Origin of the sequence: Paenibacillus vortex V453 (assembly GCF_000193415.1) — a bacterium.
Taxonomy (GTDB): Bacteria; Bacillota; Bacilli; order Paenibacillales; family Paenibacillaceae; genus Paenibacillus_AQ; species Paenibacillus_AQ glucanolyticus.
Window position 1 is genome coordinate 1 of sequence record NZ_ADHJ01000041.1, and the last position, 57671, is coordinate 57671.

Sequence of the window (57671 nt, forward strand, 5' to 3'; positions counted from 1 at the left end):
TTGAAAAGCTGATAGACAAAAAAATTGATAATACCCAAACGAAAACATTACGTTCTGCTATAAACAACATACAAAAAAATCCTGAAAAGTATCGTCAAGAGATTGACCGTTATGACGAAATGGAAAAAACGTTGAAGCAAGGATTGAATCAAAATAATCAAAATAATTTACAAAAAGGAAAGGATAATGATAAAAGCCAGAAGCAAGAAAAGACAAGAAATGACTTGGAGTTGTCACGATAAAACAAAAAACAATCTTTTCCCTTTAAATAATCCCAAATGTTTTCAAATTGAATGCATTTGGGATTCATTTTGACAACATTCCGTTTTTTTCGTCAAATAAATCTAAAATTTGAATTCAAAATGAATTCATTAAATATTCAAATTGAATTGATATTACATTCAATATCAGTTATAATAGACTTATGAATGGTATTTGAATGCCTTGTGAATTGAATTTGAATGTAAACTTACATTTAAGGAGTGATTTAGTTGAAAGTAAGATCTATAACAGATTTCGGTAACTCAAAAACAAAAATGCGAATCAATGGAGTACGAATTGAACAACCTTCTGTCATCAAAAGGCTTCACAGTCCTGAACCTGCATCAGAAACAGATATCGAAAAAAATGTGGCAAATTTGTTAGATGAACTTAGTGTGAATATAGCAAGTCCTTCATTAAAAAGATCAGGATTTTTCTCAGTCGGACAACATGCGAATCTTGATGCTTTAAAATCCGAAAACATGAATATTAAGCTCGGAAAAAAATCAAAACACGACATTCCAATTATCATGAATTTGTCTCTGACTGCTGCACAAGCAGTAAAAGAATTTTACAAAAAAAATAAAAAGTTACCTAGAAAAATTGATGTACAGGGAACATTAACAGGTGCAATACCTGCTTCTGAATATACTTCAGAGATAGCAAAAGAGTTTGAAGAACGCTTCACCGGAAAAGAAGGATCTCCAATCGTCCATATCGTCATTGTGTATGTTGGATCTCAGTCTGTTACGGTTACAATCAAATATACAAACGCCAAAGTTACACAGGAAGGTATTCCAGCTTTATACGCCTTAATCGAAGCGAAGGATACGATTTTAAGAAAATTCCGTGAATTGTATAAAGACGATCCAAAACGTAATAGCATGACTCAAAGAGATTTTCTTTCTCTAAAAGGATTGGGAATTGATATTGGTTCTGGAACGACTGAGTATATTCATAGCCGCGGTGTAAACCCTGTTTTACAGAACTGTCACGGTGAAAAACGTGGCGTAGGTACATGCAGCTGAAGAAGCAGACAAAATTACTTGAATCAGAGCTTAATGGTCTATTTGAAAATCTAATCGACCAACGCTTTGATGAAATCATGCAAGATAGCCAAAATAATTATCATGACCTGGCTCAAAAATTCATGTCAGAAGCTCAATATGGTGAATCAAACAAGATATTAGAAGATGTGCAAGAACGATACAGCACCATAGGTGGAGATATTGATTTTATGATGGTTTTTGGAGGGGGAAGTATCACTTTCGAGGAAGACCTATACCCAAGCCTGATCGAATTTTCTCAGGATGTAAAATGCATGATTCTCTGGATTCCGGAAGAGTTTGCAATTGATATGAACTTGGATGGTCTTGAAATTTTGCATACCAAAGTGTTTTTTCCAGGAGTTGCATAACGAATGAATGATAAAAATAGAAGAGAACTCGTTTCTTGGCGTATTGGTAAATTGCCCGACACCGAACAATTGAATAGTTGGGTGAATGCTCAATCAAATGTTCAAAACTCAATCACTAGTTTAGTGAGACATATGATTGAACAGTTCGGTTATCGTGATGTTACAGCACACGATATTCAAAAGGCTCTTTTCCAGAAACCAATAGCTGACGAATTGCGTTCAATTTTATCTGGACTGAAAGACGTTCCTCCTATATCAATTCCAACCAGTGAAGCTCCTTCGGCCAAAAATGAACCTGAAGAAGTTGCAGAAAATCCGACAAAAAATGAAATCAATAAACCTGAAGCGCATAAAAATTCCAATGATGATATTTACGGAATGATAGACAAAACAAATCTATAAAAAAAGAGGATGGATTGGGAAACCAAACCATCCTTTTTTTATGTTCGCTTTAGTCGTCTGGATCGGAGAGAGTAGCTGCGTGCCGGTCGCCTGGACTTCAGCTCGTAGGCGCTCCTGGTGTGCCTGGCTGCTCGATACGTCCGGAGACGAACAAAAGGGACGGCCGTGGCCGTCCTGGGTGTGTGAGCTGCGCCGGTGGGCGCTATGGAGCTGCGCGGATCCTCGTCCGGATCGGAGAGAGCGGCCGCGTGCCGGTCGCCTGGACTTCAGCTCGTGGGCGCTCCTGGTACGTGCCTGGTTGCTCGATACGTCCGGAGACAGACAAAAGGACATCCATGGCCGCCTGGACGTGTAAGCTGCACCGGTGGCGCTATGGAGCTGCGCGGATCTCGTTTGGATCGGAGAGAGCAGCCGCGTGCCGGTCACCTGGGCTTCAGCTCGTGGGCGCTCTTGGTACGTGCCTGGTTGCTCGATACGTCCGGAGACAGACAAAAGGACATCCATGGCCGCCTGGACGTGTGAGCTGTACCGGTGGCGCTATGGAGCTGCGCGGATCTCGTTTGGATCGGAGAGAGCAGCCGCGTGCCGGTCACCTGTTGCATCCTCAGAGAGCTTCCACAGGCTTTCAGGAACGTTTTAAATCCTGATTGATAGGTTTGGACTGGTTGGATACATAAAAGGTATCCTGGGCTGTTTCAGGCTGCTATAAAATGCTGTGAAAAAACAATGTTAATTCCATTCGCATTCGAAAGTGATTCATATTTGATTCAAATTGAATGTATTCAGTCATATGCGGATCATAGCAACTCAGAAATAATTCAGATTGCATTCAAATTGAATGCAATCAATTTCTTTAATGCATCTCTGAAGTAGCGGCAGCCAATTGGTGAGTACTATTTTTATAACGCTCTAATCTCCGTTGAAATCTCTCTTCTTCACGTCTAGCTTCATCGGCACGTGCATCATCTTGATCCACTTCAAATTGCTTGTTAACGATGGTTGTCGCAAACCAACGAGGGAACACTTTAATCTTATCGTTAGATTTTGATCTTTTAACAAATTCCGCAAATGTTCGATCAATAGCGTCACAAGTGTAATTATTAATGTCTTGCTTCTGTGTTCGCATATACTCAACGATCTGGATTCCCATTTCATTTTTTATGTTGCATGTTGTTAGGTTTTGCAAGAAAGCTTCATGACGAATAGTAGGAGCTTTTGTTTTGCTCACAAATATCAACATGTGGATAAGCGGATCGCGTCCGGTGTATACCTCTTCTTCTTCAAAGCTTAAAGATTGAAAACCTAAAGATAGATAATTACTGACTTGCTCATTTTGAGCAACCCCTTGCTCATTTTGAGCAACCCCTTGCTCATTTTGAGCAACCCCATACATATGGTATTGCTCATTTTGGGCAATACCATATGTTGTGTTGTTAGGCGTTACTTCATCCTTTTGCTGAGGTTCAGGAAGCGCATAACCTTCAAGTGAGAAACCTATTTTGTTCAGTTCAGTTTGTATGTAAGCCAGATTTACACGGTAATAGTTAGTTACATAACGAGGATCGGGATTAGGGCGTGATTCCATAAATCCTTTATCCACAAGCGCTCTCATTTTTCTATCCACAGTTTGACGCGTGGAGAACATTACTTCTTCGGCCATTTCCTTTGCTGCCTTCCAAAACCATCCGTTTTTCATCTGTTTTTTTAGGTTAGCGATTTTTCGTTTGTCTCCAATTTTTTCATAGGCGTTGATCTCTGTTTGTATTTCTTGATCTGATTTGTTAACAAGCTCCTGCCAGAAAATCATTTGGTTCAAAATTGCTGCTGAAACTGCATCGCCTGTAAGACTTACAAATTCTTCTTTGATTACACAACGTTTAAGTTTTCTCGGCTGTTGTTCTGACATAAATAAAAAACCTCCGTTTTTGCCCAATTACTCCATAAAACAGGGTTAGGCAAAACAGAGGAATTCCTTTACTATAGGGCTATTTTCATGGTATAATACCTATATAATTATAGCCAAATAGAAGAAATCCTCTATCAAGCTTTCGCCTGGGATGTTATAAACGGTCACTTGTTTGGCGACGAGAACCGTTTAAAACGTTGTGTGGAGCAGATAGGGGATTTTTTTTGTTTAAAAATACTTATTGAAATGTTATCTTTAGATAACTAATAAATCTATTTAAACTTAACTAGCATTATAGCAAAAGATGGATACAAAGAAAATGACATTTTCGGATGAACTAAGGTGGGGATATTTTTTGGCTAGTCCCAAACTAAATCTAGCATTGAATAAAAATGCTGAAGAAATCATAGCGTTGGCTGCTAAGAAAATGGGAACCAGTAAGCGCAATGCAATTTCACTAGCGTTGGTAGAGATCCTTAAAAACTCTTATGACAAACGTTTTGTTGATTTGCTTGCTAATGAAATTAAACTATCTATTGCAACAGCATCAACCATTAGTGAGCAAATGCATACGATGCTTGAAGGCATTGAAAGGCACGGATATTCTAGACGTGTATTTTTTGGTTTACTCATATCCGATTATTTCTTACACAACCAGGACAAATTCATTGAGCAAGCCGATCCTAACGATTCCGATATGGGAAAGGGTAGTATTGAGATCACTCTTGACCAAGAAACGAAGGATAAAATCATGGCTTATTGCCAAGCAAATTCCATGACAGTTGGCAGTTTATTTTCCCATTATATTTTACATGAGGATATAAATGTTGACTCTTACGAAATAAGCGAAAAGGCATATTTGAACCTAATATTTAGTAATAGTGTGAAAAAAGTCCTGGAAAACAAGGTTAAAAGTACCAATCGGACATATAGATTCTACTTAAATCTAGTCGCTGAACAAATAATTAGGAATATTTCCACGTAGGGATTGCCTTTAAATAGGGCAATCCCTTCTTTACAAACTCAAATTAATCTGATAAATTCTAATCAGATTCAAATTGGAGGGATTATATGGTAAGTATGGGCTAATGTCAGTTGGGAGTAACGTCCAATACTCGTTCTTTGGGAAGTCTTGTAAAATTCCTATTAGAAGGGAAAATGCTAACACTAAGGGAGGAATACTCAATGTTCGAGTCTTTACAAGGGTTGTTCAATACATTGTTTGGTGATATCACGAAAACCTTCATCACCTTGTTTACAATCGGTATTTTGGTTTGTGGTTTGATGGCTGCATTTGGTGGAGAAGAGAATCAACCTAGATTCAAAAAAGGTTTGATTTCTTGCATTGTCGGATTGATTGTATTTGTTCTCGCAAAACAGATTGTGGACTATTTCCAAAGCAATCTTTAATTTAAGGGGCTGATTATGTGATTTTTGACAATCAGTCAGCAGTAGAGCGTAGAGACCGTTTAAGGGAGGAAGGGAAGATTGAACTTCCTCTCAATGTAGATACGAAAAAATACATCCTCTCCTTAATCAAGTACCGGGATATACTTATCTCTTTGCCATTAATGGCCTATAGGATTTCTGGTGTTGTGGTATCTAGTTCATGCTGGCTACTCATTTAGCGCACAATTGCTTCTAATTTGTTTATCACCTTGGGGTACATTCTTACTCATCCTCACCCTCCATCACCCGGATCGTAAGAACATCAACTTTTTTACACATCGGGTTATATGGAGAATCCAGTTCAATAGACGGCAAAAATTATTTGTCTATACGAAAGGTGATTTCATGAGCAGTAAACAAAAAAAGAATGCATCGAAAGATATACGGGAGCAGCTTGGCATAAAGAATGTGTACTCTGAATGCTATGAAACAACCGATAATCGGTTCGTGAAAGTCATCCGGGTATCCAGTGTTAACTTGTCATTGCTGAATAAGAAAGAGAAAACGAAGATTTTTCAGGCTTATGAAACATTTTTGAATGATTTACCACGATCCATGTTACCTCTTCAGGTGAGCCAGATTGCTCAACCGATAAACCTCACAAATTATGGCCGTTATATTGATGATCAAACAGCCAAAGAGGAATCTTATCCAAAGGCAATTCTTGCTAAGAGCTATTTAAAGTATGTTGACGATATTCAGAAGAGTAAAAACATGGTTTCACGGAATAGGTACGTGATAATGGCACGTTCATTTAATTCTATGAATCGCAAAAAGGTGCTTGATGAACTGGAACGAGACGTTAAGATCGTAAGCACTCAAATAGAAAATATGCTTGGTGGACGCTACGAGCTAGAAAACGAAAGTCTTGGATAATGAAGAACTTTTTCACTTAATGTTTGCTTGCATCGATTATGAAAATGCACAAGTGAATTTCAGCTTTAAAACAGCTCTATTCTCCCCGTTAACCGTGGGTGAACGGACTTACGAAGAAATGAGTGGAAGCTGGCAGCAGATGAAGACAGATCACATCATGTAAGGAAAAGGAGAGCGAACATGGGCATATTCTCCAAAAAGAAAAAAGAGACATTAGAGTCTTCTTATATCGGTTTTAATGAAAACATATTAAATATGTTATCACCGGATTCTATCGAAGAAGAAGAATCATTTGTACGTGCAGGTGCTAACTTTACACGTACTCTAGTTGCTGTCGAATACAGCGCTATATTGAACCAGGAACACATTATGAACCTCAATGACTTGTCTGAAAATATCAGCGTTGTGCAATTTTTGACGGAATATGATTCGGCTGAGGTTCGAAAGCAGTTGTCTGAAAGCATACGTCAGAACCGGCAAAAGGCTGATTCTAAGTATGTAAACGATGCTGGTAAAGCTGAAGCTGAAGCACAGATTGATAGTGCCCGTATGACGCTCAATCAGCTCAGTTACAAAAATGAACGGATGTACATGTTCCAATTGCTCATTCACATTGTTGCAGCGGATAACAAACAACTTGATACACTAACGCAACTGGTTAAATCCGTTGTCGGGCCATTTGCAAAAACTGTAACGCCAATGACCAAGCTCAAAGATGCTTTTGATAGCTTTCTTCCAATTGGTCATAACAAGGTCTATGACTTAACGTATCGGCCAATGAACGCCGAGGCAGTAAGCTTCTTTTTTCCATTTCATGAAAACGAAATTTTTGATCAACATGGGATTATTAAGGGACGCAACATAACAACCGGTAATGTTGTAATCGTAGATGATTCCAAGCTGCACAATAAACATGAGTTTTTGATAGGGATGTCAGGAACCGGTAAATCAAGTACCCTATTCGCGAACATGATGCGTAAATGGATGCTTGGCAACATCATCCGGACAATTGATCCCAACGGGAGGAGTTCGGGGCGATTTACAAAAGTCTTGGCGGTGAGTGGGTTAAATTCTCCTTTAATGGTGGGAGCATAATTAACCCCTTCGACATACCGGCGATCAGCGTCGACGCACAAAAAGAAATGGAAAGACAGGGGATGTCAGAAGGAAATCCATTGCTTGCAAAAATAAGTACCCTGTTAACCATGTTTAAGCTTATGTATCCAGACATGAATGATCTTCAGGAAGATATACTTTCAAAATATCTCATAGAGTTGTACGAGAAATTCAACATCAACGAGCGAACAAACGTAGGGAAACTTAAAAAAACAGACTTTCCGATTATGCGTGATTTGTATGATTTCCTTGCAGAGAAGAAGGAAAAAGGCGAAGAAGAATTCACGAAAATTTCTGATTTCCACACTATCCTATATGCGTATTCCGAAGGACTTTTTGCAAAAATCCTGAACGGTCATACGAACGTGGATATCACGAATCCATTGTGTGACTTTGATATTTTGGAGCTTCAGCACAAACCAAAGTTGCAGCGTGTTGTGTACTTCCTGCTTTTATCTCATATCCAATATGAAGTGGTGAACGGTGATAAATCAGAATCACAACTTTATATTGACGAAGCTCATATCATTGCCGATCCAAAGGTTCCTCTGGCAATGGAATATTTGTACACGGCTATGAAAATGCTGCGATCCTTTAACTGCGGTATTACACCGGCCAGTCAATCTATCAAGGACTTTTTATCGGCTAGAGACGATCAACGAAATTACGGGGAAGCCGTTATTAACCAGGCAACACAGCGGTTTTACCTTCCTATGGCAGATACCGAAGTTGATTTCTTAGAACGTGAAATGAACATGCAATTTTCTGAAGAAGAAAAGACAGCCATAACGGTTGTGGAAGGTCGTAAAGAAGAAGAAGCCGGTAAGGGGCTGTACTTTGTTGGTTCTAAAAAAATTAGGCTGCAAGTCGTACTAACAGACGTAGAGAAACAGCTATGGTTCGACCGGAAGCCTTTTAGTGAAGTGATCATCTAATGAACGATTTTTTAAAACAGGCTTTACTTTACAAAGCAAGGTACTACATTTTGATCATAGCGCTTGTAGCAGGTGTAGTGGCAATCATAGCAGCGATCATGGCCGCTATCGTGGATGATAACAGCGGTGGTTCTGGGCCTGGTGGTTCTGGGCCTTTGCTCTGTACGCCTGGCGAATTAAACATGGCATACATTGACAAAATGTTTACTAATCTAGGGGTTTTTACCGGTAAGCAAGATGTATTCATTGATGCTGCTACAAATAACAACATTGATCCTATTTTGTTGATGTCCATCGCTATGCATGAAACCACATATGGGAAATCACCAGCCGTAAAAAACAAAAATAATCCCGGTGGACTCATGAGACCCGATGGAAGTGGACTTATGACGTTCAGAACCCTGGATGAAGGCATTGAGTTCATGGCCGCCAATTTGTATAGGCTGTATATCTCTCAAGGATTAGTAACGATTGAGCAAGTAGGTAACAAGTACGCTCCAGTCGGTGCGAAAAATGATCCTAATAATCTAAATGCTCACTGGATCCCAACCGTGACACGGATAGTTAATAGCTTTGGCGGCTTATCAGCAAACTGCGAATATGTTGCTTCCGGAGACTATGCATACCCTGTTACCCCTCCTTTAGTGGTTACATCACATTATGGAATGAGGACGCATCCAGTAACGGGTAAACCATCCACAATGCATAAAGGTACTGACTTAGCGTGCAGTATCGGTGATCCAATTTATGCAGTAGATAACGGGACTATAGCGGTTGCTGTGAAATCAGGCGGCGGTAATTACGGCCATCATATTATCATAAATCACGGAAACAGGTTTACCTTATACGGCCATATGACGGTTGTATCGGTTAGTGTTAACCAAAATGTAACCAAAGGCGAACAGATTGGTACATGTGGGAAAACCGGGCGTGTGACGGGGCCACATTTACACTTTGAAATTCAGACAGGTGAGATATACGGTACAAGAGAAGATCCTTGGCCTTTCCTCCAAAGTATCGGGAGGAGCGAGGACGAGTCTTATCCGGACGAAGGAGCTGACGACTCTATGGGTAGAGGGGATGAATAGAAATGAAAAAGGGTTGGATAATGCTCCTTTTAGGTGTTGGTCTTGCATTGTCTCTCGGATGGGGATTTAATCAATACACAGCGCTGCACAAGGCTCGGCAGACCATTGCAGGATACCAGGATGTTGAAGCCCTCAATCAGCGCTCTGAAGACTTTGTACGTGCGTATGCACAGGGGAAGCATCAAGAGTTTTTATCGAAGGCTGCTGCCGATCGTTTTGCTAGAGAAGATAATCGGGAAAAAGATCATGAAGACGTACACATGTCTGAAGACACCGGTCTACAAAAGGTGGACATACAACAGCTGTATACGAAAAAAGTAAAGGACAGAGACGATCAGGCCGAATCTTATGCAACGCTTCGTCTGCAGTATGAATTAGGTGGATCGAACAGTCCAGCTGATGATTATATTCAAACCTTCTCGGTTCATTCGGTTTGGATCCGGGAGAATGAGCAATGGAAGGTGAATGACGTGGACATCATCCTTACCGGTGATACCAGTGACGACGAGTTAAAACGCCAAGCACAAGAGGCTTTAGAAAATGCTACGAGGGCGAGGGACGGGGAATGAGACTATCTCCAAGCCAAAGAGCAAAATTGCTGAAGCTATCACGTAATACGCTGGCTGGCCTAGATAAGCTATTCAAGCTACTATCCAAAATTTATGAGCAGCCAATAGAAAAAGCGAAGCGTGAATTTTATTTAGAGTATAAAACTGAAATGACAGAGGATGAAATCAGAGAGTTAAGGTATCGCATCACATTAAAGTGGAGTGTTGCTGTTTTTGTTGTCCTGTTCCTAATTTTCTTTATAGGGAGGTCAGGAGGACAATGAAAATAGTGAAATGGTTATCGTGTCTCCTTCTGCTCATAACATTAGCAATAACGATTTCCCCAACGGTGAGTTTTGCTGATGAAGGAGACTATTATAATGATCACGAAGCTTTTTTTCAAAATGCTCCGGAAAGCTATGTAGACTTTATCAAAAAATATGACTCTGAACAACGAACTGTAAGTTGTGGTCGATTTGATGTGTCATGCCATGTTTATAAAATAGCTTTGGATTCTGGTGTATCGGCAATGGATTTCATCAAAGATCTGATGAAAAAAACGGTCATATCTCCAACCGATGTTATAGGAAATCCATCATATGAAGCTTATAAAGACGGTATTTTCGCACTATCGAAAATTGTCTTGGCAATATTTATTGCTTTCAATGCTGCTAAAATTGTGAGTTTACGGATGGGTGAAGCAGAGGATAGCGTAACCGTCTGGAATGAAAAAATAGTCTCAATTGTAGTCAGTGCATTTTTCCTCTTCGTCTATGACTCTATCATTGAATGGATTTTGCACGCGCAAGAGCTATTGATGCATGAGATTATCGACACAATTAACAGCGAAAATATGATATTAAACATGATTACCAATATTCTGATGGGGCCAGGATTGTTTTCAATTATCGTCATTTTAATAATCGGTATCCTGCTTATTGTTTTAATGCTACAACTCTTTTATCGCACCGCCTTTGTAGCCATTTTGTATATTGCTGGGCCAATTGCGATAGCAACAAAAATAAATGACACGTACAACTTTTTCGATTTCTGGCTCAAAAACTTCATTATTGCTTTCGTCACGTTAGCATTACAACTTATTGCTATAGCGGTCGGATTAAATCAATTCCTTATACCACCTTCTTACTTTGGGGATACGTATCACCTATTTATGGGTGCAGCATTTTTTATCCTCTCGTTGACTCTTCCAGGCATATTAGGACAATGGGGATTCAGTACTGGATCGGCTAGATCTGTGGCTTCAGGTGCTAAGTCGGCGGTTAAAATGATGGTTATGAAACGTAGATAAAAGGAGTGATTCAGGGTGAAAAAACTTATTTTTTTAGCAGCTGCCTTCATAATCGTTTTGTCGGGGTGCAGCAAGGATGATTCACCAGCACCTGTAAGTAATCCTATAGGTGGTGGAGAACAAGTTCAGGAACCGGTGCAGCAGCAGGAACCGCAAAGGGAAGCTGTCTTTAAGAATGAAGATATTGACCAGGCTAAAAAAATGGCACAGCAATATGTCGCTGTTATTACAGAATTCCATGGACGTAAAGCCTCCACTACAGCAGAAATAGATGGTTTACAAAAAGAAATGTCGGAGAAAATTAAATCCACAATATCTATTCATAAGGATTCACGGATCAATTCGGAAAGTGGGACAAGAAGAAATGAAGAAAATATTTTGGATTTGAGCGCTTCACGTTTCCAACTACTTTTGGAAGAAGCACAGGAAGTTTATTATCCAAATCTCAATGTTAGTCAGCTAATCATACCAATGAACTATGTTATGCCAGGTAAATATGCGAGTAGCGATCCGCACACCTATAAATTGCGCTTCGTGAAAAGTAATGATAATCAGGTGCAGCTTATCTATGATGGTTTTTTGATAGGTGGGCCTAATCTGGAGAAGAAAGATCAAGATGAAGTAGACCCGTATAATCCTGAAAAATTGAAAGAAGATCTTCAAATCCAGTGAAAGGAGTGAATGATAGTATGCAATCTACTGTTAATAAATATGGTGAAATTGAAGTGGTTGGTAATGAAGTTCACTACAGCATACCGCTTTCGTATACCGATTTTGATAGCCTGGATGAATTAGAAACGGTCTATAAGCAAAAGGGAATATCGTTAGCAGCCTTCAAAAATTATTTGTTTGCACATGATATAACACTTGTGACTAACCGCCTGGTGTTCACTTACTTTTTAGAAGACATGAAATCTTTTTTCTACTTGCGACAGTTGTATTTTGAAGACCAAATTTACTATTTCCGATCTTTCATTGAATTAGCTAAAAATAACCCTAATACAGCAATCTTGTGGGATAAAAACAACCTTTTCGTAGACCTGACAGATAGCAAAATTAAGGCTCTAGTCTTTGAATTTGATGGGCATAGGCTTTACAGCACCCCTCCTACGTTGGATGGACTCAAAGAAGTAATTTTGCTATCCTTAACTACACTTTACAGGGTTTTGGGTAAACCCCGTCTAATTGATTTTATAGATCAAAGAGATAAGGTAATTAGATTCGCGGAACAGGTGCTTCGAGCTTCATCAGTCCAAGAAGTTGAAAGGGTTCTGGAAGAAACCATTGTAAATGTGGAACGTCAGGAAGAGATTCACCGGGAGTACGAGGAAAACCTAAAGCAAATGAAATTTTTTGAAAGACGCAAGGAAATTCGTAAGGCCAAGGCTAACGGGAAGTTAACCGCCGCAACTTCATCTGAATTTGTGGAGAAGCCGAACCGCGGCTTGCGATCAAAAAATGATCTGGCTCGACCTGTTAAGAAGAAAGGCGATCAGGAAGAAAAACAAGGCTTCTTCAGTTCCAAGTATTTTTACTTGGGATCAGTAGGTGTAGCGGCCGTAATTCTTTTAGCGAACACACTCACACCGCCTAATCCGGACGCGAATGCAGCATCTTCAGAAAATTCCGAGGTGCAGCAGACAAAAGAAATTCCAACGCTGAACTCAGATCAGGTAGCCGATGTTTACCGCAAAATCATGAACGGCGAAAATGAAGAAGCTTTAAAAATATTGGATACAGTCGGATATGAGAATCTGGCTGAAGCCGAAAAGAAACAAATGGTAATTTTATACGAAAAAGAAGGGCTTTATGAAAAGCTTATGCAGCTTGATCCAAGCCAAGCCGATATAGTGGTAATGAAAATGATCGAGAACAAAGAAACGGCCAAGCTAAAGGAGTTACAGGCACAATACCCTGACGCTGCACCGGTTAATTATGAAGTTGCTTATATGACAGCTAAATATGATACTGTAATCGGTTTAGCAAAGGATATTGATATGACAGATAGTGAGTTGGCCGACAGAAGGAAAAACCAGCTTTTGATTTCTTATCTCTGGTCAGGACTGATTCAAGAAGCTACTCAATTAGCTGGGGATGATCCCGAAATGAAAGAGAAAGTGACTCAGTTCAAGTCCAGTAATCAACGAATCAAGGAACTCACCAATAAAATCAATGTTGCTCAAAACAAAAAAGATGATAAGCAAGTAAAGGAGCTGAAACAGAAGATTGAACAAATTAAAGCTAACGTAAACAGAATCTAACTTGGGCAGGGGGAGGATGGTTTGCAAAAGAAGAAGTATATCCGGAGTCTTGACGAGATAGGGAGATTTGTTCTTCCAAAGCAGCTTCGCAAAGAGTTGCATTTAGGGGAGAAACAGATGCTTGAAGTATTCAGTGATGGTGAGAGGATCATCATTGAAAAATACGACAATCTGGAACCCTGTTTAGTTACAGGAGAATCAACAAAAGCTAATCACACCTTTGCATTTGGTAATGGAACAGTAACGTTAAGCCCTGAAGGGCTTGAAAAGTTGATTGAAGAATTAAGTGAGTATAAAAAATCCCAAAGTGATTAAATAAATGGCAACCCACTAGGAGGGTTGCTTTTTTTCGTATTTTGATAGAGAGTGAACGTTATATTTATCGCTTGTATAACGCATGTCTGGCTTTAGTTTTGAAGTTATGTTCTGGCAGATGTCTTTTGTGGATTACCATTGCTACTACTGACGGTAAGTCTACTGTATAGAAGGGTACGAAGTAAAAAAGAAAAGAGAGCTGTGCTAACGCATAGCTCTCTTTTTCTTAGTTATATGGGTTATATGGGTTGACTACCGAGAAAGTAGATTGTGAAATCTAAAAGTCTCGGCGGTGGTGACAAAATATCACTATCAAAACTTGACGAACGCAAATAATCCTGGTATAATGGTCTTAGAAACAAAACTAACTAAGTACCACTACACAGGAGAGTGAAGTATTTCTATTAGGTGCCAGATGGTTTTCTGATGTTGGTAGCATCAGATTTTACATTCTTCATTCATCACAAAAACTGTTTACAGGCATCAATATATCAAATATCGCAGATGATTGTCAAGTTGTTCAGCTTTATAAACAACATAAGACGTTTAAACTTTGTCTGATATAAAGGTTTTCTGTAAGCCCTATGAGTGAGTTTGACTGTCAAATTACTGTCCCTAACGGACAAAGTGTACATAGATTACTGACCTCTCTGAGTTCAATAACAAGGAGGTCTTCTCTCATGTTGATCTGTAATTTCCCAAAATCAACACGCGTGAGAGAACACGACAGGTGTGCTCATCTGGTAAGCGGTCATTTCCGTAACATGCGTTACGGGCGCGTATGGATTACTGAGCATATTCGTAGCGGTTCTCTTGTGTCGGAGCATTGCCGTGCGTAGTTAGGTATTATTTAGCCCCTGTTTATCAGGGGCTTTCTTTCTTTTTTAGGGGAGGGACAGTTCAAATGGAGTTTTCAGAAGAGTATTTAAAGAAAATCATTGATAAAATGTTTGACTTATATTTGATTCAACATAAGCGTTATTTAATGCAGTTTAAAGGCGGAGAGTATAAACAAAATAGACCCGAAAATCCCTTGAAGCGATATCATCTGCACAAGCACTTGAAAGGGGAGCGCACTATTGGGACATTTGCTAGAACGTATGTCACCAAATTTTTATGTTTCGATGTTGATTTTTCGGACTTAGAGGTAGCCAAATGGGTGACCTACAAAATAGGAAATTCATTGGATCAATTAGGACTACACCATTATTACGTATCCTTCAGTGGAAAAAAGGGGTATCATGTCGAACTCTTTTTAGATAAATTTATACCTACAGAGCGGGCCCATCAGTTCTATCTTTTTATTTTGCGAGCGGCGGGGATTCCTTCTCACTTTTCAGGAAAGGTAGAATACCGGCCATTTGCTACCCAGGGAGTTAAGTTACCTCTTGGTACACATCAAGGTACAGGAAATTTTTGTGGATTTTGTAGTTTGTCAAATGGACTGAGGGTTATGGATCGAAATGAGTCATTTTCATATTTTTTGGAGATTGAAAAAATAGATACTGAACGCATTCTGAGTATTGTAGTAGACGAGGACAGCAGTGAATTAAGAGATATGGAAAATGCCATATCTTCTCACAACTCCTTGATTAATTATGAGCAGAGCGGAAATTATTCGGTTGAGGGCGCACTGGAACTCTATCATAACGGACTAAGCCAATCGAGTCAGCGTCATGCCTCGTTTATGCTTTTGGCGCGCTTGATGAATCATAATCAAGTTTGTAAAGAGAAAGCAATAGAGGTAATTATGGAATGGTTGGATAAACAGGATCAGAGGTTCTACAGATCTAAGCGTGACGTTTGCTTGAAAGACGCAGAAAATGTGGTCGATTTTGTTTATTCTAATAATTTAACGCTTGCGGTGGCAGAGCGTGATTTAACAGTGAGCTTTAGAGAAATTAATGCAATCATGCGTCATTGTCTGGGAGAAAAATCAGAAAAAGCTAATGTATGCGTTATTGATTCATTCTAAACGTTGGGCAGCTGAAGAAAATGGGACGTTTTATATGACGTTTCAGCAAATGGAGGAGTCAGCGGGCATTAATGCTCGAACTGCTATGCGGTTAATTCATGATTTAGAAAAACTAAAGGTTATTGAGGTTGTGAAGCGTGATCAAAGGAAAAAAGGTATGTCCAAGAAGATGCCTAACGTGTATAGAGTAACCCTAATAGAAAATGAAAGAGAAAAAGATGAAAGAAAATTTGAAGTCAAAGGTAGGGCTGATTTCTGTGATTGTCTCAAATTTTTCTATGACGACAAAAAGTTAAGAAGTTTACTTCCTCGAAGACAATATAGTACGTTAATTTCAGCGACGGCATAGCAAAATTTTAGAATTCGTCAGCGTTCGACGGGTCAATTTTGCTGTTCTTCTCTATTTTCTTCTAATTTTCAACCTTTTAAGGCTAAAAAACAATAAAATAAATCTATTATACGACATATCGTACAAGGTTTGACGAGTCTCTTCTACCCTATATTTAGTTTTTAAAGTGTATAGATAATGGAAATCGAGTAGGGTCAGAATTGCAGAAGTAGCTCGTTCTTTCTTCCTCTAGATCGGGAAGATCAGGTGATCAATGCATCTGTTGTTCTCATTCTGGAGGATCGAGCGCGATCCTCGCAAATAGGAGCTAGTGAGTGATCGCGAGCAACTGAAGCGTGGATCGCGCTCTGATTTAGAGGAGCTAGCGCCCACCGTCGCATAGTAGATAGATATTCATGGTTAATATTGCGCTTTTGGTATGTGCCTAACTGCTTCGATACTTCTGAAGACAGATAAAAGGACAACAATGACCGCATTTTCTGGGATATGACAGTGGGTCGCTATGAAGTTAGGCTGCTCTCCCGGATTTGAAGAATTAAGTGACTATAAAAAATCTCATAGCGATTGAATGAAAGCAACCCTAGCGGGCTGCTTTTTTTATTCTATTTATCTTCCGGATCGGAGAGAGCGGACGTTGCCAGTCGTTTAGGCTTCGCTCGTGGGCGCTCCTGGTACGTGCGTAGCCGCTCGATCTTTCCGAAGACGTGCAAAAGGACGGCCACCGCCTTCTTGTGTGTGAGCTGCGCCGGTGGGAGCTAGGGTGCTACTGTTCAGAGAAAGACCGTAATACTTCCCCCCCTGTTCACCTGACTGGATTATAATTTATAGTGAAAAAGAAACCAGAACTTAATTAACGCACAACCGAATAGAAAAATAGCCATCAGGAGGAAAGTTTCTTATGTACAAAGTATGCTTACTGTGTTCTTACATATCTAAAGTTGAAAAGGATCAATCCTTTGAGTGTGAGAAATGTTCAAACAGAGATGATGCGTGTACATCTCCCTTTCCTAAACCAGCCGCCCAAAATTTTTTAAACCATCCATACAGTATGCTTTATGACCTGGAAGATGTTGATAACTGGATTGAGCTCTTTCATTTTAACGGATTTGAAACATCTGGACTTTTTTTATGTTCCGCTTACGAGGTTCTGCTTGAGTCAATGATCAATGATGTATTAAAAGCTATGAATACGAACGAAAAGGTCTCTGAGTTGCTGTTAAACTCGAACCAAGGACAGGAAAGAATGGGAAGGCTTTTGGCTTCACTCCTAGAAGTAGGAAATTCCATGAAAACGGTGTGCAAAAGAATTGAGCAAGAAGAATTCTATGGAAAAATGCAAAAGATCATTAAAGTGAGGAATTCTTATATCCATGGCGATCATAAAGCGTTCAGAGATTCGGAGGTAGAAGCAGAGGATTTAAAGTATGTATGCGATTCAATAATTGACGTCTTCGTTACACTTAATAACCAATATGTCTACAGCGGTACGTAACCTTGCCGACACCGAAGGCCGCTAGGGTTGCTTTTTTATTCTGTTCTCTTCCTGATCGGAGAGAGCGGCCACGCTCCTAACGCTTGAGCTTCAGCTCAAGGGGCGCTCCTGGTGTTCTTGGCTACGTGCTTCTTCCGGAGACGAACAAAAGGACGGCCACGGCCGTCCTGGGTTAAGTTCCAGGAGGAAAAACTATAGAATCAAGAGATCTCGCATCAATTTGAAGACTGCTAATATTCTCCTCAGGTGTGGAGCGAGTGACTGATATTCTATATATATAATTACCAACTGCTGGAGGGATATCAGTCCAAGTAATGTTTTGTACATATGCAGTAAAGGATTGACCAGTTATAGTCTTATTAGATTCAGAAGCAAAAATAGTACAAAGTAAATTATTTCCAGGACCTCTTAAAAGGCGAAAAAGTAAATTGTAAGAGTATTCACCACTACCAACAGTATTGATAATATAATTCACCATTGAATCTATCCTAACTATTTGCCCATTAATGGTTGTAGTTACAGGAAGAGATATAACTTCTGTGTCAATTAAAGGCGGTATACTAAGGGATGGACTATTAATTCGATTAAAGAAGTACATGCTCCCAGCTCCTGTTGCTCCGGTCACACCCGTTGCTCCGGTCACACCCGTTGCTCCGGTTACACCCATTGCTCCAGTTGCTCCCGTTGCTCCGGTCACACCCGTTGCTCCGGTCACACCCGTTGCTCCAGTTGCTCCCGTTGCTCCGGTCACACCGATAGTCTCCGTGCTAGCTCCTAAGAGTTCCGATGAAACAAGCCGATGAGCTGTCACTAATTCACCTGTAGCCGTCTTTCCCCAAACAGAAAGATCGGTCTGAGCTGCAGCAACGCCCTCTGTTGTGAAATCAAATTCAAAGCTATCAAGATTAGCAAAGTAATTTTTTGTTATCCACTTGATTTGGTAAGGCTACCAAAAGTTCAAGTACATATAGCGTTCTTGTACCGTTTAAGGCATAACCTTGAATGAGCACAGTCGCAGAATTAACTAAATCCCTATTTTCAATTATTACTGTTATCTGTTGAGTAGATCTCATGCCATTGATAGCACTGTTTTCTATCGGTCCGCTTGATAAGATGGCCATTTATGTTGTCCCTCCTAGTCATATAGTTGGATAATTAATCTAGTTTGGATAATAAATTCAGTGAAATAATTAATCTCCAATCTTAAAATATGCAATATTTAAGAAGAAGTACTGGACTTAATTAATATCTCTGTTTGTAGAAAGACGTGCCGGGTCGCTCGTGGTCTGCTGTGCGGACGAAACTTAGAGAAAAGAATATCCTTGTTTGTAATGGACATAATTTCCAGTAGGAGGTGTTATGTTATGTTGGGGTTTAGCTTTGGAGTCATGTTCTGGCAGATTGCTTTTGTGGGTGTACCGTTGATATTGATTATAAGTTTCCTTTATAGGGGTCCATCCAACATTTTGACGAAAATATACTCTAAGGATTTTTCTATATAAAAAAGCCAACGTTTCTTATACTTAAGGAATCACCGACTATTTGAGGTTGATCTTATTTCCGATTCTTTTCTCTTTTATATTCTTGGTAATCCCCCTAGCCCTTGCAAAGTAGGGAGGGTTTGCTTCTTTTGGATGGAATCATTTGGATAGATTGAGGCTAATAAATTTCAAGGTTTCTTAGCGTACGCTTTCCGCGTTTTGTTGGCAATACCCCGGTTGACTGTCCAGGGCAAGGGGAGCGAAAACCCGTCCTCCTGCATATATCAAACATAGGGTAGCTACACCTCCTTTGTCATGGACCTTACCTTGTCTTGCCGAGAGCGAGACAAGGTCTTTTTTTGCCCATTTTCTGTGTATTTGATAGATGGACAAAAATTTATAGGTAGATTCGCCGTTTCCGAGTTAATAGCAGGCAAATATACTAAAGGGTAGTCAACTACCCCCATCAAAGGAGAGGATAGAAGTAATGACAAAGGAATTTAGAAAAAGAAAAACAACCTGCAAAAAAAAATACTTCCCAGCAAACAGCGTGTAGCTGTCATCGTAAAAAACACAAACACCGCAAGCCGCCTGTCAAAGTGACGATTTCCTTAGCCAAGGCGATCGACAAGGCGATTGCCAAAAGCCTTGCTAAAAACCTTGCTAAAAACCTTGCTAAAAACCAAGCTCATGCCATTAGTAATGCCACAAGCACAAATGATAACGACAGCGGATCCACCATTAACGATCAACTTACAAGCGAAAGTGGCGCTAAAAATCATTCGGAAAGCGACAGCGACTCGAAAATTTTCGAAAAAGTCGATAACCAAAGTACGGCAACGAACGCCACTAATACCGATAGTGACTCTACCATTAACGAAACGGTTAATTCCACCAGTGGTGCAACCAACACCAGTGATAACGATAGTTCGGCTACTGTCAATGACACATTAACAAGCACAAGCGGCTCGAACAATACCTCTAATACCGATAGTGACTCTACCATTAACGAAACGGTTAATTCCACCAGTGGTGCAACCAACAACAGTGATAATGATAGTTCGGCTACCGTGACCGATACATTAACCTCAACTAGCGGCTCGAACAACGCATCAGACGCCACCAGCACTTCGTCATCGGGTGATAGTACCTCCACCAATGGAGATAATACCTCCACCACAAGTAGTGGTCCTGCGGCCAACTCATCGGATACGGACGCCACCAGCAGCTCAGGTGATAGCACATCAACGAATGGTGATAATACGTCAACCACAACAAGTGGTCCTGCAACAAACTCATCGGATACAGATGCTACATCGAGTGCAGGTGACAGTTCCTCAACCACTGGCGATAATTCATCCACAACCAGTGCCACTGCCACCACAGGTGATAACACCTCTACGCCTACAGCAACAGCGTCGACAGGCGATAATACTACCACCAATACCTCCAATGCTGACAACTCTTCAACGAACGACAACGCAAGCACCGCCAACAGCACGTTAAACTCCACCAGCTGCGCCACCAACGAATCCACGAATACCAGTGAATCCAACAACACCTTTGACTACAACAGCGCCTTAGTGAGCACGGCAAACGGGTTAGCGAGCTCGGCAAACAACTCGGCAAACACCGTCTCCAATGGCAACAACTTCACCGTTGGCAATCAAATTCAAATTAGCGACAATTCCGTGCTTTTAGCCTTATTGCTTTTGTTTTGCAAATGCCGTACCTGCTGTAACTGTCAGCCTTCTAGCGGATCAACAAGCGGCTGTACCTGCGGCACGTCGGGGACGACGAATTTGGAAGGGATTATTTCCAAACTGCTCGATGATGAAAAAAATAAACAACAGCGCATTTTTGATATGTTAAACCAAAATAATTCAATCGCTTAAGGAGGCGTTTACCCATGCTTGAAAACAGTTCAAAAACCACGTTCACGATGTCTCGCAAAAACGGAGAAACCACACTTTCGGTGGCGATCAACAATGGCAGCGACGAAGAAAAAAATATTAACATGGTCGTCAAAGACAGTGCAAACGGCAATGTATTGCCAAGTGTGATCGATGGCACAGCCATCGACAACGGGGTGACGCTGGAACCTAAAGCAATCAAAAACATGGTGATTGATACCACAAACGCCATCGGGCAAATTCTCGTGGAAATGGCAGGTGCAGGGAGGATGACAATGCGTCAAAAAAGTTCGTCATCCGGTGGCAAAACAAGCAACATCATCGAATTGATATTAAAATAAAAAATATGCTTCGTGAAGTATCGCGCAGAAACGATTCCTATAGCGCGATTCGTTGCCGATTCATTTGCTGCACGAGTGTTTCCTCGGTTGCGCAAATCGTCTCTACGAACCATCATGAAGGAATGATCTCCTAATATTAAATGACCGCTAATTAAGATTAGCGGTCATTTGGTGTTTTCAAAGCATACACTTGATGTCCGCTAATGTTTCGGTTAAAATAAGAATATCATGTCCGCTAATGTAAGACAAGATTTGGAGGCTTTGCTAATGAGAGAAACACCGGGGATTTCGGAACAGGGCGATCAGACGATTCAGGACTTCATTCACGCTCTCACCACCCACGAAGATTTGAATCCCAAAACACTAAAAGAGTATGCAAGCGACCTAAAACATTTCATCGGCTGGTTTGAGACCGCCTACCACCAAGAGGAAGAGATTATATTTCGAATTGAAGATGTGGCTACTCCAACATTAACGCGATATAGGGAAGCAGCACAAAAAATAATGGAATTGAAACCGGCGACCATTAACCGGCGGCTTATTACCCTGAAACGTTTTTTTGAATGGGCCGTGTCAGAATCCAGGATTCGCCGCGACCCTTCGAAGCCGGTTAAATTGGTTCCGGAAGAAAAGGTAAGCCCCAGACAGATGACAGACAAAGAAGAAGCTGCTTTGGTTGCTGCGGCCGAGCATGGCGGTTCTCTTCGGGATCAGACGATTCTAATCGTGATGTTTCACACGGGCTTACGAAGCATGGAAGTGTGTGACTTGGCTCCCGGAGATATTCAAATCGGTAAACGTAGTGGTCAGCTTACGGTCCGATCCGGAAAACGAAATAAACAGAGGGAAGTTCCTTTGAACGCCACGTGTAGAGTTGCTTTAGAAAAATATCTGGCAGAACTCCCTCCGCACAGTCCTTTTCTGTTTCCATCTGAAAAGACCGGCGATCGATTAACCGAACGTGCTTTACGTCATTTAATTCAAAAATATATGAAAGCAGCCCGGCTCGAAGGATTGAGCGCCCACGATCTACGGCACCGGTTCGGCTATGTGATGGCAGAAAACACGCCGTTGCACCGCTTGGCGCAAATTATGGGACACGATAGTCTGGACACAACGATGATTTACGTCAAGGCAACCCGTGCGGATCTGCAAGCGGAAGTCGAAAAAATAGCTTGGCAATAGGGGGATGAAGTACGATGTACGCGAGAGTAAGGGAACTGCTAACTCCGGAGGAACGGCTGCATTATTTGCAGATACCGCCTGATCTTGGCGAATGGGAATTGGGCACTTATTTCACATTTACACAGCATGACCTTGAAATCATACAGCAGCGGCGAAGAGATTATAATCGACTCGGCTTTGCCGTGCAGCTGTGCGTACTTCGTTATCTCGGCTGGACACTTTCTGATACAAAAGAAGTGCCGGTTCAAATTCTTCGTCATATTGCAAAGCAAATCAATGCCGATGTGGAGTCTTTTGCATCTTACGGCGACCGAGAAGCAACGAAGTACGAGCATCTGGATGAGATCCGGAAAGAATATGGCTACCAGACATTCACCTTGAGCGAATATCGTTCTTTGTGCAAGCATCTATTTAGCCATGCAATGGCAAACGGCAATCCCTTACACCTGATTCAACTCGCACTCGAAGATTTACGTAAGCGTAAAATCATTCTCCCTTCAATGGCTACAATTGAAAGAGCCGTTTGGGAAACGCGCAAACGAACAGAAGAAAAAATATTCAAGCTGCTCAGCAGTTCACTGACAGAATTACAAATTGCTAAGCTGGATCGCGTCTTAACCACCATGCCGGAAAGTAGCAAAACCTACTTAGCATGGTTAAGGGAAATTCCAGGTACTAGCTCTCCGGATTCTTTTTTGAAGGTGATTGAAAAACTCGAATACTTACGCGACTTGCAGCTGCAAGTCGATACGAAAGGCATCCATCCGAACCGTCTACGTCAACTTTCTAAAATCGGTTCGCGTTACGAACCTCATTCTTTCAGACGTTTTAATGATCCGAAAAAGTACGCGATTTTAGTAGCGTACCTATTGGAACTAATTCAGGATTTGACAGACCTGGCTTTCGAGATTCATGACCGGCAGATTATGATACTGCTTTCCAAAGGGAGAAAGGCCCAAGAGGAACTTCAAAAGCAAAACGGTAAATCGATCAACGAAAAGGTTGTTCACTTTGCCGATCTTGGAGCCGCTCTTATTAAGGCCCGAAGCGAAGGCATTGATCCGTTTGTTGCTCTTGATGCCGTCATGCCGTGGGATCAGGTCGTCGCATCCGTGGAGGAAGCTAAACGGCTGGCGCGACCAGTTGATTACGACTACTTGGACTTGTTAGAAAAGAAATTCTATGCGCTCCGAAAATACACGCCAACGCTGCTAAAATCGTTGGAATTTCGGTCAACTAAGTCCGCAGAGCCGCTAATGAAGGCGGTCGATATCATCCGGGATATGAATGAAACCGGGAAGCGGAAGGTTCCGGAAGGCGCGCCGCTGAACTTCGTTTCGAACCGCTGGCAAAAGCACGTTTACGACGATGACGGAACGATCAACCGGCATTACTACGAAATGGCTGTCCTGACAGAGTTGCGGAATTACGTTCGTTCCGGGGACGTGTCCATAGTCGGAAGCCGTCAGCATAAGGATTTCGAGGAATACCTTGTTCCGAAAGCCGATTGGAATGGCATTGATCCTAACGCTACAAAGCTTGCCGTCAGTTTGTCCGCAAAGGAATATCTTGAAGAACGGATTGAAGCACTTCTTCAAAGATTAAATTGGGTTTCGGATCACATCGATGAGCTGGACGGAGTAAATTTGGAGAACGGGAAATTGCACATTGAGCGATTGGAGAAAGATGTTCCCGATGAATCCCGAAATTTCAGTCTTTCCCTCTATGAGCTGCTACCACGAATTAAGCTTACGGATCTGCTCATGGAAGTAGCCAACTGGACGAATTTTCATGAGCAGTTTATTCACGCTTCCAGTAACCGCGCTCCGAACGAGGAAGAAACAACAATCCTTATGGCTACCCTTATGGCAATGGGAACGAACATCGGGCTTACGAAGATGGCTGAAGCCACGCCGAGCATTTCATATCGGCAAATGGCCAATACAGCTCAATGGCGGCTGTACGAAGACGCGATGAATAAAGCGCAAGCTGTTCTTGTCAATTTTCATCATAAGCTGGCGCTGCCTTCATATTGGGGGAATGGCACTACCTCCTCATCTGATGGAATGCGCGTCCAGATCGGTGTATCGTCTCTTCACGCAGATGCGAATCCTCACTACGGGACCGGAAAAGGAGCAACGATATATCGCTTCGTGAGCGACCAGTTTTCCACGTTCTATACGAAAGTCATCAATACGAACGCTCGGGATGCCGTACACGTCATCGACGGTTTGCTCCACCACGAAACGGACTTGTCCATTGAGGAGCATTATACGGATACAGCCGGTTACACCGATCAAGTCTTTGGTTTAACGCATTTGCTTGGATTTCGCTTTGCGCCGCGCTTACGCGACTTGGCTGATTCCAAGCTCTACGCTATCGGAAAACCGTCCATTTTCCCTAAATTGGAGAAGCTGCTTCGCGGACAGATTAATACAAAGATCATTCAAGAGAACTACGACGATGTACTCCGGCTGGCTCACTCCATCCGGGAAGGAACCGTTTCAGCATCACTCATTATGGGGAAAATCGGTTCCTATGCAAGACAAAACAGCTTGGCTACCGCGCTGAGAGAAATGGGGCGTATCGAGAAAACGATCTTCATTCTGGATTACCTTTCGAGCGAGGCGCTGCGGAGAAAAATCCATCGGGGGTTGAACAAAGGAGAAGCCATGAACGCATTGGCCAGAGCGATCTTCTTCGGCAAACATGGCGAACTGCGGGAACGTGCGCTACAAGATCAGCTCCAACGGGCAAGTGCGTTGAACATTATCATCAATGCAATTAGCGTTTGGAATACCGTCTATCTCCAGCAGGCAACTGAACACCGCAAAAAGCAAGGTAAGCTTCAGGAAGAACTGCTAAATCACATTTCCCCCCTTGGATGGGGAGCACATCAATTTTCTAGGTGAATACAAATTCAACTTCAAGCAGAATACGTCTCTCAACTCATTACGACCGCTGAAACAACAGGAAGGTGAGTGATCGGTAGTCCGGGCGGTGTAGCCCGGACTATTGGGCTTAGAGTAAGAAAAAACGCTAAGCCAGGTACATCCGAAGGCTTAGCGTATATTATCGTTAAAATGTTGGCGGTACCCCTTATAGAAAGGCACGGAGTAAAAAGGAAACTTAAAAGAACTGCGCGGATCTCATCCGGATACTGGTTGCAAGACTATCTTTTTGTACATAGGGAGAGCATAGACATGGAGTGTACGGTATATGTAGGCGATCGCGTCATAAAGATTCTATTGTGAAATATTCATATAGTGCAAAATTCATAATAGTTCAGTGTGGTCGTGTTTTGTATCCCTCTCTCACATGCATCCATTCCACGTTTCTACATGAAAAGGGGTAGTACCAGCGAAGCTGACACCACCCGCAAAGTATATGGGCAAATATGTAAATCAGTAATTCTAGGATCTTATTTCCCTCGATCCTTTACCTTTTCGCCGCGCTAGACATTCTATGACAGGTATTTGTATCAATGAAGAAATCAAAAATTAGGGGACAGCAAGAATCTCTTTTTTAAATTTATATCTTCCAGGATATACGATATCCATATTAACGCTTATAGCTTGCAAGGAATCCTCGTTTAAGACAAAATGCTGTTTCCCTGATGCAATGCGTTTCCATTCATGCGGATTCTTGCGAAAAAGAGATTCCCCTAGATTATAAATATCTATATTCTTCTCAAGCGCAGTTTGAAAGGTTTTCCTAATTTGCCGCTCAATTTCTTTTTGAGCCATTTGCGTGAGTTCTTGTTCAGTAACGTCTGCATGCAACTCATTTACCCCAGCCTTCACTGAAACGGATATATCGAAATACGCTTTATCATATTTAACACTTGGAGTAATGTCATATTTAGGTTTCTCTGCGACGAGAACCGCTATAAGTTTTTTATCGGAAAACAAGTCAAGAGGCAGTCGGATTGTGTGTTTATTTAGCCACGGCAACCCGGACAGATCTTGGATGTCCATGCGTGCATAATAGTGCTCTTGATCATATACTTGTATGCCAGAAAATCTAAGCAACTCACGTGGCTTTTGATTTTCCTTCCATTGGTCTTTTCGAATTGATAATTCTGGTATATAGCTTGACTTAGCCTTTTCATTTGAATCCAGAACAAACTGTTGCAGGCGGATCGGAGCGAGAATAGAATGCTGTCGATAATTCTGTTCAGGATTATGTAGAATCGATGCCTTTGGTGACAATCTGAAAAACGATGTTGCCATTAAGATCTCGTCAAGGGGATCTCGCGTGCTGAATAGCCAGGCTAAGTACCTTATTTCACGATAACGGTTGATCAGTTCTAACACTTCACCGACTTTCCTTTCCTTCATCAACCGTTCGCTGAACAGAATCGCAGAGACTTGTCCCCAGTTTAACCTCTGTTGCGAAGTGCTGTATAAATCATTCGCTGCTTCTGTAAACGAGGAGCCTTGTCCCTTACCGACCCAGACCGGGGGCTGCTCCGCTTTTTGTTGGCCCTCCAGCTTTGCCACTGTCGAGAAGTCAAGCAATTGCGCATAGATGGTGTATTGACCTTCCGCATAGTCAATTCCGACTGCTGTCGTATAATTCATGTTTTGCACTTCGTATTTGCTCCAGCAGCCGGTGAGTATGATGAGGGGCAGAAGAACAACGATATATTTATACGTCTTCATTTCTGCCCATCCCCTTGGCTTGTAGGATCGTGAGTATTCAGATTGTCCGGTCGAGTTTTTCGCCATCTCCAAGGTAATCGGAACAATGCATTGGCGAAATCTTTATATGGGGGCGAAAGCGGAGCCAGGTAAGGCAAACCGCATGAACGCAATGAGGCTAAATGGGTTGTCACGATAAATAAAGCAAGAAAAAAGCCATAGATGCCAAGCGCGGCAGACAAAATAAACACGATAAAGCGTAAGATGCTAATTGTCCCAGATAACGACTGGCTGGATAAAGTCGAACCGAACACCTGAGTAATCGCTCCTATGACAACGATGCTCGGGGATAAAAATCCTGCCCGAATGGCTGCATCCCCCAGGATAAGACCTCCCACAACGGTAACAGTAGAGCCAATGGCAGAAGGCAAGCGAACACCGGCTTCCCGCAATATTTCTAAAAAGATGAGCGACAGAAACATTTCCCCTGCCACACCTAATGGGATTCCTAATCGGTTAATGCCAATAGTTGCAAGTAAATAGTAAGGCAGTTGATCTTGATGATACGCAAGAATGGCAACCCAAAATCCGGGCAGCATGAGTGAAACGGACAACCCGAGCAAACGAAGAGTTTGCCCGAACGTGGCCGATAAAGCAGTAAAGTGGATATCTTCCGGTGTTTTCAGGAGCAAGAACAAATTGGCTGGAGCGATCAAAGCAGCCGGAGTACCATCCACAATTAATGCTACGCGGCCATTCATCATGCAGTTCACGGTGAAGTCCGGTCTTCCTGTGTACCCCATCAAAGGAAACAAAGCTCTTGTCGGTTCCATTAATTCTTCCAGTTGAGTGGCGCTGATTGCTCCGTCAATTTGAATACCATCCAATTTTTTCTTTATATCTTGAACAATATTCGGATTAACAATGTCTCGCATATAAAGAATCGCAACTGTTGTTTTAGTTCTCACGCCAACTGTTTTGGTTTCGTATACCATGCTGGTTGACTTGATACGTTTCCGAATCAGCGCAACATTGACGCCGACTTCTTCAACAAAACCGTCTTTTGGACCGCGTATCGAGACTTCAATGTTAGACTCTTCCGGCTTACGTGCCGGTTTTTTGGAAATATCGAGGGAGAACAACGAAGTTAGTGCCGGAATGAACAAAAGCAGCTTGCCCTCGAAAATATCCGTTTCGACTTGTTGCTCCCACTCCTCGAAAGAAATGCTCTCTAACTGTAATTGACACGACTCAACAATCTCCTCATTCTTATGAAATCCGTAAGTTTCATAAAAACGAGTCAAGTGGGGCAGCACCATATCCTGAATGAGCTGTTGGTTGTCACATAAACCATCGCAGTACAGCAAAACGATCCTCGACTGATCATCACCAGCTTTTATTTTGTAAACATGACGCTTAACATCTTGACACATCTGGAAGCGTTGGATAAGCGACGGTTCACTAAGCGGTTGTGAAACAGTTGCCACTTTGTTTGATGGCGATGGTAAGACCTCCGCCTTCTTATTTCTGAATCGTTTTATCATTCGTAGATACTCCTTTTATTTCGTGTTGAGGTTCGTACGACATATACGATCATGACCCCAATTGTAAAGACACAAAACGATGGAAAGTAATATAGGCTCAATAGGTCTTGAAAGACCATATCGCTAATAGGCAGCAATGTAACAACCAACATGAATAAAGCGCCTAGGAACATAGGTATCCACTTATACTTTTGTAATTTCCATAATTCCCCCAAGAGATACATGGAAAGGGACACTCGAATGAACATACCGGATAGCCATTGGTAAATCGAGAAAAAATCGACATGCTCCACATACTCGCCCAGTCGAACCATTCTCCATTGTTCATAAACAGGATATCGTTGGTTTGCCGCTTCATCAGGGCCATACATTGTAATCGAACCCATCAAAGGGCCGATCGTAAGCCCGGATAAAATGAGACAAACAAGCATCAAACTTATGAAGCCCGGTTTCTTCGTTAACTTATGCTGGATCAGCATCAGCAACGACAACTCCAGCAACCCGCTGGCAGCGTAGGGAACACCTTTCCATAGTGGAGGTGTTCCTTTTTCGAGCAAAGGAAAAAGCAAGGTATAATCTTTAAACTGAAAGTTTGCAATCATTACAAGGTCGCCAAGAATGACAACGAAAGGTAACAATATCCCGCTCACAATCGCAATGGTGCGAAGCCCCTGATATGCCGCAAAGAAACATCCGACAATTGTTGCTACCACAAGGACGAGCATTGGAGTTTGAGGCATATAAGTTGCAATTGTCCAAGTTAGAGTATCCTTCAAGGAAATGAGTCCCATGAGCCATACAAGCACACTATATATGAAAACCAGGGTTATGGAGAGAAACATTCCGAAATGCTGCTGCAACCAATCCTTTAAATGTATGCCGTTCATGTTTTTGATGATGTAGTTCAAAGAGCCAATCCAAAGAGGCGAAGCGATTAATACAAGAAGTACTACCAGCCAGGCATCTCGCCCTGAAGCACCGAGCAGTAACGGTATAATAATGACGTGGTTCAGCAAACCGACTGAAAGCATAATTATCATGTATGACTGTATAAGCGGAATTTTTGGCATAAAGATCACCTCTTTCAACTTTTGAAGAAGAATATGGAAACACCATTATATACTTTTCCCTCATCGTCTTCATTCCAATCACTTCGGCTATTCCATCTTGCAAAAGTTCCGTTTTTGATTAGGTAATTGGAATATGATAGCTTTTTGCTCCACATTGCCTCATTAAGTATGCTTCGGTATACTAAATTTAATGATTAAAATTCCGATTCTAACCATTTTAGGAACTTTACTCGGAGGGGATCAAGTGAAGCGAAATTGGGAGCTGGAGGAGTTAATTGAGCATTTTACGTTTCTTCCCAACGAAATGCAGCAAGTCGGCAATAAGTCGGGGGGAGACTCGGTTGGGGTTTGCTGTTCTGTTTAAGTTTTTCCAATACGAAGCGCGATTCCCCTTCCAAAAATTCGAAGTGCCCAAAGCAGTAATTCAATACATAGCAAAGCAGATCGAGGCACCGGCAGAGCTGTACGCACAATACGATTGGACTGGTCGCTCCATTACCTACCATCGAACACAAATCAGGGAGTTTTTTGGCTTTCGTGAGGATACCATCAATGATGCCGAAGAGGTAATCGATTGGCTATGCAAAAGCGTATTATTCCAAGATCACGATTTCGAACATTTGGTCGAGACCGTATACGGGCGATTTCGGGAGATGAAAGTTGTACCGCCTACGCCTGATCGCATTGAGCGACTTATCAGAGCCGCAATCCGTACATATGAGGAACAATTTTTCCAAGTCACATTGGAAAAGTTGCCTGCGGCATCTTTGTCCAAACTGGATTCACTCGTAGATAGTATCGCATTTCTAGATGAAGACCAAGGCGGCAGCGACGAGGGACTTCTTTCTTTTCAAGAGTTAAAAGCTGATCCGGGCAAACCAGGTGTCGAAAGTGTGTTAAGAGAAGTAAGCAAGCTGCGAACGATTCGAAATCTGGAGCTTCCGGATAATCTGTTTCGTGATATCCCTCTTAAAGTATTGACCAAGTACCGGCAGCGGACCGCAACAGAGGATCTCCGGGAACTTCGTCGCCACCCTGATCCGATCCGTTACACATTGTTGGCCGCATTCTTCTGGCTAAGGAGTATGGAGATAACGGACAATTTGATTGAGCTACTTATTCAAATCGTCCATCGAATAGGAGTACGGGCAGAACGCAAGGTCGAGAAGGAAATTCTGAATGACCTACGGAAAGTAAGCAATAAGTATGGCATTTTATTCAACATGGCCCAGTCTGCCGTCAACAATCCAGACGGAGTAATTCGTGATGTCATTTTCCCGGTCGTAAATGAGCAAACGTTACGGGATTTGATAAAAGAATTCAAGCATACCGGACCGGCTTACCGTGAGAAAATCCATACCATTATTCGGGCTTCCTATGGGAGTCACTACCGCCGTATGGTTCCCGAAATACTAGGCATTCTGGAATTCCGATCAAACAATGAAGTGCATCGGCCAGTGATTCGTGCGCTGGAACTGGTAAAGAAATATTCTGACACCGGCCATCATTATTTGCCAATGTCCGAAGAAATCCCGGTAGATGGTGTAATCCGGACGGTTAATAAAGAAATCATTGTTGAGAAGGACGAGAAAGGCCAAGAGCGAATTAATCGGATGAATTATGAGATAAGCGTTCTGCAAGCTTTACGGGAAAAGCTTCGTTGCAAGGAAATATGGGTGGCCGGAGCGAACCGATACCGGAATCCGGACGATGACTTGCCGACAGACTTCGAAGAACGGCGGGAAGAAAATTATAAGGCTTTAAAGCAGCCGCTGGATGCAGAAGCATTCATTGCAACGTTGAAGCAGGCCATGAAAGATGGATTAGAAAAGCTTGATACCGGTCTCCAGAAAAACCCCAAGGTCCGGATCACGGAGAAGGGTAATGGTTGGATTAGCTTATCTCCGTTAGAACCACAAGCAGAGCCAGTCAACCTATCACGGATAAAATCAGAGATGCTTCGGCGCTGGCCAATGACGAGCCTGTTGGACATTTTAAAAGAGGCCGATCTTCGTGTCGGATTTACTGAAAAATTCAAGACTGTTGCTGTACGCGAAGCGTTAAGCAGGGATACGCTGCAAAAGAGACTCATCCTATCCCTTTATGGCCTCGGGACGAATACCGGCTTGAAACGTGTGAGTGCCGGTGAGCATGGAGAAAGCTACAAAGACTTGCTGTACGTCCGCAGGAAATTCATTCATAAGGACAATCTCCGAAATGCGATATCCGAAGTGGTTAATGCGATTTTTCGCGTTCGGATGCAGGAGATTTGGGGCGATGCCACGACATCCTGTGCATCGGATTCAAAAAAATTTGGTGCATGGGATCAAAATCTGATGACCGAATGGCATATCCGGTACCGCGGCCGCGGCGTTATGATATATTGGCACGTTGAGAAGAATTCGACATGCATTTACTCGCAGCTCAAATCGTGCTCCTCCTCTGAAGTCGCTGCCATGATGGAAGGATTGCTTCGTCATTGTACCGAAATGGAGGTCGAGAAGAATTACGTGGATTCACACGGCCAGAGCGAGGTTGCGTTCGCATTTTGTTACCTTTTGGGCTATCAGCTCATGCCACGGCTCAAAGCGATTCATTCGCAAAAACTTTACCGGCCCGAACCAGGCATGACCGATGCCTAATCCGAATTTTGCAGCCGGTGCTGACCCGCCCAATCAACTGGGAGCTAATTCGGCAGCAATACGATCAAATGATGAAGTACGCTACGGCTCTCCGACTCGGAACCGCCGAAACAGAAGCAATCTTGAAACGATTTACCCGTAATAATTTAAAGCATCCGACCTATCAAGCTTTGGGGGAACTCGGCAAAGCAGTCAAAACGATATTCCTCTGCGATTACCTGCACTCGGAGGAGCTGCGCCGCGAGATCAATGAAGGCTTGAATGTCGTGGAAAATTGGAACTCGGCCAACAGCTTTATCTTTTACGGCAAAGGCGGAGAAATCGCTACCAACCGGTTAGAAGATCAAGAGCTAGCCGTATTGTCTCTTCACCTTCTGCAAAACTGCCTGGTTTACATCAATACCATTATGCTTCAAAGCATCCTATCCGACCGCAAATGGTTCGATATGATGACTTCGGAAGACTTGCGGGCGCTTACCCCGCTGATCTACACGCACGTAAACCCTTACGGCACATTTAGGCTGAACATGAGTGAACGCCTTCCGTTGGAAGAAGGTGTTATTGCGTGAGTGAAAGACGCATATCCCCGAAACGCAAAGCGAAGGAGCTGGCGAAGTATCTCCGAGGGGAACGGCCAGATTATGACTATCTCAAAAGCCTGTTTCAGCATCTTCGAGCAGAGCTGGAGGTAGAGGTTCCAAAAACAGCGAAGAAGCTCCCCTATGTACCTACAGAAGAGGAGCTTAAGCGCTACTACGATGTGGTTTGGCAAGCGAAGAACTTTCAAGACATGATGATCGTCAAGACGCTGCTATATACCGGCGTTCGGGTAAGCGAGCTGATCAATATCAAATTGTCCGATGTTGATTTCCACTACTGCCAAATCCGGATTAATAAGGGCAAGGGGAATAAGGATCGCATTGTCCCTTTCCCTCAATCGTTCAAGGAAATGCTGGCCATGCACGCCGATTCAATGAAAAAGAAGCAGGCGGTTTACTTGTTCGAATCATCGTGGAAGAAAAAATATACGGATCGGGGAATACGAAAGATTTTGGCTAAATATTCGGAGGAAGCCGGTCTTGTACAAAATCTGTCGCCGCATAAGCTACGACATTTCCTGTTGACTTGGCTTAAAAAGCAGGGCATCGATGACGCACTCATACAACCGTATTCCGGCCACGAAAGCCGGAAGTCGTTGGAAGTCTATTCAAAACTGGCAATCACTGATGCACAGCAGGAGTACAACGAGGTCATCAACAAATTTCCCATTTAATAACATCTACTTTGCGGGTGGTGTCAGCTTCGCTGGTACTACCCCGAAAAAAGACTTTATGCCCTCATATTCGGTTCCTGGCTCTTTTTTTTAGTTGGCCATAACTTTAACGTTCGGGTATTGCTCTGAAAAAGATCTGCTGCAGGAGCTTCCCTGGGATCCAAATTGCTTTAAAAGACGAACATTATTATCCTTCATAGTCTTCTAATGAGTTTCAAACTCCTTCATAACCTTGTAAAAGGTGTTCTTCTTCAGATCCAATCTTTTCATAAATTCTACACCCGAAAGCTTATTATTCTTCCATAGAGGATAGGTCAGTATCCAGGGTGTTCCTTTGCGCCGGTGTAAGAGTATTCAAATTTATTTGTGGCCGCCCCAGGTGCTTCCCTTTTTCTTGGCTTCAGTAATACCTTCAGCCTGTGCTTGCTTAATGCCATTCCGTTCCTCTTCAGCAAGCCAGCTAAGTATCTGAAGCACAAGATCCATAATAAGCTGCCCGATCCCCTCGAACTCCTGGTACTTCCGCGTATCGAGAATTGGAATGTCGATCACCACAACATGAATTTTTGCATCGATTAGCCATTGCCACTCTCCAAGCTAGCTATAATTCTAGTAGCGCATGTTTCAATAGATTTAACAATAAACATATATGTAATTATAAAGAAGTTATGGATTGGATTACATTGACTGCAATAGAGTTAATGGTAAACTATAAGAACACTTGTTCTTCTTGTTGGAAATTGGTTGTAAATTTCAAGTCTCATTTCTCTTTATTAGATAGGAGTAATCTCTTCAAAAGGAGGGGGTTTATATTGAAAAAAGATGACCAATTGAATCGTCGTTTTATCACTTATATGGCCAATCTTATATACTACAACTCTATAAACTATGACAAGAAGAGACGAATGAAAAATAGTCGATTCCCACTGACACTAGACAATGATGAAAACCTAGAATCAACCTTACTTATCTCTTATGATTCAGAATCTGTGCCACTAAGCTTAAAAGATCACATTACAAATTATTCACTTTATCAAGCGTATGAATCCCTTCCAGAACAACAAAAAAAAATACTATCACTTGCTTATGCCCAAGGACTCAATGACAAAGAAATTTCTGAAATAGTAGGCGGGTCACAACAAAACATCTCTAAGCACCGTTTAAAGGCTCTAGCAAAATTGCGGCTGTTAATAACGGAAGGGAAGGGGAAGGGTGAGGACTCGTGCCAGAGGTAGATTTTGCTACTTATATATCCAATTTAGGTTTTCCCATTGCAATTACGCTGTATCTACTTATTCGTTTTGAAAAAAAAATATCTGATTTAAGCGAAGCCATCAATGCCTTGAAGAACGAAATACAAAAAAACGTAAAGAAGTGATTTTATGCTCGCAGAATTGCTAGTACAAGCCCAGCAGCAAGATGATCGGGAAGCAACATTACGTATTTTAGAATGTTTCACCCCTAAACTAAAATCCTCGTTGTTACAAGTACCCGCCGAACATAGAGAAGATCTACAACAAGAGCTCTATGTGAAAATGATTGAGGTTATCCAAACTTTTGATACTAGTGATTTTAAAAAAAATTAGAAGAGTGGTTGTAAGATCTAAGTTTCATTTCTCTTTATATAGTAAGACGTCGATCAAAAAAATAAAATAAAAGGTGGTAATTAATTATGAGTTTGAAAGATAAAAAAGTTATTATTGATCCGGGTCACGGTGGTAAATATCCAGGAGTTACGGAACCAAAATTTGCATCACCAGAGCTGCGATTGGAAAAAGTTATCTGTCTTAAAGTTGCGAAATACATGGAGACTATTTTAAAAAGAGAAGGGGCAATTGTTCATATGACCCGTTCGACTGACAAGGACTTCGGTGGAACAACTGCTGCAGATGATGTTAACAAACGCGTTGCTTATATTAATAACAATATCCCATCATCACATGCCCTAGTAAGTATTCATGTAAATACTCCAAAAGGTCGTGTAGGTACTTTTTATCAAACAGGTGCAGTAGCATCTAAAGCTTTTGCCGAAGCAGTCACAGCAGGACTGAGACCTTATTCTACGGGTATTGGAACATATGCAGATAACTTTGCTGTCCTACGTGATACAACCAAGGCAAGCCAAAAAGTACTAGTCGAAATCGCAAACATTGACGATGAAAACCTTGATTATGAATCTAGACTGAATACAATTGCTACTGGCATTGTGAACGGCCTACGTAATCATTTGTAATGAATAAAAGCAGGTGGACTGATAATCAGTCCACCTGCTTCTTTTTTAGAAGTTTTGTCTAAACTTAGCCAACTCTTGATAGTCAGTAATATTAAGATTAACTCCTCCTCCTTCAGGGTGATTCTGTGATGACTCGTAATAGGTTTCATTAATAATTGATGATAAATCAACCAACTTGTTTTTATAATCGTTAAATTCCTTTATACCTTCCTCTGATAACTGCTGTGAACCTTGATATATCGAAGAAATATCCTCGAATTTTGTTTTTAATTCGTCAGAAATGGGAGCCAGTAAACTTACTCCAACTGCTTTGTCGATTACACTGTAATGTACTTGAATCCCAGTTAATTCGTTCTGAATGAGTTGAATATTACTATTATTTAATTCCTGTAATTTTGAGATTTTTTCGAGTTGTTCTCGTGATTTTGTTAAGGACTGGCCTACAATTGATTCTAGTCTCATTTTATTGGTCGAAGCCACATTTATTTCATGATAAATATAAAATATACCTGCGACCACCACCGCAATGATTAATATAACAACTCCTATATTCTTTGTCCTGGTTTTCACTTAAAGAGTCTCCTGTCATAAATATAATTTCCACGATTCAAATTATAACATATCATGTTGAGATTCAAATTCCTTTATAACTTTGTAAAAGGTGTTCTTCTTCAGATCTAATTTCCTCATAAACTCTATAGCCGAAAGCTCATGATTCCTCCATTTTTTATAATTGGCATCCATGATGGCTCTTTGCCCTAATGTAAGTGGTACTCAAGTTGATCTGTGGCCGTCCTAGGTGCTTACCTTGCTTCTTTGCTTCAGCAATCCCTTCAGCCTGCGCTTGTTTGATGCCCTTACGTTCTTCTTCAGCCAACCAACTAAGGATCTGAAGCACCAAATCCATAATGAGCTGCCCGATCCCTTCCAGGTCTTCATACTTACGCGTGTCCAGAATCGGAATGTCGATCACTACAACATGAATCTTCGCATCGATCAACCATTGCCACTCTTTTAGAATCTCTTGTTTATTTCTCCCAAAACGGTTGATGGATTTAACAAATAAGGTATCACCCTCACGCAAGACACGCTTCAGAAACTGATACTCTGGCCGATCGAAATTTTTCCCACTGGCTTTGTCTACAAAAATGTATTCATCTGGAATCTTCATATCACGTAGTACGGTTAACTGCCTGTCTTCGTTCTGATCCTTGGTTGATACTCTGGCATATCCGTATTCTCTCGTGGATAATCTCATAATTTGTCCTCCAATAGTTTAAAAAGGGGTTACTTATAAAATAAACGTTTCTTAATAAAAATCAATACCTTTGCGGACAGAAGTACATGCTATTTTAAGGTGTCCTTAAAGATATACCTTTACAGACTATAGAGAGTGGTGTCAACCACGTCAGTTACAAAATCTAGCTAAACATAAAGTGCGTAGTTAACGTCAATAAGTTTACGGCATTATTTCCTTGATGTTGTCCGACACTCCAGCAAAAATTTTAAAGATCTTCAGGAAGAACTTCGTCGCAATCAAGTAATTCTTAGAAATTACATAAAAATATTGACGAAATGCTTTTAGAGCATTATGATTTAAATCGTCGACGTGTAGTAATTCTAAAGAAGTACTTTTTTAGGGTGAGGGTGGGATATGAAGCTTGAAGATGTTGTAACGGTTAGAATAGGAAAAAACCTTTCCAGAGGAAACGAGAAAAACGATCTCACTTTAGTTGCGTATTCATACGAGGATTTAGTAAATGATTTAGAGGGCTCATTTCTAGACTTCCAGGCTAATCTTTATCATGAACACACAGACGGGTATTTGAGCAGTACTGGAGATGTTGTTTTCAGTTTTGTGAGTTCCAAGGCAGGGATCGTAAGTGACTTAAACCAAGGAAAAATCATCAACCAGAACTTTGCGAAGCTCATTTTTGATCATAGGACTCTGGATCCTTGCTATCTATGCTACGCCTTAAATGAATCCTATTCCGTGAAAAAGCAAATGGCAATTTCCATGCAAGGTAGTATTGTCCCTAAATTAATCCCAGCAATTCTAAAAGAATTTGAAATCAAGTTGCCAACAATCGAGAAACAACGGACCATTGGTAAAGCTTATTTCACTTTAAAAAAGCACCATGCTTTAGTTAAGAAACAAGCAGAACTTGAAGAGAGACTATATTTAGAAATATTGAATCAATTAGACCAATAACAATAGACAAGTGAGGACTCTAACATGGCTGAATTAAACTCCAAATTATTTAGTGCCGCAGACAACCTGCGTAGCAAAATGGATGCATCGGAATACAAAAACTACTTACTAGGACTGATCTTTTACAAATACTTATCCGATAAGTTGTTAGAAAAAGTGGTTGAAATCGCTGATGAATCGAAAGAAGAATACAACACACAAGAAAAACAAACCCAACTGTACAGAAGTTTATTGGCCGATAAAGAAGTGGAAAAGGATTTAATTGATACCTTAGTAGATACTTTAGGATATGACATTGGACCAGATTATTTATTTAATGTACTGACCAATCAGGCTAAACAAAACATATTTCAGTTAAATGACTTGAATAAAGCGTTCATCGATCTGTCTACGAAGTATGACCAGTTTAATGGATTGTTTGATGATGTGGATCTGACATCTAAAAAACTAGGATCCGATGACCAACAACGAAACATCACCATTACCGAAGTTTTGAAGAAACTAAATGATATTGATGTGATCGGTCATAACGGCGATATCATCGGGGATGCCTATGAATTCTTGATTAGCCAATTTGCTTCTGAGGCCGGTAAAAAAGCAGGTGAATTCTATACCCCTCACGAGGTTTCCGACATGATGGCCCGTATAGCTACCATTGGCCAAGAAGACAAAAAATTGTTTAGCGTATTTGATCCAACGATGGGATCAGGTTCCTTGATGCTGAATGTCCGAAACTATCTTAACCATCCGGATAATGTAAAGTATCATGGTCAAGAGCTCAATACAACGACTTATAACCTAGCAAAGATGAATCTGATTTTGCATGGTGTAGATAAAGAAGACATGCGTTTACGCAACGGGGACACCTTGAACAAAGACTGGCCGACAGATGAGCCATATACCTTTGATTCTGTCCTTATGAATCCACCTTACTCCGCCAATTGGTCTTCCGATGATACGTTCCTCGATGATTCACGTTTTAACCGGTACGGGAAATTAGCGCCTAAATCTAAAGCAGATTTTGCCTTTCTTTTGCATGGGTTCTACCATCTGAAAGATTCCGGAACCATGGCCATCGTTTTGCCGCATGGCGTACTGTTCCGCGGAGCTGCAGAAGGGGTGATCCGGAAGAAACTATTAGAAGATGGAAGTATATATGCTGTTATTGGTATGCCGGCAAACCTTTTCTACGGGACCTCAATTCCAACAACTGTCATCATTTTGAAGAAAAATCGCACGACTCGTGACGTATTATTTATTGATGCAAGTCATGAATTCACAAAAGTAAAGAACCAAAACAATCTTTCCGAAGAACATATTGATAAGATTGTCGAGACATATAAAAGACGAGAAAATGTTGAGAGATATGCCCATGTCGCTACATTTGAGAAGATCAAAGAAAACGACTTTAATCTAAACATCCCTCGATACGTGGATACCTTTGAAGAAGAAGAATCTATCGATATGGCTTCAATTGGTCGGGAAATTCAAGACATTCGAAAAGAGAAAGAAAAATTAGAATCTAGTTTATTTGACATGATTTCGTCGCTACAACATGATGAGGAAAACGCAGAATGGATCAAGGGTGCATTAGAGGTGTTTAATCGTGGGAAATAAAAACACACCAAAGATAAGACTTGCGGGATTTACTGATGCTTGGGAACAGCGCAAGGTTATAGATATAGCGCCTTTACAGCGTGGATTCGACTTACCTGTTAGTGAAATGGAAGCAGGTTCATACCCCGTTATTATGTCTAATGGGATAGGCGCCTATCATTCAAAGTACAAAGCAAAAGCCCCTGGTGTTGTGACTGGTCGTTCTGGCACAATCGGAAATCTAACATTTGTAGAAGTTGATTATTGGCCACATAACACGGCTTTGTGGGTAACTGACTTCAAAAGAAACGATGCCAAATTCATTTATTATTTGTATCAGAAATTGGATTTGAAGCGTTATGGTACTGGTAGTGGTGTCCCAACTTTGAATCGAAATGACGTGCATCTTACCAAAGCCAGTATTCCGTCTGTCGCAGAACAGAAGCAAATTTCACGGATCTTTGACAGCCTCGACCACATCATCAGCCTTCATCAGCGTAAGTTAAATAACGCGAAAAAATTGAAGACTGGGTTGCTTCAAAAAATGTTTCCAAAAAATGGAGATAATTTCCCTGAAATTCGTTTTCCTGGATTTACTGACGCTTGGGAAAAGCGTACGTTGGCGGATATAACATTAAAGATTGGAAGTGGAAAGACACCAAAAGGAGGGGATTCTTCTTACGTTTTAGAAGGGATTCCATTTCTTAGGTCTCAAAATGTTTACGAGGATTTCGTTGACTTGAAAGATGTAGCATATATCACTCCTCAGACCGATGAAGAGATGAAAAACAGTCGCGTGGTTAAAAATGACGTATTGCTTAACATTACAGGCGCTTCAATTGGTAGAAGTGCAGTGTACCGCTATTCTGTCTGTGCCAACGTTAATCAGCACGTATGTATCGTTAGACCCGCCGAAGGTTATAATTCAGATTTTGTTCAACTAAACTTGACATCTCCTAAAGGTCAAGGACAGATTAATAATAATCAAGCAGGTGGTGGACGTGAAGGATTGAACTTCCAACAGATTGGAAAAATGAGTTTTCTGTTTCCATCTATCGAAGAACAAGATCAAATCGGCTCATTTTTCCGTAGCCTTGACCAACTCACCACTCTTCATCAGCGCGAACTAGATGCGTTAAAAGAAACAAAAAAAGCATTCCTTCAAAAAATGTTTGTCTAATCAACTAGAAGAGAGGAAAACCCATGTCGAAGATACCGCATAATGATGAAGCTGAGATAGAACGGCGCCTCATTGAAGTACTTGGCGAAGGACGTAATCAGTGGAATTATCGTCCGGACCTAAAATCAGAAGAAGACTTATGGAAGAATTTACGTCAGAAAATTACGCAAAACAACTTATCCGAAATTGGGGAACACCCCATTTCGGATAAGGAATTTGACACGATTAGAACTGAATTACTACTAAAAACACTAACCCCTTTTGATGCTGCTAAATGGCTCAAAGGGGAGAATGGAATAGCTCGGGTCACTATTGAACGTGAAGATGTATCCCTGGGTTCGATGTCATTGGTGCTATACTCCAATCAAGACATTGGCGGTGGAATCTCTACATATGAAGTTGTTCATCAGATTGCGAAAAAAAAGGCTAACGTTGATGACCGTGATCGCCGGTTTGATGTGACCCTATTAATTAATGGCCTGCCTATTGTTCAAATTGAACTCAAACAAGCCAGTGCGAAAGACGGCGTGTTTCACGCCTATCATCAAATTAAGAAATACGCAGAGGAAGGGATGTTTCGAAATAATATCTTTTCTACGCTGCAAATCTTCGTCATTTCTAACGAACAAACAACGCGTTATTTTGCTAATGCATTACCTAAATATATGCATAAGAAGTTTATCTTCGGTTGGCGGACAACAGACAATCGAAAAGTAGAAAATCTCTACGAATTCGTAAAACAAGTCTTAAATATTCCGGATGCGCATCGCTTAATTGCCAATTATACGATTGTGAGTGAGGATCAAGATAACAAAGCCTTAATGGTGTTGCAGCCGTATCAAGTCCATGCGATCGAAGCTTTATTTACTGCTGCCATGAAACATCAATCTGGTCATATATGGCATGCGACTGGTTCAGGGAAAACATTGACCAGCTTTGTTTCTACGAAGTTATTAGCTCGTAAGCCCGGTGTAGATCGCACCATAATGCTCATTGACCGAAAAGACTTAGATAACCAAACAACGACGGAGTTCACCAAATTTGCCTCCGAATTTAATACGGGTATTTCTTCGGGTAATGCTAGGTCCAACAGCTTGATTGTCGGAACCGGAAGTTCGAAAGAGCTGAGCAATACGCTATTATCTGATGCCAATTCCAATATCGTGATTATCACGACCCGCCAAAAATTAGAGGCAGCCTTACGCTATGCAGAGAAACAAGAAGAACAAAAAGGCACCCAACGTTTCAAGAAGATGCTGGGGCAGCATATTGTTTTTGTCGTAGATGAATGCCACCGGGCGCTAAGTGCAGAAGGAATGGATGCGATCAAGGGATTCTTTCCCAATTCCACTTGGTTTGGTTTTACAGGCACGCCGATATTTAAGGAAAATAAAAAGCAGGCCAAAGGACAATTGGCTCGCACCACGCATGATCAGTATGGAGAAGTCTTGCACACGTATACGATTAAGAATGCTTTAGATGACGGAGCTGTATTGGGATTCCAAGTAGAACATGAGGATACGATTGAGCCTACTTCATTAAAGAATTATATTTTCAATCAACTTCGCATGAAGTTCCCTGATGACAGTGATGATGATATTAATCATAGGATCGATCAAATGGAAGGAATAGAGAAGGAATCTTATCTGGATCCTTCTACATTTGAAAGTGATGAGCATATCCAGAAGGTGATACATAAGATCTTCAGGCCCGATAATGCCTACATCAAATTTGATTTCCAAAACGGCCGGCCGCAAAAGTCTGCTATCTTAACCACAAGCTCCATTGATATAGCCAAACGGTATTATCAGGCAATTAAAGAGATGACTCAAGATCCGGAGTGGTTAACGAGAGAATTTGCCGGACATCCGATTCGAACAGGCCGTACAATTGAGGATCCAGACTTCCCTCGGGTTGCCATCACCTATTCGATGCAGGAAAATGAAGAGAATTCCAAACAAATTCAAGATGAGATGAAGGGAATCATAAAGGATTATAACGATTACTATCGTACAGCTTGGTCTATAGAGGATATTGAACGATATAATGGCGATATCAATAATCGGTTAGCCCGTAAGAAAGCGGAATTTAAACAACTTGGAAAACAAATTGACCTGGTCATTGTTGTAGATCGCCTGTTGACTGGATTTGATGCTCCAACGATCCAAACGTTATTTGTAGATCGAAATTTGAGTTACGCCAATTTGATCCAGGCTTTCTCTCGGACGAATCGTACCTACCCAGACAAGAAAAAAGGGTTGATTGTCACCTTCCGAAAGCCTGCATCAATGGAGCAAAATGTGAAGGATGCTACGAAGTTGTATTCACATGCACAAGAGGAATCTACTCTTGTTTATCCAACGTATGATGAATCCAAGAAACGTTTCCAGAAGGCACACAAGACGCTGACAAAACTAGTTCCAAATCCATATGATATCAACGAACATTCAGACCTGGAAGCCCGAATTGAATTTGTGAAAGCATTCCAGGAGTTAAACAACTCCTTTGAAGCTTTAATTACGTACGACGACTACAATGATGAAATGGAGAAATCAACAGCACTTAAAGAACAGGCGAAGACTTTGGAAGAATATATTGGCGTCTACAATACGGTTAAGGGATCATTAATAGTTGAGGGAGATGACGACGAAGGACCCGGACCCAACTTTTCGGACATTGAATTCTATGGGGATAATACCATTAAGATCTATGATATTGACTCAACCTATATTGACCGATTATTGGAATCATACTTGGCCAATAATCAAAATATCCGTGACGAGATCGAAAAGGCCCTTCAAAAACTGAAGAAATCAGAAATTGTTAAAGGCGTATACCGAGCGATTTTAAACGCGATTGACACTAAAGAGATAGACGCCGAAGAAGATATTCTAGTAGTGAAACGGAGATTCTTCAAGAACGCACGTAACACGACGATTCAAGAATTTGCGCAAACTTGGTTTGTGGAGGAGAACGAGCTTTATTTATCTGCGGTTCAATATGTAATCGGTATGGATCCGATCCCAAATATCGGAGGTATTATTAATAGCAAGCAGTTTGATAAGTATAAAGCCATACATCCAGATGCAAAGCCATTGAAATACGCACCAGAGATGAAGCGTCAATGGAAAGTTGTGCTAGATGAAATCATTGTACCGTTGGATGATGAGTTGCGCTAAATGTCATTACCTCAGATAGTTAGTCCTTGTTCATAAAGTTAATCGCAGCCGATTAAAAATAATCGGCTGTTTTTTTATTGAACAGGCCTACCCACTAGGGTATTGTTCGCCTGACATAATTTGATCTTCATATATATTCTATCAAAACGAACCAACTACCGGTCGCCCGTACTCTGCAAAGGATGATTCAAATTTGGAAACCGCTGAACTGGAGTTTTTTAATTAACTCAATCGTTTAAGTTCTTTATCCGCTTGGGGCTTAAATTCTAAGAGAACTTTACTATACGCTGATGACAATTCACTAATAAATTCTGTAACCTGATGAGTAGAAATGCTACTGGTATCATTCAAATAAATTTCACACATTGATTTTGCTAAACAGAGGTTTATGTCAGATCGTTCGCCTTTACTTCTCGCAATTACCCCATTATAAGTTCTCCAGCGATCACTATAATTCATCTTATCATGAGAGTTAATTAAAGCCTCATGAAAGTATGCATTCAGAGTATCTGAAAAGATATTGTCCCCGATTATCATTTCTGAGGAAGAGGTCATAATGTAAGATAACAAAAATTTTAGCTCTCGTTGTTCACTTGATAGATCTGCCTTAGTTAAGCCTTTTTCAAATGTATCTATTCCAAGTAACGTTTGGTGGCCCTAGGCTTTCACCAACTTTAGCTGCAGAGTCAAGGAAATGTGGGTTTGGTGTTGCATTATTGTTAGTAGGTGCAGCATGAACATCTGAGATATTTTGCCCTTTGGCTAGTATAAAAGCTAAAAAAGTAAGAAAAGCAAAGCCTCCAAAACCTGCTAAAATAGAGCCCCATCCCCATTCAGGATAAAAATATATAGCAATTGCTATTCCGACTAAAACAGAAACTCTTGATAAAAATCTAGCGAATCTCACAATCTTCCCCTCCTTAACATTATATATCATAGTTATCTTGGAACTTTTCCAGCACCAATGTAAGCTTCACGTTGCAGATAATGTCCAAGTTCTCTAGGGAGCTAAAAGAAACAAATCTCGTCAACTCTCTAGACTCATCTCATATGGATCATAAAACGTCAAAGCAACTTGTATCTTTCACATCACCACGTATTGTCCTATTCATCATGACCCACAGCACAACCGATTCCTGCCGCGATGTAATAGTCTCCTTATGTCTCTAACTTTAATTCTGAACCATATGCGTAGATTAAAAGCACCCTTAACGGGTGCTTTCTCGTTTGTTAGTCTTTTTGGTAGAGTGTATTAAGCCTAAAAATATAAGTTTAAAACATCATTTCGATGAAGACTTTCCCATTTAAGCTTATCAATAAAAAATTCCCTGCCCAACGGAATATAGTTTTCTTCGTCACTACTAATTTGATCATTAATTGAAATATCATGTTTTAATAGAACTTCTTCATGTTGCCCGTTTCCAAAAATATGTGCGTTATAAACTTCCGCAAAGGTTGTGAGTTGAGGATTATTTCTCATAGCTTCCGAGGACAAATCAATTAATGAATGAGCTGCATGTCTTGGTGTGTTGGAGTCAATAAAAATAATGAACCCAGATTTTCGGGGCAGTTGGTCTAGAATTGCTTTCGGAAAATTATCGTAATGAATTTTTAGATGCATCGGCAATGAGTTTTGTTCAATAGCAATTTCTACAGGGGAAACTTGAAGATGGGCTGCCGCAAGATAAGAGCGAATAGCTAAATCTTGTGACTTAAGTAAATGTGCTACTTTTCCAAGATTAATATAGATCATCATTTCGGTTGGATCTTCTTGCAAAGCTTGAATGTAACAATTCCTCGCTCCTTCAAGATCCCCTTGTCTTTTAAGGGTAACTCCTCGGTCCATAAGCTGTTTTAAGTGATGACTCATGTGTATGTACTCCTTTGATTAAATTTTTGTCCTTATTTTTCCCTTGAATAGTCAAATTTCAAATCTGAGTATCTGGTTATGAACTTCAGTGGGGAAAAGTCAGACATTATAAGGCCATCAACGTCAAGTATAAAATCCCTTTATGTCTCTTTGCATAGTTTGACATAATGAAAAATATAGGGATGAATAGAATTACTAAGTGAAAATGGGTAAATCAACCCATATCCATTGTCCTAAATTGGCATTGTAATTATAGCATCAATATGTACTTATGGTGGGATATTTTATAATTTAGTAAATTTATATAGCCGAAAATATCCGAAATTTCAGGTTCATGGTGCTGACCCGCACAATGATTTTTCACTACATAGATGACTCACTCACTCATGGATGTATGTTACCAAAGATACACGAGACAATAAATTACATTATTTAATAACTCTCAATTGTGCGCCGGTGGGCACTATGAAGCTGCTATGTCGGAGGAGCAGCCACGTGCCGGCCGCTTGAGCTTCAGCTCGTGGACGCTCCTGGTAGGTCCCTGGCTGCTCGATACTTCCGGAGACATACCCAAAGGACAGCTATTGCTGTCCTCAGTGTCTGAGCTGCGCCGGTGGCCGCTATCGGCTGCGTGGATCTCGTTCGTGGAGATGCCATTTTCCTGAATAATTATTTTCTTGGATTATCGCTCTAGATCCGATCCTTTCATTTTTTGTGTCTCTTTCCCTTCACGTTCGTGTGTACTTTCATTCGTATGTGTATGTTCCTGTACTTTCTCCGCTTCTCTTAAAAAGGTACTTTTAACCCACTGTGGAATGTCTTTAGATATCGTTTGAACCTTTCCTTTGTCTATCTCCATTACTAATCTGAACTTTGAAGTGTTATCGAAAATAAAAGAACGATCGGATAACTTTATTGCTTCAGGTAAATTGCCGATCGAACGGTCATATCGCCTTCGGATATCTTCTTCTGAAATATGATGACCACCATTCTTTACTCGCATCTCTACTCGCTCGATGTGATATTCTACATTTTTAAGTCCTACATAATAAAGATTTATTTCAAATCCTGCTTTTTTTGCTTGTTCCATTTGCCGTATAGCGTTTTTACCAGCAAGTGTTGTTTCAATAGAAAAGCTCTTTCCATTCTGTATACATTCACGGACGCGTTTGATAGCTTCCCTGCCAGCTGATGGAGAAACCGATTCGGGATGCATAGGATTGATAGTCTTTGCTATGGCATCCGGATCAATAATTTCTCCTAACTGATGGTTAAAGTTCCTGGTTAGTGTGCTTTTTCCTGCTCCATTTGTCCCCGCAAAAACAGTCATGACGGGCTTACTCATGGATACTCAATTTCCTTTTTATTACCATTTCCGTCGTAAATAATCTCCGTTTTCCTGCCATCCGGATATTCCTTAATCATTTTTTCATTTTCCTCATATACAATGGGTACACCATTCGTCTTGGACTCTTGTCTGGCTGAGAATGTTGCTTTCACTAAAATTTCATTCAACTCAGAGATTGATATACGTTTCATGTGAAGACCACCTTTCTTATTTTCACTAATAGTATTATTCCACTTAACACATGTATTCATGATAGAATATAGGACACAAAATACAAAGTTTTTTATCCTATATGTGCTGCTGTTTTTTGGTTCTTATTCTCATGGATTTACCGTTTATTTTGTCTGCTCTTACAGCCAATCCAGACAGATAGTCATCCGTGATTCTCTCAGGAAAGACCCCGGTACGATCCCTTAGAATATTTTCTAGTACCCATGCCTTCCGCGTCCAATATTCATAGTCCTTACCTGTTAACTCGGCATGTTCCTGAAAATCACCCTTAGCCTTATTAAGAACCCTCAGATAGTTATAAAAATCTGTCCGCTTCTGACGAACCAAACGAAGCATAACAATTAAATCATTGGTTGATCTTTGCATAAGCTGCCTAGTGTTCTCGTCTGCATCTGAAATAGTAATATTGTTTAGCAGGAAAGGGATCTGCTTCCGCTGGCCATTCTCCTGTACATCTTCGGTTGCAACGAACATTTCACAAAAACCACAGTAATAAGCGTCATTTTCACTCTTCAGATCAACACCACAATAAGGGCATGTATGTATTACCATTCTTTATCCATCCTCTCTTTCCATGACTTTAATCCTGCTGTTTACCTCAGCGATGTATGATAAAATAGGAAGGGTGAGCGACCCGGCAAAGTTTCTCACCCTAAGTCGATTGCTTATGCAGTCGGCTTTTGCTTTTTTATTAACTCATTATACTGATTCAGTACTGAATCAAGCTCCTGGGACTTTATCAACGTTCGCGGATCATTTATACCGTAATTCTCAGCCAGTTCATGAAGTAACCGCCGTTCCACCTCAATGCGACATTTTAAGTCCATCAGTTCATCAGCTCCCATTATTTTATTCCAAATAATTGATCTGCTACCACCATAAACAATTCATCGACAGCTTTACCATCTCGAATTAGTCTTTCTTCCAAGCCTGGTATCACCGGCACAGCCATTTCCAACATGAAATATTTCAATTCCTGTTCAGGGGTTAGTTCTTCCTCAAAAGAAAATTTCTTTTGAGGAAACAAAACGACGTTACCATTTGGCACTGAGCTGCTTTTATAAACACACTCCACGCTTCTGATTCTCCTTCCGTTATCGGATAAAAACACTATTCGGCTTGTACGTGTCACCGTGATTTTCAAATTTGGTTAAACTGCTTTCGTACATTTTCCGGAACAAGCAGCCATTTAAGCACTTTCTGTAGCCCTCTCGAACCTTCACCACTATAGAACCAGGAGAAGCCGGTAGAGACGTTTGGCAGCCTGTAGCGCCTTCTGCGTTGTAGGCTTTCTATAGTACCGATATTTCATTTTTTATTCAGTCTCCTTTATTGCGCCGGGAGAAACCCGGCGCCTTAGATTTAATTAGCTTCTTGCTGGCCGCGAATTTCAATAGAAGGAATATCCATTTCAAAAGTTGCGACATGTTCAGTAATGACCGCATCAATTAGTTCCTGAATCTTGTTGGTTATAAGATGATACTCAGTAACTTGCACCGTCCAAATGCAATAATAGATGGGTTTTCTTTCATCCACCTTCTTCAGCATCCCAGCCCATTCATGAGTTCGGGCAGGGGTGAGGTTATCAACCATTTCGCGGTACTCGTCCATTGTTAGAAAGTGTATTTTAACCGGTTGTCCATTTAAGACAAACACCGCTTTTTTATAAATACCATGGCATACCGTCAAAGCTGCTAATATTTTTGATTTATGAGTTTTCATATTCTTCCTCCTGCTCTTTGATGGATGGATGTGGGCAGCAGCCTGGCGGCCGCTGCCGGTCTTCCTATTTCCGGTCATTGTATTTTTGCGTTGACCAATTGAGCAGGAAAGTAATCGACTGAAGAAAAATACTGAACAAAATGAGTATCAAAAGTAACATTTCCATTGGGGTTGTCCTCCCTTTAACATGATAAAATTTTGTGTTATGATGGGAGGGTAAGGGTTGAGAAAGCATCCCCCTTACCCAACCTGTTAGCACGGGTTAATTATTTAGGCTTTTTCTTGGGCTTCGACCGCTGCGAACGGTCGGAGCCTTTTACTTTTTGTCGAGCCGTATTCCATTCAATGAACGCCTTGACGACTCCTAAAAGTTGAACAATGACTTGCATAAAAGCCGCGATAACGGCCAACATGACAATCGTCTCATTCTGCATCTTCATCACCTCCTTTCAGGAATTTCTATTTTTTTCTTTAACCTTCAATCCACTTCCAAGGAGCCGGGAATCTTTAGGTTTTAGGTTTGATGCACAGTTTCGGGTCTCGCTGTCTTGCCGTTTTCGTATGCTTTTGTCAAAGAGCGTTTTAATCCCATGTCCATTTCGCCGTCATAGCGTTTAAACCATATATGTTCCTGGGGAACAAGGCTGCCCGTAGGGATGGAAAAAAATTTGAGTGTCGTTCTCAAAATTTTTTCCACCTTGTTCACCAGGGTTATATATGGTTTGCTATTAGGACGGAGAAAGGGCATGGGATTAGCTCAAAGACAAAAGCAGGAGAAAAGGGCAGTCAGAACACTAAACGGTGCGAATCAAACTGCCTTTGACCTTTGCCCCGTGTGGGGTGTTAAGCGAAGGCCAGGAACGTAGGCGGCTTTAGCTGGGGTGTTTTCCCCCGGCTTAGGCCGCCTAGTTATCGGGCTGAGTAACCCCGCAGCGGTGCGTACCAGGTCTTAGGCGGTGTATTTTACCGCCTTAGAGCTGGTAGCATAAGCCCTTGATGAATTAAAATCCTTACTTGGCTCAAGCCAAGCCTATGCTGAAGCATATACAGAAAAAGGGCAGCCCCTTGTAGGCCGCCCTTTTTAATATTCGGAAATTACTTCGTGCCGGCAAGTTGGCCAACAAATTAATGTTCGTGTTTAACCTGATAAATTCCATGCTGCAGAAACTTTGCTTGGATCCAAATTGCATCTATTTCCGAATGTTAGCCTTCATCCACACCCAGGATCAAAGAGAAGGGCACTCGCTCCCAATCATCTAAGTCGATTGAAATTTTAGCCTGCCTTGTCTGTTGATCCATTTGAGTGACTATCCCCGTTAGCGTTCGATCCTCAAACTCCCCAAATATCCGGATTGTTACCTCACGACCAAGTTTTAATGACATTGCAAGTTTCTGACCAATGTCCTCTTTTTCCTGTTCGTCCAAAACAGGCAATTTTTTACGCCGATTTTCTTTCTCTTGTCGCAACATAGACTCACGATGTTCGGGAAGAATAAAACGACTGTGCCACATACTAGGTTCATCCTGAAGCAAAAAACCACCCCCAAAATAAGAACGTATATTCTCATTATGAGGGCGATTTTTGTTTTATGCAATTGATGAATCGAAACTTTTGCAAGGTGAGAGGACCCGGCAAAGTATCCCACCCATCGGAAAGGGGAGGATGACCCCTTCTATCCATTATACAACACGTCCTTTAGGACGTCGATCTTTAGATCGTTATGGAATATTAGATACTTCGGTAATATCTATAAAAAAAGAGAACAGGGAGTTTACCGACCTTGAGATTAAAAGAAGCACGGGAATTAGCGAATTATACTCAGGAATCACTTGTACAAGAAATTCAAATTCAAATGGAATGCTCTTTACGGCATTATCAGAATATAGAATACGGCAAGAAAATACCTACAATGCCCCTTGGACTATTAATCTGTAGGATCTGCGGTGTTGATCCGAACGATATAGACGAGTGGAAGATCACCAGGACAATCGGTAACTCATGAAATTGATGTGCCTGGATGTTCCTAAACGCTCCTACTGTGGTATAATAAAAGTATAACAGGTGTAAAATAAACAAAAGCCACGATGCGCTAACATCGTGACTTGTCTAACAAAGGCCGGTGGGCGACCACGGCGAATTTCAATCAAACGAATGAAAAACCACCGGATTGCAAGGCTACCAACCTATTCCCGGTGGTTTTTCTTGTTCCGCGCTGCTTTCCACGCACTGCATAAGGCTATTAACCCCACTGCAATACTAACTAGCTTATCGCTAATTTCAAGAAAATGCTGCACGACTTCAAGAAGTGACACGGCGTCACCCCCTTTCGGGTAAGCTTCGCCGTGCCGATAATCCCACCGGTTACTTTGTCTTCTCTATTATACCATAATCAGCCTATTTAACGCTCTAGTTCTGGCCCTGATTTTGATTTTGGTAACTCATTTAGATTCGATTTGTCTTGTCCTTTTGGCTTCTCGTCTCGATCCGTGGAAGCCGCTGCCACTTCTCTAGCTGCATCCATACCAGGAATCGTTAGCTGCGTTTTTGTAGCTTCCTGTATACGTTCCCTATTCAATTGGTGGTCAACCTCACGAATAATATTATTAGCGGTTTTCTGGATCTCGCCCAGGGCTTGTTTAGCCAATTGAATATCCTTTGCCCAGGTTGCAATATAACCGGCGCTGTAGGCTTCGGTATCCATTCCATAATACTTTGTGACCATAAAGGCCGTGGCTTCAGCCTGGGCTTCCTTGTGTTCTCGTGGCAAGTCCTTCAAAGGACTGTCCATTCGGTGGAGCTGCGAATGTGCATACTCATGGATTAATGTTTTGAATTTCATTGTCGAATTTTCAATAGCCGGATTGATCCGGATGGCATGATCCTCACGATCATAATACCCACGCACATTAGGCTTGTCCTTAAAATCCTCGGCATTCTCTCGTACATCCATTTTCTTTGCAAGATGATCGGAAAACTGACGATACATCTGTGCAGCTCCTGCACTGTCTCTTATATCATCACGGACAAACTGCCGTACATTGACTATTTCTTTACCTTGCGTTTGGCTTACGTCAAATACGTTTACCGCCTTGAAGCCTGTAAGTATTTCCTTCTTTTCTGTAATCTCTTTTCCTTTTGAATCGAGCTGTGGGCGTTGCGTAACTGGATCTATTTTAGTCATTTCGACTTTCTTTAATGTAGGAGCGAAAATTTTAACGGTCCGTTTCACCTTTCTGAACCTGTCGCCCCATTTCCTTCCAGGCATTGTATCCCTGCACCATGGTAGCTTCAGGTTTTTGGGCATAAATCATAACCACATTATTTAAACTGTATTTTGGGAATTTAGATGCCACTTCTAAATAACGTTGAAATTCGGCCTTGCTAAATATCCTTTCTATGGCCTGGTCAACTTGTTTTTGTACCTGAGCCATCTTCGCTTCGTAGTCGCCAGATTTAGGAAACGGCATTGTTATTCACCCTCCCTCACGTATAGAGGTTCGTACAATTTAACCCCGTTTTCTACAATCTCCAGATAGGCGATTTCTTCATAGTTAACAAGATCCCCGTTTGGAACTTCCTCATATGACAGATATCCTTCAGGCTTTGTCACGTAAATAGGTTTCTCGCTCCCCACGATCTCATAAAATTGGTACATGGTGTTTCCCCTCTCTGTCATGAGAAAATGTTATGAGAAAATAAATTCGATCTTTCCATCTTTCAAGGAAAGAGCTGCTTCAAATTTCTTTTTACTTTTGCTCGTAAATCCCTTGATCGTGCCAGTTTTCCCTTTCTCACATAGCGCCTTAATTTGAGTAGGGGTTAACTTTTTGCCTAGTAGCTCTTTGAAAAATGTTATCTTGCAACCCTCTTTATAGGCCGTACAACCGTAAAACTTCCCTTTGTCCGTTATATAGCCGTTCCCACAAGGACATTTGCAAATTTGATCGGCTTCTTCGGTGGCTGCAATCTGCGCCTGGACGTTCAAATTTCCCATGTCAGCAGAAGCTTGTTCCAATAATTTATGACATAATTTTTTCGTGTTCTCAATAAAGACGCTGCTTTTCTTGTTACCTCGGCCGATCTCCTTCAGGAATATTTCCCATTGAGCCGTCATTTCAGGTTTGGAAAGAACGGTACCTTTCACAGCTTCACATAAAACCTCGCCCTTCGGTGTTACATAGACCTGGTTTTTCTTCACTAGTATAAATTCACGTTGCATGAGTGTTTCGATAATACTTGATCTTGTCGCTTCAGTGCCTAATCCTTCACTCTCATTCAAGGCATCCCGCATTTCCTTATCCTCAACGTGACGACCGGCATTAGTCATGAGAGTGATAAGCTGTCCCTGTGTGTACGGCTTAGGCGGCTGCGTCATCCCGTCCTTGACTCCCACGACCCCAGTGGTTGGATCAGCCTGTTTAACGCGCGGTAGGGCTTTATCCTCGTCCTCTTCATCATCTGTTCCTTCCGGATCGTTGCGATACAGCAGCTTCCAGCCGATAGACTTTTCAGTCTTTCCCTTTGTAATAAAATCCACTTCACCGATGGCTGTTGTAATGACTGTTTCCTCGTAAGTGTAGTCGGGCAAAAACATGCCTAACGCACTCTTTATAATTTCATCATAAGTAGCCTTTTCCATTTCCGTAAAGTCTGCGGTCGATGATGGTATTTTTTCGGTCGGAATAATGGCGTAGTGGTCGCTCACTTTATCCGGATTAACATATCGCTTGGATGGCTCCAAACTATGCGCCTGGAACGACACACCTATGAGCTGCTGATAGTTACTTAGATTTTGCTTCAAGTATGCAAACTCTTCTATTGTTATGTGCTGTGAATCGGATCGCGGATAGGAGACAAAACCTTTTTCATAGAGTGACTGCACAGTAGTTAATACGTCCGTTGGGCTATATTTCTTCTTTTTATTCATGGCAGCCTGTAAACCGGACAGATTATACAAGGTAGGCGGCTGCGTCCGCTTTTCATTCACTTCAACTAGTTTGACTACCCCATTATAAGTAGCCTTTCCAGGCTCAATATAGGGTTTTACCGCTTCATACAGTTTTTCTTTAGATTGATAACGATCGCGTAGCTTACCAGTGTATTTCCCTGTAGAAACGGCGAACTCAGCCATAAGCTCATAAAATGGTTCGGATTTGAAATTTTTAATTTCACACTGACGATTGTAAATGAGCGTAAGCACTGGCGTTTGTACTCGGCCAACACTAAATACTTCCTTGAACCCCTTACGCTGCAGATGCAGCGTGTACAATCGACTAGCATTCAGCCCGATAAGCCAGTCAGAGATTTGCCGAGCTTGGGCTTCATAAAAGAGGTTAATGGTCGTTGATCCGTCCCGTACTTCAGCAAACCCTTTCCGTATCGCATTTTCGGTTAGAGAGGAAGTCCATAGCCGTTTTATTGGCTTGTTGGAACAACCGGCCATCATAATAAGCAGCCGGGCAATATTTTCACCCTCTCGCGCCGGGTCAGTCGCTATAATAATTTGATCGGCTTCTTTCAATAAATCCTTTACAATTTTGAACTGTACTGCCTTATCCTTTGAAACCTTATATTCAAAACTCTCCGGAATAATAGGGAGACTGTCCAAGCTCCATCTCTTCCAGGCTTACGTTGTATTCATCTGGATTTTTAAGTTCTACGAGATGCCCAATAGCCCATGTGACCTTAGCGCCGCCCGGAAACTCCTTGCATGGGTTAATGAGAAGAAAGCCTTTCCCCTTGGTATGTGGGAAAGGCGCAGCCAATTTTCTGGCCTGGTCAGGTTTTTCAGCTAATACGGTTATCATTGTGCATTCCTCCATTTATCACATTGGTAAGTCGTCTGAATCGTCCAGTTCCTTTTTCTCTTCATCCTCATCCGTTTCTTCCTGATCAGCAGCCGCTTCATCTGTAAGCTCCTTAATCACTTCCATTAAAGCTTCAGCGTCAGGATCGTCGTCACCAATGCCGTTTAACGCTTCCTCTAGCTCTCTAAAGGCCGCCTGTACATCTTCATCGGTAATTCCATCATCTGTTGCTTCAGTAGCAATAGGAGCTTCTTCAAGTGGTTCTAATGGTGTTTGATCGATTGGGTCAAGATTACCTAACAACATGCTTAGTTCTTCTGTTGAGATACCTTCTCCGTCCTCAAATTCATCTTCTTCCGCAAACGGTACGTCTTCTTCTTCAGGAATCTTTTCCATTTCCTCTTCTAAGGCCAGCATTTCGGCTTCTAAGGCTTCATCATAATCCGCATCTTCTAATTCCCGTTCTTCTGGATCGATGGCTGTATGAGCTTCTGGAAGCTTCTCAACATGGTTTACTGAGCTAATACCGAAGAACTTCAAAAAGTTATTTCTGGAAGAACGTTCGTAGTTAGGTTTACGGTCTTTTCCAAATAGGAATTCGCCATACACTTTATACTGATAAGACTTTTCTAGTTTTAAAGGAAAATAGCCGTTCACGAAAAGATAGCACACAGCAGGGTTTACATTAAGCAGCTCACCTTGTGTAATCAAAGGTCGCTTTACAAACTGTTCGGAAATGCTCTTAGAAGCGTTTTTCTCTCCAATAGAGGTACTTTTCTGTTTATGCTTAATCGTGGTTTCCCCGGCAACATCACTGAAGTATTTGGCGGTCTTGGTATCTTTGGTTCGCAAAAACAGTGTTGTATCATGATTGTTGATGATGGATCGCGCCATATCCGGGCCATACATACGTTTGTCTTCCAATTGCCCGATATCTTGAATAACCGTGTGCATCGACATCCCCAGTCCTCGACAAGTTGCCAGGATGTTCGGATATCCATTGATTTTCCCGATATTCGCAAATTCATCTAGTAAGTAAATAGAGTCAATTGGCAGCCGTGAATGATTCTCGTCCGCGATATCATAGAAGGTGTCAATTAGTTGTTCAAAGAAAGTGGCCGTGAGCTGCTTAAATGGATTACTCTTCATCCGTACTTTAATGTAAAGTACCGTTTTTTCTTCCTGAAGATCCCGGAAGTTAAAAGAACTCTTTGCCGTAAATTTCGCAATCTTCCGCATCGCGAAGATCCCAATTTGTTGAGCCAATGTGGACATAATTCCCGTTCTTGTGTTCCCGGCGCTCATATTAGCCAGAGTAAACATGTCATATGCTGGATGGTCAACAGACATTTCTTCCAGCAAGTTATCCAGGAATTCTTCATCCTTTCCTGCCTTGGCCGTAAATTGTACTACATGAGTCATTGTTGCAGTATGACGGTATTCCGTTTTGATATAGAGAATAATAGCTGCAAAGTAGGCTATGGCCGATTCGCTCCAAAAATCCCTTTTCCCATCATCTACCGCATTGGATGCAATAGTATTCGCGACAGCTCGCGCATCTTCATCATCGTCAACATAATCCAGTGGATTATAGCCAACCTCTTCCGAAAAATTAACAAAGTCAATTTGATAAACTTTGTAACCTTGATCTCGTTTGAGTTGGTGAGTGGCTTCATAAATCTCCCCTTTAGGGTCGGTTACGATAATAGTTTCTTCAACATGATTCATCATATTTGGAAAAACATAAGCCTGGCCTTTACCTGATCCAGATGATCCGATAATTAAAACATTTCGATTATCAATATTTGTTCCTTTGGGCATGATGATTAGTTCTTTTCGACTTGGAATTTTCCCCAAGATGATACCCGGTTCCATCTTGAATGCGCTCAATGGATCTTTGTTGTAAGCATTACGTTTAGAAAATGTCTTCCCATTAACTACATCAGATGGCTGACCCCATTTTGATGTTCCGTGTAATCCGAAATCACTGGCATCCACAAGTTTCGGTAACAAAATAGATGACCTCATGGAATACAACATGCCCCCTAAGATAACAAACGGCATCAAGGAAAATATGACTTTCAAATTTTACCTGGGCGTAAGCAAAAGAAACAACCTTTACAGGCTCTAGCAATAATTGAGTTAAATCGCCACCTGGGCCAATTACATAAAAACCAACCATGAGCAGATATGAGAACAAAATACTCATCAGGAAACTAGCAAAAATAGGTTTCCACGCCTTGTTTTTAAATTCCATAATACCTCCTTAATGATCCAACTCTTGACCTCTGTATCTTCTTCGCTGCTTCTTCTCAGTAGGATCTTTTTCATGTTTTTTATTTTCATTCGCACGTTGCGCTTGCTCCAATGCCTGGAACAATCCAGATGCAACACTTTGTGAATATTGACGTTCGACTTGTTGATCAGGTGTAAATGAATTATCCATAGGTTTGTCATTAATTTCTTTTGTGATTTGTTGATGAATAACATTAAGATCCTGG

The 57671-nt window shown here is 41.4% G+C and carries 59 protein-coding genes and 3 pseudogenes (1 of these 62 running past the window's edge); 34 read left to right on the top strand and 28 right to left on the bottom strand.

Features of this window, described 5'->3' with window-relative positions:
- The 5 genes and pseudogenes from PVOR_RS30790 to PVOR_RS22430 all read left to right on the top strand — a co-directional run.
- Positions 1-242 (top strand): annotated as a pseudogene (locus PVOR_RS30790) (hypothetical protein); the annotation flags it as partial.
- A 249-nt stretch (positions 243-491) separates the two neighbouring features.
- Positions 492-1289: a hypothetical protein gene (locus PVOR_RS22420; RefSeq protein WP_052649311.1), complete on the top strand. Its 798-nt coding sequence runs from the start codon at positions 492-494 to the stop codon at positions 1287-1289.
- Positions 1280-1678 carry a hypothetical protein gene (locus PVOR_RS32250; RefSeq protein ID WP_052649312.1) on the top strand — a complete coding sequence of 133 codons (399 nt, stop codon included), beginning with the start codon at positions 1280-1282 and terminating at the stop codon, positions 1676-1678. The genes PVOR_RS22420 and PVOR_RS32250 overlap by 10 nt, the downstream gene beginning before the upstream one ends.
- 3 nt (positions 1679-1681) lie before the next feature.
- Positions 1682-2080: a hypothetical protein gene (locus PVOR_RS29360; protein WP_006211781.1), complete on the top strand. Its 399-nt coding sequence runs from the start codon at positions 1682-1684 to the stop codon at positions 2078-2080.
- A 195-nt stretch (positions 2081-2275) separates the two neighbouring features.
- Complete coding sequence (locus tag PVOR_RS22430) at positions 2276-2602, top strand: hypothetical protein (RefSeq protein ID WP_160164027.1); 327 nt, start codon at positions 2276-2278, stop codon at positions 2600-2602.
- Between the two features lie 331 nt (positions 2603-2933).
- On the opposite strand, the gene PVOR_RS29365 is transcribed toward PVOR_RS22430, so the two are convergent.
- On the bottom strand, positions 2934-3986 hold the full coding sequence (locus PVOR_RS29365) for a hypothetical protein (protein WP_006211783.1): 1053 nt from the start codon (positions 3984-3986) through the stop codon (positions 2934-2936).
- Between the two features lie 355 nt (positions 3987-4341).
- Between PVOR_RS29365 and PVOR_RS22440 the strand changes: the two genes are divergently transcribed.
- The 15 genes from PVOR_RS22440 (at position 4342) to PVOR_RS22505 (ending at position 17699) form a co-directional block, all read left to right on the top strand.
- Positions 4342-4971 (top strand): hypothetical protein, encoded by a 630-nt coding sequence (locus PVOR_RS22440; protein WP_006211784.1) that lies wholly within the window; start codon positions 4342-4344, stop codon positions 4969-4971.
- Positions 4972-5171: 200 nt separating this feature from the next.
- Positions 5172-5396 carry a TrbC/VirB2 family protein gene (locus PVOR_RS22445; RefSeq protein ID WP_006211785.1) on the top strand — a complete coding sequence of 75 codons (225 nt, stop codon included), beginning with the start codon at positions 5172-5174 and terminating at the stop codon, positions 5394-5396.
- A gap of 384 nt (positions 5397-5780) precedes the next feature.
- Entirely contained in the window at positions 5781-6311 is a 531-nt protein-coding gene (locus PVOR_RS32255) for a hypothetical protein (protein WP_234973064.1), read from the top strand.
- Positions 6304-6474 carry a hypothetical protein gene (locus PVOR_RS32260; protein ID WP_234973065.1) on the top strand — a complete coding sequence of 57 codons (171 nt, stop codon included), beginning with the start codon at positions 6304-6306 and terminating at the stop codon, positions 6472-6474. Before PVOR_RS32255 ends, PVOR_RS32260 begins: the two co-directional genes overlap by 8 nt.
- 17 nt (positions 6475-6491) lie before the next feature.
- Positions 6492-7406, top strand: a complete 915-nt coding sequence (locus tag PVOR_RS32265) for a hypothetical protein (RefSeq protein WP_234973066.1) — start codon at positions 6492-6494, stop codon at positions 7404-7406.
- Positions 7407-7453: 47 nt separating this feature from the next.
- Positions 7454-8362, top strand: coding sequence for a hypothetical protein (locus tag PVOR_RS32270; protein WP_234973067.1), 909 nt, complete (start codon positions 7454-7456; stop codon positions 8360-8362).
- On the top strand, positions 8362-9450 hold the full coding sequence (locus PVOR_RS22460; protein ID WP_006211788.1) for a M23 family metallopeptidase: 1089 nt from the start codon (positions 8362-8364) through the stop codon (positions 9448-9450). The genes PVOR_RS32270 and PVOR_RS22460 overlap by 1 nt, the downstream gene beginning before the upstream one ends.
- A 2-nt stretch (positions 9451-9452) precedes the next feature.
- A complete protein-coding gene (locus PVOR_RS22465) occupies positions 9453-10019 on the top strand; it encodes a hypothetical protein (protein WP_006211789.1) in 567 nt (188 codons plus the stop codon).
- Between the two features lie 259 nt (positions 10020-10278).
- A complete protein-coding gene (locus tag PVOR_RS22475) occupies positions 10279-11307 on the top strand; it encodes a conjugal transfer protein TrbL family protein (RefSeq protein WP_006211791.1) in 1029 nt (342 codons plus the stop codon).
- A 15-nt stretch (positions 11308-11322) separates the two neighbouring features.
- Complete coding sequence (locus PVOR_RS22480) at positions 11323-11979, top strand: hypothetical protein (RefSeq protein ID WP_006211792.1); 657 nt, start codon at positions 11323-11325, stop codon at positions 11977-11979.
- 17 nt (positions 11980-11996) lie between these two features.
- Positions 11997-13568: a hypothetical protein gene (locus tag PVOR_RS22485; RefSeq protein WP_006211794.1), complete on the top strand. Its 1572-nt coding sequence runs from the start codon at positions 11997-11999 to the stop codon at positions 13566-13568.
- A 21-nt stretch (positions 13569-13589) separates the two neighbouring features.
- Complete coding sequence (locus PVOR_RS22490) at positions 13590-13883, top strand: AbrB/MazE/SpoVT family DNA-binding domain-containing protein (RefSeq protein WP_006211795.1); 294 nt, start codon at positions 13590-13592, stop codon at positions 13881-13883.
- Between the two features lie 904 nt (positions 13884-14787).
- Positions 14788-15858 (top strand): TOTE conflict system archaeo-eukaryotic primase domain-containing protein, encoded by a 1071-nt coding sequence (locus tag PVOR_RS22495; RefSeq protein ID WP_006211796.1) that lies wholly within the window; start codon positions 14788-14790, stop codon positions 15856-15858.
- A complete protein-coding gene (locus PVOR_RS22500) occupies positions 15833-16207 on the top strand; it encodes a hypothetical protein (RefSeq protein WP_006211797.1) in 375 nt (124 codons plus the stop codon). The genes PVOR_RS22495 and PVOR_RS22500 overlap by 26 nt, the downstream gene beginning before the upstream one ends.
- An 898-nt stretch (positions 16208-17105) precedes the next feature.
- The gene (locus PVOR_RS22505; RefSeq protein ID WP_006211798.1) at positions 17106-17699 is read left to right on the top strand and encodes a hypothetical protein; all 594 of its coding nucleotides are present in this window, start codon (positions 17106-17108) and stop codon (positions 17697-17699) included.
- Positions 17700-17871: 172 nt separating this feature from the next.
- Here PVOR_RS22505 and PVOR_RS31105 read toward each other — a convergent pair whose 3' ends face one another.
- From PVOR_RS31105 to PVOR_RS32275, 3 genes are all read right to left on the bottom strand, one after another.
- Positions 17872-18450, bottom strand: a complete 579-nt coding sequence (locus tag PVOR_RS31105; RefSeq protein ID WP_200860842.1) for a hypothetical protein — start codon at positions 18448-18450, stop codon at positions 17872-17874.
- Positions 18451-18604: 154 nt separating this feature from the next.
- A complete protein-coding gene (locus PVOR_RS31110; protein WP_006211799.1) occupies positions 18605-18820 on the bottom strand; it encodes a hypothetical protein in 216 nt (71 codons plus the stop codon).
- Positions 18821-19958: 1138 nt separating this feature from the next.
- Positions 19959-20741, bottom strand: a complete 783-nt coding sequence (locus PVOR_RS32275; RefSeq protein ID WP_040680871.1) for a hypothetical protein — start codon at positions 20739-20741, stop codon at positions 19959-19961.
- 348 nt (positions 20742-21089) lie between these two features.
- On the opposite strand from PVOR_RS32275, the gene PVOR_RS22520 reads away from it, so the two are divergent.
- The 3 genes and pseudogenes from PVOR_RS22520 (at position 21090) to PVOR_RS22530 (ending at position 25604) form a co-directional block, all read left to right on the top strand.
- A complete protein-coding gene (locus PVOR_RS22520; RefSeq protein ID WP_006211803.1) occupies positions 21090-21434 on the top strand; it encodes a hypothetical protein in 345 nt (114 codons plus the stop codon).
- Between the two features lie 267 nt (positions 21435-21701).
- A complete protein-coding gene (locus PVOR_RS22525) occupies positions 21702-22619 on the top strand; it encodes a tyrosine-type recombinase/integrase (RefSeq protein WP_006211804.1) in 918 nt (305 codons plus the stop codon).
- A 14-nt stretch (positions 22620-22633) separates the two neighbouring features.
- Positions 22634-25604 (top strand): annotated as a pseudogene (locus PVOR_RS22530) (Tn3 family transposase).
- 515 nt (positions 25605-26119) lie between these two features.
- Here the strand turns inward: PVOR_RS22530 and PVOR_RS22540 are convergent.
- From PVOR_RS22540 to PVOR_RS22550, 3 genes are read right to left on the bottom strand one after another with little or no spacing between them, the layout of a single operon-like run.
- Positions 26120-27283, bottom strand: coding sequence for a Ger(x)C family spore germination protein (locus tag PVOR_RS22540; protein ID WP_006211807.1), 1164 nt, complete (start codon positions 27281-27283; stop codon positions 26120-26122).
- Positions 27280-28806 (bottom strand): spore germination protein, encoded by a 1527-nt coding sequence (locus tag PVOR_RS22545; RefSeq protein ID WP_006211808.1) that lies wholly within the window; start codon positions 28804-28806, stop codon positions 27280-27282. The genes PVOR_RS22540 and PVOR_RS22545 overlap by 4 nt, the downstream gene beginning before the upstream one ends.
- The gene (locus tag PVOR_RS22550) at positions 28803-29876 is read right to left on the bottom strand and encodes an endospore germination permease (protein ID WP_006211809.1); all 1074 of its coding nucleotides are present in this window, start codon (positions 29874-29876) and stop codon (positions 28803-28805) included. Before PVOR_RS22550 ends, PVOR_RS22545 begins: the two co-directional genes overlap by 4 nt.
- Positions 29877-30120: 244 nt before the next feature.
- On the opposite strand from PVOR_RS22550, the pseudogene PVOR_RS22555 reads away from it, so the two are divergent.
- Both PVOR_RS22555 and PVOR_RS22560 read left to right on the top strand, forming a co-directional pair.
- A pseudogene (locus PVOR_RS22555) lies at positions 30121-33087 on the top strand (Tn3 family transposase).
- Entirely contained in the window at positions 33084-33791 is a 708-nt protein-coding gene (locus PVOR_RS22560) for a tyrosine-type recombinase/integrase (protein WP_006211811.1), read from the top strand. The pseudogene PVOR_RS22555 and the gene PVOR_RS22560 overlap by 4 nt, the downstream one beginning before the upstream one ends.
- A 360-nt stretch (positions 33792-34151) precedes the next feature.
- Here PVOR_RS22560 and PVOR_RS32280 read toward each other — a convergent pair whose 3' ends face one another.
- Positions 34152-34343: a recombinase family protein gene (locus tag PVOR_RS32280; RefSeq protein WP_234973068.1), complete on the bottom strand. Its 192-nt coding sequence runs from the start codon at positions 34341-34343 to the stop codon at positions 34152-34154.
- A gap of 260 nt (positions 34344-34603) precedes the next feature.
- Here PVOR_RS32280 and PVOR_RS22570 point away from each other — a divergent pair, with 260 nt between their 5' ends.
- The 4 genes from PVOR_RS22570 (at position 34604) to PVOR_RS22580 (ending at position 36024) form a co-directional block, all read left to right on the top strand.
- Positions 34604-35026, top strand: a complete 423-nt coding sequence (locus tag PVOR_RS22570; protein WP_006211813.1) for a sigma-70 family RNA polymerase sigma factor — start codon at positions 34604-34606, stop codon at positions 35024-35026.
- Complete coding sequence (locus PVOR_RS29870; RefSeq protein WP_006211814.1) at positions 35014-35169, top strand: YvrJ family protein; 156 nt, start codon at positions 35014-35016, stop codon at positions 35167-35169. Before PVOR_RS22570 ends, PVOR_RS29870 begins: the two co-directional genes overlap by 13 nt.
- A 4-nt stretch (positions 35170-35173) precedes the next feature.
- On the top strand, positions 35174-35377 hold the full coding sequence (locus PVOR_RS22575; protein ID WP_006211815.1) for a helix-turn-helix domain-containing protein: 204 nt from the start codon (positions 35174-35176) through the stop codon (positions 35375-35377).
- A gap of 86 nt (positions 35378-35463) precedes the next feature.
- A complete protein-coding gene (locus tag PVOR_RS22580) occupies positions 35464-36024 on the top strand; it encodes an N-acetylmuramoyl-L-alanine amidase (RefSeq protein ID WP_006211816.1) in 561 nt (186 codons plus the stop codon).
- A 45-nt stretch (positions 36025-36069) separates the two neighbouring features.
- Here the strand turns inward: PVOR_RS22580 and PVOR_RS22585 are convergent, their stop codons facing one another.
- Both PVOR_RS22585 and PVOR_RS22590 read right to left on the bottom strand, forming a co-directional pair.
- Entirely contained in the window at positions 36070-36594 is a 525-nt protein-coding gene (locus PVOR_RS22585) for a hypothetical protein (RefSeq protein ID WP_006211817.1), read from the bottom strand.
- 157 nt (positions 36595-36751) lie between these two features.
- A complete protein-coding gene (locus PVOR_RS22590) occupies positions 36752-37282 on the bottom strand; it encodes a recombinase family protein (protein ID WP_006211818.1) in 531 nt (176 codons plus the stop codon).
- A 396-nt stretch (positions 37283-37678) separates the two neighbouring features.
- On the opposite strand from PVOR_RS22590, the gene PVOR_RS22595 reads away from it, so the two are divergent.
- From PVOR_RS22595 to PVOR_RS22610, 4 genes are read left to right on the top strand one after another with little or no spacing between them, the layout of a single operon-like run.
- Positions 37679-38236 (top strand): restriction endonuclease subunit S, encoded by a 558-nt coding sequence (locus PVOR_RS22595; RefSeq protein ID WP_006211820.1) that lies wholly within the window; start codon positions 37679-37681, stop codon positions 38234-38236.
- Positions 38237-38260: 24 nt separating this feature from the next.
- Positions 38261-39853 carry a type I restriction-modification system subunit M gene (locus tag PVOR_RS22600; RefSeq protein WP_006211821.1) on the top strand — a complete coding sequence of 531 codons (1593 nt, stop codon included), beginning with the start codon at positions 38261-38263 and terminating at the stop codon, positions 39851-39853.
- Positions 39843-41012, top strand: coding sequence for a restriction endonuclease subunit S (locus PVOR_RS32285; RefSeq protein WP_006211822.1), 1170 nt, complete (start codon positions 39843-39845; stop codon positions 41010-41012). Before PVOR_RS22600 ends, PVOR_RS32285 begins: the two co-directional genes overlap by 11 nt.
- A gap of 23 nt (positions 41013-41035) precedes the next feature.
- On the top strand, positions 41036-44191 hold the full coding sequence (locus PVOR_RS22610; RefSeq protein ID WP_006211823.1) for a type I restriction endonuclease subunit R: 3156 nt from the start codon (positions 41036-41038) through the stop codon (positions 44189-44191).
- Positions 44192-44813: 622 nt separating this feature from the next.
- Here the strand turns inward: PVOR_RS22610 and PVOR_RS22615 are convergent.
- The 10 genes from PVOR_RS22615 to PVOR_RS22660 form a co-directional block, all read right to left on the bottom strand.
- Positions 44814-45098, bottom strand: a complete 285-nt coding sequence (locus PVOR_RS22615) for a hypothetical protein (protein ID WP_006211824.1) — start codon at positions 45096-45098, stop codon at positions 44814-44816.
- Positions 45099-45449: 351 nt separating this feature from the next.
- Positions 45450-46061, bottom strand: a complete 612-nt coding sequence (locus PVOR_RS22620) for a hypothetical protein (protein WP_006211825.1) — start codon at positions 46059-46061, stop codon at positions 45450-45452.
- A gap of 682 nt (positions 46062-46743) precedes the next feature.
- Complete coding sequence (locus PVOR_RS22630; RefSeq protein ID WP_006211828.1) at positions 46744-47406, bottom strand: zeta toxin family protein; 663 nt, start codon at positions 47404-47406, stop codon at positions 46744-46746.
- Entirely contained in the window at positions 47403-47600 is a 198-nt protein-coding gene (locus PVOR_RS22635; RefSeq protein ID WP_006211830.1) for a hypothetical protein, read from the bottom strand. The genes PVOR_RS22630 and PVOR_RS22635 overlap by 4 nt, the downstream gene beginning before the upstream one ends.
- Before the next feature lie 97 nt (positions 47601-47697).
- Complete coding sequence (locus PVOR_RS22640; protein ID WP_006211831.1) at positions 47698-48192, bottom strand: hypothetical protein; 495 nt, start codon at positions 48190-48192, stop codon at positions 47698-47700.
- A 113-nt stretch (positions 48193-48305) separates the two neighbouring features.
- Positions 48306-48485 (bottom strand): Spo0E family sporulation regulatory protein-aspartic acid phosphatase, encoded by a 180-nt coding sequence (locus tag PVOR_RS22645; RefSeq protein ID WP_040680873.1) that lies wholly within the window; start codon positions 48483-48485, stop codon positions 48306-48308.
- Positions 48485-48715: a hypothetical protein gene (locus PVOR_RS22650; protein ID WP_006211833.1), complete on the bottom strand. Its 231-nt coding sequence runs from the start codon at positions 48713-48715 to the stop codon at positions 48485-48487. Before PVOR_RS22650 ends, PVOR_RS22645 begins: the two co-directional genes overlap by 1 nt.
- A 287-nt stretch (positions 48716-49002) precedes the next feature.
- Positions 49003-49362: a hypothetical protein gene (locus PVOR_RS22655; RefSeq protein ID WP_006211834.1), complete on the bottom strand. Its 360-nt coding sequence runs from the start codon at positions 49360-49362 to the stop codon at positions 49003-49005.
- 266 nt (positions 49363-49628) lie between these two features.
- Complete coding sequence (locus PVOR_RS30795) at positions 49629-49796, bottom strand: hypothetical protein (protein ID WP_006211836.1); 168 nt, start codon at positions 49794-49796, stop codon at positions 49629-49631.
- A 769-nt stretch (positions 49797-50565) separates the two neighbouring features.
- A complete protein-coding gene (locus PVOR_RS22660; protein WP_160164028.1) occupies positions 50566-50895 on the bottom strand; it encodes a YolD-like family protein in 330 nt (109 codons plus the stop codon).
- A 248-nt stretch (positions 50896-51143) separates the two neighbouring features.
- Here PVOR_RS22660 and PVOR_RS22665 point away from each other — a divergent pair, with 248 nt between their 5' ends.
- On the top strand, positions 51144-51365 hold the full coding sequence (locus PVOR_RS22665) for a helix-turn-helix transcriptional regulator (protein ID WP_006211839.1): 222 nt from the start codon (positions 51144-51146) through the stop codon (positions 51363-51365).
- Positions 51366-51761: 396 nt separating this feature from the next.
- Here PVOR_RS22665 and PVOR_RS22670 read toward each other — a convergent pair whose 3' ends face one another.
- The 8 genes in view from PVOR_RS22670 to mobQ are tightly spaced (at most 30 nt apart) and all read right to left on the bottom strand, a layout consistent with a single transcriptional unit that may run on beyond the window.
- The gene (locus PVOR_RS22670; RefSeq protein WP_234973069.1) at positions 51762-52592 is read right to left on the bottom strand and encodes a hypothetical protein; all 831 of its coding nucleotides are present in this window, start codon (positions 52590-52592) and stop codon (positions 51762-51764) included.
- Positions 52576-52830, bottom strand: coding sequence for an ArdC-like ssDNA-binding domain-containing protein (locus PVOR_RS32290; RefSeq protein ID WP_234973070.1), 255 nt, complete (start codon positions 52828-52830; stop codon positions 52576-52578). Before PVOR_RS32290 ends, PVOR_RS22670 begins: the two co-directional genes overlap by 17 nt.
- Positions 52831-52832: 2 nt before the next feature.
- Positions 52833-53018: a hypothetical protein gene (locus tag PVOR_RS22675; RefSeq protein WP_006211841.1), complete on the bottom strand. Its 186-nt coding sequence runs from the start codon at positions 53016-53018 to the stop codon at positions 52833-52835.
- Between the two features lie 30 nt (positions 53019-53048).
- A complete protein-coding gene (gene topB / locus PVOR_RS22680) occupies positions 53049-54971 on the bottom strand; it encodes a type IA DNA topoisomerase (protein WP_006211842.1) in 1923 nt (640 codons plus the stop codon).
- Positions 54937-55170 (bottom strand): hypothetical protein, encoded by a 234-nt coding sequence (locus PVOR_RS32295; RefSeq protein WP_006211843.1) that lies wholly within the window; start codon positions 55168-55170, stop codon positions 54937-54939. Before PVOR_RS32295 ends, topB begins: the two co-directional genes overlap by 35 nt.
- An 18-nt stretch (positions 55171-55188) precedes the next feature.
- Positions 55189-57183, bottom strand: a complete 1995-nt coding sequence (locus PVOR_RS22685; RefSeq protein WP_234973071.1) for a VirD4-like conjugal transfer protein, CD1115 family — start codon at positions 57181-57183, stop codon at positions 55189-55191.
- Complete coding sequence (locus PVOR_RS32300) at positions 57155-57427, bottom strand: hypothetical protein (RefSeq protein ID WP_234973072.1); 273 nt, start codon at positions 57425-57427, stop codon at positions 57155-57157. Before PVOR_RS32300 ends, PVOR_RS22685 begins: the two co-directional genes overlap by 29 nt.
- A 9-nt stretch (positions 57428-57436) precedes the next feature.
- On the bottom strand, positions 57437-57671 hold the end of the coding sequence (gene mobQ / locus PVOR_RS22690; RefSeq protein WP_006211844.1) for a MobQ family relaxase. 1736 nt of this gene lie beyond the right edge of the window; the window shows 235 of its 1971 coding nt (coding positions 1737-1971); the start codon falls outside the window, past its right edge; its stop codon occupies positions 57437-57439.

Excerpts from the sequence above, each read along its gene's own strand:
- PVOR_RS22525 (WP_006211804.1), top strand. The coding sequence starts at position 21,702 with ATGAGAGAAACACCGGGGATTTCGGAACAGGGCGATCAGACGATTCAG.
- PVOR_RS32290 (WP_234973070.1), bottom strand. The coding sequence starts at position 52,830 with ATGCCGTTTCCTAAATCTGGCGACTACGAAGCGAAGATGGCTCAGGTA.
- PVOR_RS22600 (WP_006211821.1), top strand. The coding sequence starts at position 38,261 with ATGGCTGAATTAAACTCCAAATTATTTAGTGCCGCAGACAACCTGCGT.
- PVOR_RS22580 (WP_006211816.1), top strand. The coding sequence starts at position 35,464 with ATGAGTTTGAAAGATAAAAAAGTTATTATTGATCCGGGTCACGGTGGT.
- PVOR_RS22655 (WP_006211834.1), bottom strand. The coding sequence starts at position 49,362 with ATGAAAACTCATAAATCAAAAATATTAGCAGCTTTGACGGTATGCCAT.
- PVOR_RS29365 (WP_006211783.1), bottom strand. The coding sequence starts at position 3,986 with ATGTCAGAACAACAGCCGAGAAAACTTAAACGTTGTGTAATCAAAGAA.
- PVOR_RS31110 (WP_006211799.1), bottom strand. The coding sequence starts at position 18,820 with ATGGCCATCTTATCAAGCGGACCGATAGAAAACAGTGCTATCAATGGC.
- PVOR_RS22485 (WP_006211794.1), top strand. The coding sequence starts at position 11,997 with ATGCAATCTACTGTTAATAAATATGGTGAAATTGAAGTGGTTGGTAAT.
- PVOR_RS22640 (WP_006211831.1), bottom strand. The coding sequence starts at position 48,192 with ATGGTAATACATACATGCCCTTATTGTGGTGTTGATCTGAAGAGTGAA.
- PVOR_RS29360 (WP_006211781.1), top strand. The coding sequence starts at position 1,682 with ATGAATGATAAAAATAGAAGAGAACTCGTTTCTTGGCGTATTGGTAAA.
- PVOR_RS22610 (WP_006211823.1), top strand. The coding sequence starts at position 41,036 with ATGTCGAAGATACCGCATAATGATGAAGCTGAGATAGAACGGCGCCTC.
- PVOR_RS22635 (WP_006211830.1), bottom strand. The coding sequence starts at position 47,600 with ATGAAACGTATATCAATCTCTGAGTTGAATGAAATTTTAGTGAAAGCA.
- PVOR_RS22475 (WP_006211791.1), top strand. The coding sequence starts at position 10,279 with ATGAAAATAGTGAAATGGTTATCGTGTCTCCTTCTGCTCATAACATTA.
- PVOR_RS22550 (WP_006211809.1), bottom strand. The coding sequence starts at position 29,876 with ATGCCAAAAATTCCGCTTATACAGTCATACATGATAATTATGCTTTCA.
- PVOR_RS22645 (WP_040680873.1), bottom strand. The coding sequence starts at position 48,485 with ATGGGAGCTGATGAACTGATGGACTTAAAATGTCGCATTGAGGTGGAA.
- PVOR_RS22590 (WP_006211818.1), bottom strand. The coding sequence starts at position 37,282 with ATGAGATTATCCACGAGAGAATACGGATATGCCAGAGTATCAACCAAG.
- PVOR_RS30795 (WP_006211836.1), bottom strand. The coding sequence starts at position 49,796 with ATGCAGAATGAGACGATTGTCATGTTGGCCGTTATCGCGGCTTTTATG.
- PVOR_RS22505 (WP_006211798.1), top strand. The coding sequence starts at position 17,106 with ATGTACAAAGTATGCTTACTGTGTTCTTACATATCTAAAGTTGAAAAG.
- PVOR_RS32265 (WP_234973066.1), top strand. The coding sequence starts at position 6,492 with ATGGGCATATTCTCCAAAAAGAAAAAAGAGACATTAGAGTCTTCTTAT.
- PVOR_RS22520 (WP_006211803.1), top strand. The coding sequence starts at position 21,090 with ATGCTTGAAAACAGTTCAAAAACCACGTTCACGATGTCTCGCAAAAAC.
- PVOR_RS22595 (WP_006211820.1), top strand. The coding sequence starts at position 37,679 with ATGAAGCTTGAAGATGTTGTAACGGTTAGAATAGGAAAAAACCTTTCC.
- PVOR_RS32255 (WP_234973064.1), top strand. The coding sequence starts at position 5,781 with ATGAGCAGTAAACAAAAAAAGAATGCATCGAAAGATATACGGGAGCAG.
- PVOR_RS22495 (WP_006211796.1), top strand. The coding sequence starts at position 14,788 with ATGGAGTTTTCAGAAGAGTATTTAAAGAAAATCATTGATAAAATGTTT.
- PVOR_RS22575 (WP_006211815.1), top strand. The coding sequence starts at position 35,174 with ATGCTCGCAGAATTGCTAGTACAAGCCCAGCAGCAAGATGATCGGGAA.
- PVOR_RS32270 (WP_234973067.1), top strand. The coding sequence starts at position 7,454 with ATGGAAAGACAGGGGATGTCAGAAGGAAATCCATTGCTTGCAAAAATA.
- PVOR_RS22445 (WP_006211785.1), top strand. The coding sequence starts at position 5,172 with ATGTTCGAGTCTTTACAAGGGTTGTTCAATACATTGTTTGGTGATATC.
- PVOR_RS22465 (WP_006211789.1), top strand. The coding sequence starts at position 9,453 with ATGAAAAAGGGTTGGATAATGCTCCTTTTAGGTGTTGGTCTTGCATTG.
- PVOR_RS22630 (WP_006211828.1), bottom strand. The coding sequence starts at position 47,406 with ATGAGTAAGCCCGTCATGACTGTTTTTGCGGGGACAAATGGAGCAGGA.
- PVOR_RS22545 (WP_006211808.1), bottom strand. The coding sequence starts at position 28,806 with ATGATAAAACGATTCAGAAATAAGAAGGCGGAGGTCTTACCATCGCCA.
- PVOR_RS22500 (WP_006211797.1), top strand. The coding sequence starts at position 15,833 with ATGTATGCGTTATTGATTCATTCTAAACGTTGGGCAGCTGAAGAAAAT.
- PVOR_RS22620 (WP_006211825.1), bottom strand. The coding sequence starts at position 46,061 with ATGAGTCATCACTTAAAACAGCTTATGGACCGAGGAGTTACCCTTAAA.
- PVOR_RS32300 (WP_234973072.1), bottom strand. The coding sequence starts at position 57,427 with ATGGAATTTAAAAACAAGGCGTGGAAACCTATTTTTGCTAGTTTCCTG.
- PVOR_RS22460 (WP_006211788.1), top strand. The coding sequence starts at position 8,362 with ATGAACGATTTTTTAAAACAGGCTTTACTTTACAAAGCAAGGTACTAC.
- PVOR_RS22675 (WP_006211841.1), bottom strand. The coding sequence starts at position 53,018 with ATGTACCAATTTTATGAGATCGTGGGGAGCGAGAAACCTATTTACGTG.
- PVOR_RS32250 (WP_052649312.1), top strand. The coding sequence starts at position 1,280 with ATGCAGCTGAAGAAGCAGACAAAATTACTTGAATCAGAGCTTAATGGT.
- PVOR_RS22540 (WP_006211807.1), bottom strand. The coding sequence starts at position 27,283 with ATGAAGACGTATAAATATATCGTTGTTCTTCTGCCCCTCATCATACTC.
- PVOR_RS32295 (WP_006211843.1), bottom strand. The coding sequence starts at position 55,170 with ATGATAACCGTATTAGCTGAAAAACCTGACCAGGCCAGAAAATTGGCT.